This window comes from Niabella sp. ZPM-14 (genome assembly GCF_055693045.2).
In genome coordinates, this window is sequence record NZ_CM181148.1 from 1,724,919 (window position 1) to 1,782,589 (window position 57,671).

Here is a 57,671-nt window from a genome sequence, read left to right on the forward strand (position 1 = left end):
TCGTACACCGCTAATTGACGGTCGGCGCCGGTGCCCTGCTCCAGTATTTTATGAACATATTCGATACGATGCCGGCTGCCCAGGTGAGAAAGAACAGGGTCTACAAAGTCCAGCAATTCATAGATCAGCGCGCGGGTATTGACTTCCTCCTCCTTCCCGAAATCGATCAGGTAGCCGTCCAGTCCATAACGGCTGGCACGCCACTTATTTTCATTGATCAGTGCGCGGGAGTATTGGATATAGTTCAGGTTCTTACTACGCAACATGTAGATACGCGCACAGATTGCCTGAAACAAAGCAGCAATAGCAATGGTTTCATCAACCGTCATTGGTATATCGCAGATCCTGAACTCCACCGTGTTAAAGAAAGGATGTACACGGAGGTCCCACCAGATCTTCTTCGCATTGTCGATGCAATTGGTCTTGATCAGCATTTTGACATAGTTGTCGTAGGCTTCAATGCTTTCGAACGCGTCAGGAATACCCGTTCTTGGAAACTTGTCAAACACTTTTGTCCGGTACGATTTGTAGCCGGTGGTCCGGCCTTCCCAGAAAGGCGAATTGGTGCTCAATGCAAAAATATGCGGCAGGAAATAGCGCGTTGAATTAGCAATATGATTGGCCAGCTCGCGGCTTTCCATGCCTACGTGCACGTGCAGGCCAAAGATCAGGTTGCTGCGGGCCGCTTCCTGTAGCTCAGCAATGATCTCGTTATAGCGCTGATGATCGGTGATCAGTTGTTTTTCCCAATGACTGAAAGGGTGGGTACCGGAAGCCCCGAGCGTCAGCCCCAGGTCGCCGGCAATATCGCTGATCGTCTTGCGCAAAAAAGCGACATCCTTATAAGCTTCGTCAATGTCCTGGCAGATATCCGTGCCCACTTCCACCACGGCCTGGTGCATTTCCGCTTTCACTTTGTCCTTGATACTCTTTTGTCCCTCCTGCACAATGCGCTGTTCGTGGCTTTTCAGTTCGTAAGTCTCCGGGTCCAGTACCATGTACTCCTCTTCCACCCCCAGGGTAAATGTTTTATAATTTAAGACCATATTATTTTGGTTTCTCTTTTCTTGATGCTCATTCCCGATATCCGATTGACACCAGATGCCGGATCTTTATGCTTATGGCCGATGGTCCATTGCCTATTGTCCATTGCTTATTGCTCATTGCCTATTGCCTGTTGCTTATGGTCCATTGCTCATTGCCTATTGACCTTTGACTATTGTCCATTGCCGATGGTCCATTGCTCATTGCGTATTGCCTATTGCTTATCGCCTATTGACTATTAACCATTAACTATCGACTATGAACTATTGTCCATTGCCCATTGCTCATCATCCATTCAGCTCCTGCACCCCCCCTTATCGCCCCGCACTATGCTTTACATATTCGCCCCACGTTAATTGATCGCCTCCATTGTTCGCGAGCGCTTTTTCAATGGCAAAATTCGCAGCCGTTTCTACCACCCACTCGAAATTATCCGGACCTACACTGGCAATATCCGCATCGGGCGCCGGATTGCAAAAATCAATCGCGTAGGGCACACCATCCCTCAGCGCCAGCTCCACCGTATTAAAGTCATACCCGAGGTACCGGTTTATTTTTAATACGATGTCCGTCATCTCATTAAGCTGCTGCTCTGATGGAGAAAAATCCGCGCGATACCGGAGATGATGAGGATTACGAGGCTCATAAGGCATGATACGCACATGCTTTCCGCCGATGCAGTAACAACGGTAATATTCCTCGAAAACAATTTCCTCCTGGAGTAACATCACCAGCTGGCCGGTTTCGTTATGTTTTTCAAAAAATTCTTCTTTGTTGTTCAGCTTGTAGACATTTTTCCAACCTCCACCGGCAAACGGTTTCATATAAGCCGGGAAACCAACTTCAGCAAATATCGACTCCCAATCCAGCGGATACGATAAGTTGCTAAACGACTCGGGGCCGGTATCATCGGGCATTTCGTTTGAAGGCAGGATCGCTGTTTTGGGAACCGGCACGCCGATCTGCGTCATCAGGCAGTTGTTAAAATACTTATCGTCCGCGCTCCACCAGAAAGGGTTATTGATCACTGCCGTCCCGGTAAGTGCCGCGTTTTTCAACCAGGTCCGGTAAAAAGGTACATCCTGTGAGATCCGGTCGATGATCACCGAATAGCCGCTGTGCACGCCCTGGATCGCTTTGTCTATATGAACCGGCTCAGCCATAATGCCTTCCACGTTTTTACTGTTGACCCTGTCCACAAAGGCTTTGGGAAAAGATCTTTCCTTACCATGAAGAATACCGATTTTTTTCATTCGTAAATATTTATGTTTTTAAAGGTCGAATGGAACGTATCAGGGATATCCCGATAGCTATCGGGATTATTCCCCTGTGTAATAAAAATGAAAATTTTATAATGAACGTTTCATCAGATTATTTTTAGATTTTTAATATTGTGATACCTGCACTATCGCTGTTCTCACCCTGTGAGCAGCTATCGCTTTCGCCGGATAATCGTTTTCAAATAAAATGGTAATAGCCAGATTACGATCGCCTGAAATGCGTTTTATCTCTTTTTCTGCCAGCAGTTGCAGTTCACTCATGTGTTGTTCTTTAACAGGTGATCTTTAGTGCAGTTCATTGATAAAATACAGCGGTTGTCCGAGTTCATTTGGATTCCATCGGCCCTACAGCTACTGGAAGGCCTGCCGCTATACTTTACAACCAAATATATTTTTTTATATGATACCAGCAAAAATTGTTTTAGGCGCGAAAGACCGGTTCGGGCCGTAAAGCCCGGCATCTGGTCAGACCGGGACGGTCAGACCAGATACATTCAGTGGGATTTAATAATTAAATAATATAAAGTACACAATTTTCCTATTTTTGGCTCAATGGAAACTGCAGTCGAAACGTATTTGGTTACTGATATCATCACCTTACCATCCAAACATTTAAAACGCGACGTTGCCTTGCAATGCTACCTCCCTACTAATGTGGCAGACACGGCGGCAATGAGCCTGCTCCTGATCAACGACGGACAGGATATGCCTGTGATGGGGTATGAAAACATACTGAATCAACTGTACCAGGAAAACGCGCTCCAGCCCGTCCTTTCCGTGGCTATCACGGCGGGCACAGAGCGTACGCAGGAGTATGGCATCGCTTCCAAAAAAGATTATCTCGGCCGCGGTGCGAAAGCAGGGGCTTACACCAAATTTGTTTTGTCAGAATTGATTCCATTCATACAATCCAATTACAAAGTCAGCCGCTTCAAAGAAATGGCTTATGCAGGGTTTTCTCTCGGCGGCCTCAGTGCGCTGGACATGGTGTGGTCCAACCCGAACGTCTTCTCTAAAGTGGGCGTTTTTTCAGGATCACTCTGGTGGCGCAGCCTCGATCAGTCCGACAAAAAATACAACGATGACCAACACCGGATCATGCAGCAGCAGATCAGGAAAGGGAAATATACTCCCGGCCTGAAGTTCTTTTTCGAATGCGGCAAGCTGGACGAAAGCGGCGACAGGAACAACAACGGTATTATTGATTCGATCGATGATACGCTCGACCATATCAAAGAGCTGATGTCGAAAGGATATAAGGCTGAAGATATTACCTACCTTGAACTGAATGAAGGCCGTCACGATGTTGCCACCTGGGGCAAAGCAATGCCCGTTTTTTTGAAATGGGGTTGGGGCAAATAATTCCCGGTTCTCTCCTGAAATACCCGACACCAAAACTTGCCTGATCTTTGCAGGTGTAGACTACACATCAATACGAATCTATATGCCCAACGCGCTGGTCCACGAAACGAGTCCTTACCTCCTGCAACATGCCCACAACCCGGTGAACTGGTATCCCTGGGGTGAAGAAGCGCTGCAGAAGGCGATCAATGAAAACAAACCGATATTAGTAAGCATCGGCTACGCAGCCTGTCACTGGTGTCATGTGATGGAACGGGAAAGCTTTGAGGATGAGGCAACCGCCGCGTTGATGAACGAGCATTTCGTCAATATCAAAATAGACCGGGAGGAAAGGCCGGACCTGGACCACATCTACATGGATGCGGTGCAAGCGATGACGGGCAGCGGTGGATGGCCTCTGAACGTCTTTTTAACGCCCGGCAAGAAACCCTTTTATGGCGGCACGTATTTTCCTCCGAAAGCCGTTATGAACCGTGCCTCGTGGAAAGACGTGCTGGTGGCGGTTTCTGACGCTTTTCAGAATAAAAGAAATGAAATAGAGGAACAGGCAAGCGGACTGACAGAACATCTTTTACAAGCTAACAATTTCGGCATCAACACCGGCACACAGGCGTCTTCTTTACAGCAAATGGACGAGGCCTGCGAAAACTTACTAAAGCAAGCGGACCAGCAATGGGGTGGCTTTGGCGCAGCGCCTAAATTTCCCCAAACGTTTTCCATCCAGTTTTTATTAAGGTATTATTATCAATCTAAAGTTGCCGCGCGCGACGGATCCACTCCCTCCACCTCTCTGGCTGACGCTGCCCTGAAGCAGGCGCTATTAAGCCTGGACAAAATGATCGAAGGCGGTATTTATGACCAGCTGGGAGGCGGATTTGCCCGGTACTCCACCGATGCGGAATGGCTGGCTCCCCATTTCGAAAAAATGTTATACGACAATGCACTGATCGTATCCACCTTGAGCGAAGCCTATCAGATCACAGGAGAAGATCAATATAAGATGACCATCGATCATACGCTGGCCTTTGTGGAACGCGAGTTGCTCGATGCCTCCGGAGGTTTTTATGCGGCTTTGGATGCGGACAGCGAAGGTGAAGAAGGCAAGTATTATGTCTGGCAGCGAGCAGAGATTGAAGCAATTTTAGGCCCGGATACTGAAATGTATTGCGACTTCTACAATATTTCGGCGAATGGGAATTGGGAGCACAAGAACATCTTGCGCATCCTGGAGCCGCTTCCACAATTTGCGGCCAACCGCCAATATAAAATAGAAGACCTGCGACAGCTCCTGGACAAAAGCAACAAGAAGCTGTTAGCCGTGCGTGACCAACGCGTACGGCCTGCACTGGACGATAAGATCATTCTTGGCTGGAACGCATTGATGAACCTGGCATATAGTAAAGCATATGCCGCCACAGGAAACGAATCTTATAAAAGCAGGGCGATCCACAATATGCAATTTCTGCTGGACGCCTTTGGCGGCGACGATTCCCGCCTGCATCACGTATGGAAAAACGGTGTTGCCAAATACCCCGCATTTCTGGATGACTACGCCTACCTGATACAGGCCTTGCTGCAACTGCATCGCATCACTGCAGACACTACTTACTTATTAAAAGCTCAAACGCTTTGTGAGCAAGTGACGGAAGACTTTACCGAGCCGGAAGGCTATTTCTATTACACGCCCGAAAGCCAGCAGGATGTTATCGTCCGGAAAAAAGAAGTTTATGACGGCGCAACGCCGAGCGGCAATGCAACTATGGCGCTTAACCTCATGGAGCTGGGATTGTTGCTGGACCACGATGAATGGCGCCAGCGTGCTTACAACATGATCAATGGTTTGAGCACGGTTGCGGTAAAGTATCCGACATCGTTCGGCGTATGGCTGGCAGGACTTTACCAGCGGGTAACGGGGACTCAGGAGATCGTTTTGCTGGGCGCTTTCGAACCGGCACTCAAAGCATTGTTGCACCAACCGCTTCCACATGCAGTGATCATGGCCTCTGCGCAGTCCAATGATCAGTTTCCTCTGTTACAAGGCAAAACATCGGATCAGGCATTGGCGATCTTTCTCTGCGAGCAATATGCCTGCCGGCAGCCGGTGTACGAAGTGGATGCCTTGCTAAAGCAGGTACATGGCGGGTTTGCAAGAACGAGCACATCTTCTTAAAACGAAACAGCGGCGATTTTTTTTTCTTCGGGATGTAAATACAAATCATCGATGGTAATATAAATCGACCCCGCCTGCTGGTGCAGGTAGGGCTGCAAAGCGCCGTCCGTAGCGGCGTTCAGCGCCTTGAATACAAACTCACTACAGTACATCCGGTCATCTGTATGAAAATTGAAAAACAGGTCAAATGGCAGACCGCGGTTGTATTGAGCCCCGATCCATTGTTTTAATTTTTGTTGCGCCCCTGCAGACAGCTCCCGCCGAAACACCGCGATACGATATACCTCTTCGGGATCGCAGAATTGCTCCAACGGCTGCCTGAGCAAGCGCTGCGAAGGGTTGTAGCTCCCGCCCAGCGCGTGATACACCCATATGCTGTCCTTTTCTACCTGTAGGATGCCGACATGCGAATACAGTTGTTCCTTCCGGTTGAAACGACGGGCGGTTTCGCTCACTTCGTCCTTGCCGGCTCTTACGATCATGTCGCCGCTCTTCACTAAAGTTTGCAGGTGAAGCATCTTCCGGGTGTTGTCGATACGGCTGTTGCCGCAAGACAGCAATAATGTAAAAAGAAAAAGGCATCCGCCGAGGCGGATACCTTCAAAAGTAATATTCACCAGGTCTGTCTTATTTTGAATCTTCCCTTTCCATGCTCCGCTCATGCTCGGCATTGTACGCTTTAATAATCGCTTTAACCAGACGGTGCCTTACCACATCTTCTTCATCCAGTTCAATATATCCGATGCCGGGTATATTTCTCAGGATGCGCGCGGCGGTTTTCAACCCGCTTCGCTGGTTTTTCGGAAGATCCACCTGCGTCATATCGCCGGTGATGATGGCTTTGGCATTGGCTCCGATACGCGTCAGGAACATTTTTAGCTGCAGGTCCGTCGCGTTCTGCGCTTCATCCAATATGATGAAAGCGTTGTCCAGCGTACGTCCGCGCATGTAGGCCAGCGGCGCAATTTCAATGGCGCGCGTGGTCATAAAATATCCGAGTTTGTCCGCGGGGATCATGTCGTCCAGTGCATCATAGAGCGGCCTCAGGTACGGATCGATCTTTTCCTTCAGATCGCCCGGTAGGAAACCAAGGCTTTCGCCCGCTTCTACCGCCGGCCGGGTCAGGATGATCTTTTTGACCTGCTTGTTTTTCAAAGCACGCACTGCAAGCGCCACGGCGGTATAGGTTTTACCTGTACCTGCCGGTCCGATCGCAAAAACGATGTCGTTTTTTTCCGCTTCCTGCACCAGCTTTTTCTGGTTAGCCGTTCGCGCTCTGACGCTTTTACCATTAGGACCGAATACCAACACTTCGTTGGGATTACGCTCCATGAAATTGTCTATTACTTCCGCATCGTCGCCACCCAGTATCTGATCGAAATAATTGTTACTCATACTTCCATTTCTTTCGAGATAAGAAATGGCGAGATTTATTTTCTCCGTAGCCGCTTTGATCTGTTCGGGCGAGCCGCTCAGTTTCAATTGGGTACCACGTGAAAGAATTTTGAGTAATGGGAACTTCTTTTTCAGGATGTCGAGCTTTGCATTGTTAACACCAAAAAAATCCAGTGGGTTAACGGTTTCCAGGTTAATAATTGCTTCTGTCAATCTAATATAGTTTATCATTAAGGCTCCCGGCAAAGGGCTGACCGGCATTTTTCGCGTCATGCTGAACCTCTCTGCAGCATGCCTGCCCCTCTTATCCAAATATACTTTTTTCATGACAAAAACGTGCCATTTAATTTATTAACAAATGTGAATTCTGTTAAAAGGAACCTAATTAGGAAATACCTATGCCGGGCGGGGTTCAAGGGCAGCGAATCAGCTATAAAGCGGCAGCGCCAATATACAAATCACGGACTGCTACACGAATGGCACAGGCGGGCGAGCACGAATGATACAGCGAGTCTGCCCAATAATCCTGTGACAGGCGCTCGCAATGACGAGGTGAACCTGTTATGCAAAGCACTTAATCCTTTTATCTAAAAATTGGCGTGACGCGTTTGGCATTGAGTATCAAAATACAAAAATCCAAAACTCAGATTATATAGCTTTCAACTTTTCAATCGTTGCAATTGGGTCGTCTGCTTTGAACACGGTGCTTCCTGCAATCAGTACATCCGCACCCGCATCCATAATGTCTTTGGCGTTATCCACTGTTACCCCGCCGTCGATTTCGATGAGCACGTTCAGCTTTCTTTCTGTGATCATTTGCTTCAACTGCTTTATTTTTTCCAGCGTATGCGGGATAAACTTTTGTCCGCCGAAACCGGGGTTGACGCTCATCAGGTTAACGATATCGATCTCGTGCAGGATGTCGCTGAGCAGCGATACGGGCGTATGCGGATTCACAGCCACACCGGCTTTCATGCCCAATGATTTGATCTGGGTAATGTCCTGGTGAAGCATCGGACAAGCCTCAATATGAATGGTCAGGTGGTCGGCGCCGGCGTTTTTGAATTCCTGGGCGTAACGGCCCGGCTGCTCTATCATTAAATGTACATCGCAGGGCTTCTTTACGAGTTTATGAACAAACTCGATGACCATGGGACCGAAGCTGATATTCGGCACAAACATACCGTCCATCACATCCAGGTGCAGCCAGTCTGCCCCGCTGCTGTTGATCATTTCGCATTCGGATTGTAGGTTCAAAAAGTTCGCTGCCAACAAAGAAGGTGCAATTAAAGCCATAATGATTGTGTTTTAAAATGTTCTCAGGAATAACAGCGCTTCACTTTATCTGAATCATTACTGCCTGTGTCATTCCTGCTTTCTACGGGAAACCCAAAGCCCGGCCTCCCGCGCTGCAAAGTACAGCTTTTACAAAATTAAATTGCCTATTTTCGCACTCACAAATCTCGAAACTATGCAAACCGGATTGTTACATTTACACAGTTTTTTGCGCTGGGCGATTGTATTGCTTTTTATCATAGCGATTTTCAAAAGCCTCGGAGCAGGCAATAAGCCTTTTACCAAGGGTCACGCTACAGCAGGATTGTTATTAATGATCTGTTGTGATATCAACTTCCTGATCGGCCTCGTACAGTGGTTCACCGGCACTTTCGGGCTCAAATTGTTTCAGCAAATGCCGATGGGGGATATCATGAAGGCTCCCGTGTACCGGTTCTTCGCAGTGGAACATATCCTGGGTATGATCATCGCTATCACCCTGGTTCACATAGGCCGCTCCTTCGCGAAAAAGAATATTCCTGACGCGACCAAACATCGCAAAACGGTTTTGTTTTACACGATTTCCTTTATCATCATGCTGGCTTCTATCCCCTGGCCTTTCCGGGAAGTGGGACAAGGAAGAGGTTGGTTCTAATCAAAGATGACAGTTGTTAGTTGGCTGTTGACAGCTTAAGTCTATTTACAATAATAGTCTCTGTTATCTGAAGACTATCAACCGGCAACCTTTCTTCCCTAATTAGGAATGACAGTTGCTAGTTGGCTGTTGACAGCTTAAGTCTATTTAAAATAAACTGATATACTTAGGATATTTTCTGTCATCTGTAAACTATCAACCGTCAACCTTTTTTCCCCAGCTCAATCACTTCGCATTCTTTAAAATCGGCTCCGTCTATCACAAACCTGATCAGCGTCCTCACCTTTTGCCAGCCTTGCTTCCCGGCGGCACCGGGATTCATATGGAGGCATCGCAGCGCTTCGTCATACATTACTTTTAAGATATGCGAATGGCCGGTAATAAACAGTTGTGGCTTTTCGGCGATGATTTGTTTTTTAGTTTCGGTATTATACTTCGGCGGATAACCTCCGATATGTTTGATCATTACTTTCACTTCTTCAATATCAAAGACGGTTATTTCGCCAAAGTGCTGACGTATGTCTGCGCCATCAATATTTCCATATACGCCCCGCAGGGGTTTAAAGGCCCTTAACCGGTCTGCAATAGCAGCATTGCCAAAATCACCGGCATGCCAGATCTCCTCACATGTATCAAAATGCCGGAAGACATTATCATCCAGGAATCCGTGTGTATCTGATATAAGACCAATCTTTGTCAAATTGAGTAAATATTTTTTTTAAACGTCCCCGCAATCCATCGTTCTGACGCGTTAAATGATGAATAAGAAAATTGCTACGCTTCACGCTTCCGAGTTCGGACCTTCAATCTCCGGCTTTCGGCTCCGGTCTTCCCGTCTCCCGACCTCGGACCTCCCTAATCCTTCGTCATTCTCTGAGTAGCAATCAATAACTTCTTTCCGATTAGCTGGTTTCTCCGGAACGCTTTTCTTTCCGCTTTAAACGCTCTTCTGTTGTAGGACGCTGCAAGATGGTTGAGATCCGGTTTACCTGCGTTCACCCAGGCGGTGTACCAGAAATCGGCGAGCGCATTGGAAGAGGCGATTAACTGGGCGTTGATAGAACCATGTAGCGCTTTTGAATATTCCTTCGCAAACGCTGTGGTGTAAAAGCGCCGGTTCTTTCCCCAACGCACTTCCCAGCGATACTTGGTCGCATCGGTAAAATGTTTGGATACTTCTTTTTCTTTTTCAAACATTTCAGGCAACAGGGAAAAGGTATGCTCCATGATCTTCCAGATCTCATCCGACGGCGACTGGATATAGCGCGCCTTGTGCCGGCTGCTCAACTGGTAGTTCATAATTTCCACTTCGGGTACGGTCGTTTCCCAAAGATCATGAATCCCGTTTTGCCCGGTTAGCTGCCCGTCGTAGTTGATGGAAGTATGTAGCGGCACGTGAGCATCAGCAATGTAATGGCTGAGGTCAGCGGCGTAGAACACAATACTGTCGGCATTTTGAGACCGGAACGCCTGCGTCAGCTTATCCATATATTCCACCACCACATAAGGCAGGGTACCATATTTCTGAAGCGTGTCCAGCGTATATTTTTCAACCGCCTTATCGAAGTCATGCGGCACTACTTTAAAAGCGTCCGGCCCGAAGCGCTCCATGTCCATATAATGTTTGCTTCCCTCCGATTCGTCTTTGGTACGTCTCAAATCCGGCCGAGGTGCGGCATACACCAAGGAATCTTTGTTGGTAAAAAAGAAGGCCTGCATCGGCCTTGGCAGTTCATAGATCGCTAACTGAGCAATGGTGCGATGTACTAAAAAACCCCATCCCGAAACCACGATTAATGTGAAAGCTAAAAGGGCAGAAAGAAGGATATTTCTTTTGTTCATATCTTTTGAAAAATGAAAAGCAAAGTTGCAGAAAATATATAACTAAAGAAAAGTGCTGTGTTATGAATTTGAGAATAACTCAATTTATTGATCGTAGATAGTTAAGACCGGGGCGTGAGGAGCGAATCTGACATTTATAAAATATGGATGGTATATCATTTTTAGCTTATCCATCGTGCCTTGTTTACTCGTCCGCAAAACGCTTTTTCCGTGCCACTTCACGAACATTTTTACCTAAATAGTGCGTATCGACCCGCGCAACCCCATCAAACACCACACATTGTGCATATATTTGTTTGAAACGAAGATTAACAAATGACGCCGCTACTCGAAGTAAAAAACCTCAAAAAATATTTTGCCACCCAAAAAGCTGTTGATGATATCAGCCTCAGCATTGAGCCTGGACAAATATTTGGCCTGCTTGGCCCGAACGGTGCAGGCAAAACCACACTCATCCGTATGATCACCGGTATTTTTTACCCGGACAGCGGCTCCATCATCTTCGACGGCACGCCTTTCGACCCGGCCAATGATATTGCAAAGATCGGATACATGCCGGAAGAGCGCGGGCTGTATAAGAAAATGAAGATCGGTGATCAGACACTTTACCTGGCCCAATTGAAGGGACTCGGCAAGAAAGACGCAACAGAAAAGATCAAGCAATGGTTTGAACGCTTCGAGATGGAAAGCTGGTGGAACAAGAAAGTGGAAGACCTATCGAAAGGCATGCAGCAAAAACTGCAATTTGTCACTACCGTATTGCACAACCCGAAACTGATCATACTCGACGAACCCTTCAGCGGGCTCGATCCGGTGAACAGCAACCTGATCAAAGATGAAATATTCAATCTTGCGAAACAAGGCGCTACTATTATTTTCAGCACGCATCGCATGGAACAGGTCGAAGAGATCTGCGATCACATTGCATTGGTCAATAAAGGACAGAAAATATTGGATGGTACAGTAGACCAGGTCAAACAAGACTTTAAAGAGCATTTATATAAGATCACGCTGCTGGATCCTTTCGAAGAAGTGACGGACAACGAAGTGTTCACCATTCAGTCACAATCCGGGCAGTCTCTCATTATCCAGAAGAAAGAAAGCAAGAGCAATAACGACATCTTGCAATACCTGCTTTCCAAAGGCGCGGCTATTGAATCTTTTAACGAAATACTGCCAAGCCTGAACGACATCTTCATCCGTCAGGTACATGGAACGCCGCTGGCGCGCCGGTTCGAGGAGATTGATAATTGAGCAGATAGTTGACTGATGAAAGATGACGGTCCGTTATTGGTAGTTGGAAAAGATCCGCCTTTGCATTCTCTGCGCGTTTTTTAATAACCGTACTCAGGTAGTCAATTGACTTTTATATTATATCAGATCATTTCGATGTAGCATTAATTTAAGTACAACATGAGCAAGACATTTTTAATTATACAAAGAGAATATTTAACACGGGTCAAAAAGAAGACCTTTATTATCTCCACGCTGTTGTTCCCTCTTCTATACCTGGGATTAATATTCGGCACTTCTTACATCGGTGCCAAATCTTCGACCCAGTTGAAGATCGCGGTGATCGACTCTTCTAAAAAATTTACTGTTGAAAAAATTGCGCAGGCTAACGAGGAAGATAAATCGAGTATTCTTACGCTGGTGCAGCAAACCCCGGAAGCCCTTTCTAAGGACTTTGAGTCGCAGGGATATGACGCTTATGTAGTGATCCCCGAAAACACGATGGTCGGCGGTACAGGAAACAACATTTCTGTAAAATCCAACCGCACCCTGGGCGCGATATCTGAAGTTAGAACCAAGCTGAATGGTATATGGAACGATATCAAGTATGAAGATCTGGACATTGACGTTCAAAAAAGGCAAACCCTGTCAGACAACAACCTGGAAATATCCGCAGAAAATCTGAAAGATAAAAATGCGGACGGAGGTTTTGCCATGATCATCGGTTATGTTGCAGGCTTCCTGGTGTATTTTATCCTGCTGATCTATGGCTCTCAGGTGATGATGGGCGTGATGGAGGAAAAGACCAACCGTATTGCGGAAGTCATGGTGTCTTCTGTGAAACCTTTTCAATTAATGCTGGGCAAAATCGTGGGCATTGCCCTGGTGGCTTTAACGCAGTTCCTGTTGTGGGTAGCTTTTGTATTTATCATCTACAATGCCAGCAAAGCGGCTGTCGACGTTAACAGCTCTTCCATGAGCGAGGTAGTGGGTAGCGTACAAAAGGTATTTACCAGTGTGAACATGCCTGTGATCTTATCCTTATTCGCTTTTTACTTTCTGGGTGGCTTCTTCTTTTATTCATCCATCTATGCTGCTGTTGGAAGTGCGGTCAATGAAGATATCCGCGAAGCGCAATCGCTTTCTTTTCCCATCACGATGTTGATCATCTTTGCGATTTTCATGCTCACCATTGCGATGAAAGATCCCACCAGTTCGGTGGCAGTGTGGACCAGCATCATTCCCTTCACATCACCGATTGTAATGATGGCGCGGGTGGCTTATGGCGTGCCCGGTACGGTGCCTTACTGGCAACTCGCTTTGAGCATGGCCTCTTTAATTGCCAGCTTTTTATTCATGGTTTGGTTTTCGGGAAAAATATATCGCACAGGCATTTTAATGTACGGCAAAAAGCCAACCTGGAAGGAAATGATCAAGTGGGCGATGAAAAAATAAGTCGTTCACTTTTAAAACACCCCATTCAACAGCTTTTGACAAAAACCCATAACAACTGAATATGATGAATAATTGAACCAATGCTGCCCGGTCCGGGACACCTCAGTGCTTCCTACAGACGATCTGTAGTTAACAAGAAGTGTAAACAACCTCAACTTCTAAACCCTCCACCTGTCACTCATAAAAAAATCAACCTTGAACACAAACATTTTAAAACCGAATGGCCAAAGAGCCAAAAACGCTATACTCCTGCTGTATATCTCGATGGGCTTGGCTATCCTTATTTCTTTCGCGGACTGGCATCAATACGCGTTGCTGGACGATGTCACATCGGGCTTCACCGTTTCTGTGCAGCGCGCAGAGCTCAATGACATTGCCCAAACCGTGCTGAACCTTGTCAATGTGGGGGTTACCATTGGCTGTATGATATTCTTCATCTTGTGGTTTCGCCGCGCGTATTACAACCTGCATCAGAAAAGCTCCTGGCTGACATACAGCGAGGGCTGGGCTGCAGGCGCCTGGTTTGTGCCCATCCTATCCCTGTTTCGCCCCTTCCAGATCATGCGGGAGCTTTATCACGAAACGGACAGCCTTTTATCAAAATATCCGGTAACAGCACGTTTGCAGACCCGTTTGTTAGGTTGGTGGTGGGGGTTTTGGATCAGCTCTAACATCATCAACCAAATTGTATTTCGCATGTCCTTCCAGGCAGACAGCATTGAGATGATGAAGGCGCAAACCCTGCTGGATGCCGTGTCTTGTATCGTACATATTCCCTTATCCCTGTTGGCGATACGGGTGGTGAAAGATTATGCAGCAGCAGAGCATTTGCTTCCTTCACTTACTGAAGACGCGGCCAACGAAGAGGAAAGCCTTTTTTCGCAGGCCCAATACCGGCACTACCTGGGCGAAGAACTACGCGAGATGTAATGACCGCCTGGTAGTTTCAATTCACCGCTCTTTCATTGCCCTTTACCGATGAGCGTTATGCCCGCTGCCCGCCAGCCTATAATTTTACAGGATCAAACAGGAAATAAATAACATGATCCGGTTTTTACAAAAATACAGTGAAGTCCTGCTCTGGAACGGAGCGCTGGTACTGCTGGGCATGATGGATATGGACAGCACCCTGTCCTTTTGCATCCTGAAAAACCTTGGGATTTCCTGGTGCCCCGGTTGCGGTCTGGGCCACTCCATTCATTATGCCCTGCATTTTGAATTTCAGAAAGCCGCTCAGGCCCACCTGTTCGGCATTCCGGCAACGATGATCTTATTTTATCAGAGTTGCAAATCTAACCGCCAGGCACTGTTACATTTTCAGCGTGAGCAAAAAGCAAAGCTGAATATGGTGTCTGAGGTCTCCCTGGATCAGAAATAACACCAACAAAACATTTATACATAACCAACAAAACAAACATAATATGGACCAGCAACAATTACTAAGAATGTTTCCCGATATGGAATATGATGAAATGGCTACCATTCTCAACCTGTCGCAAAGCATGAATGAGCAGCAACAGCAAACTTTTTTATCAGTGTACTCCCGCAAAAGAAAGGATAAGACCCTGATGCTCGTATTAGCTTTATTGGGCTTTGTATGTGTGGCAGGCGTGCACCGGTTTGTCAAAGGCGACATTGGGCTTGGGATCCTTTATGTATTCACTGCCGGGTTATGCTTTATCGGTACAATTGTGGATCTTGTCAATATTAAAAAACTGACCTGGGATTACAATATGAAGATGGCTTACGAATCAGCAAACATGGCGACTGCAGTGTTCAGATAATCGGGCAACTGGTTTCATACACCGGCAAGATGTTGAACAGTTCAGCAATAGGTGCCGCCTGCTTTAGAACCTGCAAACCGGCTATCACTCAGGGCGTTTCCTGTAGGTGATCACTGCTCCGGCATAATAATTGCGGCGCGGGGCGGCGTTATAAAAGCGTCCTCCCACCGCGTTGATATCATTGCCAAGGCTGTAGTTTTCGTTCAGCAGATTGTCTGCTCCGGCATATACTTCCAGCCCCATCCTTTTTGTCAACCATTGATATCCCAGCTTGGCTCCCAGCAAATGATAAGGCCGGGCTGATGCTGAATTGGCATCGTTCAGGAAAATGGCACCGGCGCCATAATAGGTATTATTCAGGTAGATACCGTTTTTCAATACGATGTCTGCTGTCAGCGACAATGCGCTCGGGGGTACGCCGGGCAAACGATTGCCGGAAAAATCACCGCCTGCGCCGGCAAATCTTTTATAGGTAAAATCGTTATAGGTATACGCCCCTTTTACCAACGCGTGATCGAGCACCTTCCGGACCTTTGGCAACAACAAATAAGATCCGCTGAGCTCAAGACCCTTTTGCTGATTGTGACCGGCGTTCACAAAATAGTCAGCGCCCGACTCATCTCTCAGTTGTACCAGGGCATTCTTCAGATCAAAATAAAAACCGGTTGCCTCCAGGTAAATGCGGTTGCCTGGCAGGTATTGTCTCGCAGTGAATTCATAATTCCAGCCTCTCTCAGCTTCAAGATCGGTATTGATGATCCCGGTGGAAGGCAGCAATTCCGCCACGGTGGGAGACGAAAAGCCTTTCGCCACCGAAGCCAGCAATGACAGGCCATTATTGAATCTCCGCATGATCGCGGCCCTGGGCGCCAGTTCATTGCTGAATGAAAAAGGCTGTTGCAGCACCGGCTCATCGCTTACACGGAGAAACCGGATCCGGCTTCTGTTATAGCCCAGACCGACCGTATAAAACCATTGATCTGCCTGCGATAGCGTGGCCTGTGTAAAAATGTTATAGGTCCATGTATTTACATCATCCTCTGTTTGTAAGGTATCCGGCTGTCCACCGCGGTTGCCTCTTACTGCTATGTTAAAATCACCTTGCTGAAATTCCGCCCCCGTTGTCCACTCCAGCCGGAAATTCCGCCCTAAGTCTTGATCCGCTCTGAAGCTGGTGCGCCCGCCCCAATGAGGTTCGTTGCGCGATTCATAGTTACGGACAGCACTGTTCTTTAAAGAGGTGTAAGCTCCGTAAACGGTCGTGGTGTTGGACCATACGGGTGAGAAGACATGGTCATAAGTCAATCCCCCCAGCAAATTTTTTTGAAAAATGGCTGCTTTGGCATCCACCGCTGAGGGAAAAGGACCTGCGGCAGGCCGTGCTGATCGGGGGTTGGCCTCAAATTCTTTTAAGGTTAGTGCACCTGGTGTCTGATAATAAAGATCTGTATACAGGACCGAAGCGGAAAGTTTTTGCTTGTCGCTGATTGATAATACGGAGTTCCAGGATATATTGTCCCGGCGAAGCGCCGACTGGGCCTTGAAGCCATCCGACTCATTATGCGCGTAGGTCACTTTATTACCCCAGGCGCCTGCGATCCAGTTTGCCGTGGCCAGCAATGATTGCAGGTTGTAACTTCCACGAACGTATTCCAATGAAGCGATAGTATCCTGCGCAATCTCGTTATGAATAAGGATCAGTCCGCCTGTGCCCGCCCCATACATACTGGCCACCGGCCCTTTGACGATCTCCATCGAAGAAAAATTATTAAAAGCCAGCTGATTAAAATAAGTGTTGCCTCCGGGATCGGTTAAGGGAAGTTGATTCCAGTAGACTTTTACATTTCTGACACCAAACGGTGAGCGCAGCGAGCTACCCCGCATATTAATCCGGTAACTGCCGGGAGAGCGCTCTTCCATCCTCACACCCGGCACGGTATTCAGATCCTGTACCAAAGAAGTTTTGTTAGATCGGGCGGGATATCCGATCGTGGTCACTGCGGCCGTGGCTTGTGTTCTGCGCTGGCCGAAAGCCTGCACGGTGACTTCGGACAAGGCCGTTACCGTATCCGCCGGGGTCTGCTGTCCGAACACATGCGGCGCAACAAAGCACGCAAAGCATGTCATCAGGATACCGGTAAATGAACAGCCTGACAGGTTATGTCTGCCGGTGTTGATAAACAAAAGTCCTGCGCCACGATTAAAAATACAGGCGCCGGATGTAATTTTGAGGCTCATGCCGCCAAATTACTGAACTTCAAATTGTGGCATGAAATTTTATGTGAAATGAGCATAAAAATATTTGCGTAGTTATGGCTAAAATCTACTACGGCTTTGAATATTTTTTCTGCAGATCCGATGACTACCGGATTGAATGGAGCATAAACTTGTAAAGCGTGATTGATTAAAAGAGTGATTACCTACTACCAAACTTCATATTATGAATAACCGGATTTTTGCCTTGGCATTTTTACTGCTAGCCTTTGTTTCTTGTAAGAATGAGGATAAAAAACCGACCGACGCCGGAACCGCAGCAACCGCGGACAGTACAAAAAATATTCGTCAAAGCATCACGGATACTTACGTTTATAAAAAACTGGAGGGAACTGTCGCCGGCAAGCCAGTGGTGATGCACCTTGTCAAGGCGGGTGACCGGATCGAGGCCAATTATTACTACCTCGACCAGGGCCAACCGATCTTTTTGTCGCGCAACTGGGAGAAGAGCAGCGACGACAGCCTCTTCCTGTTTGAGATCACGAACATCACATCGGGTAAGTCTGCGTCTCTTTCGATGGCAGTGAGCGACAGCGGTCTTAACGGCACCTGGCTGAGCGGCGACGGCAAACGCTCTTACCCTATTGACCTGAAAGAAGCTGCCCTGGATGATTCGCTGCAACTGATCGCGGTGGGGCGGATCGATTCGTCGCATTATACAAAATTCAAAAACGATACGCCCACGCTTAAAACCGCGGTGACGGTGGTGGCTGCGGCCAATCAAAATGCCGCTGCCGATTGGCTTAACAACAAAGTAAAAAGCATCATTGACAATGGCAATAAAAAGATGCAGGGCCTGACGCTCCAGCAAACCGTGGAGGTCTTAGTAAAGGACGATGTGGACGGCTATGCCGCCGAAGTGGACAGCAGCCTGGTGGGTGTGGATGATGACGGACCTCATTTCTTCCTGAACCGTGAATATGAAACGATGGCCAATGTAGTCTACCATCAAAACGGTTTCCTGGTGATGAGTCTCTTCAACTATGCTTACACCGGCGGCGCGCATGGAAACCATGGTACTTCCATGTATTGTTTTGACCTGACCAGCCAACGGCAGCTTTCGCTCAGCGATGTAGTAAACGCAGATTCTGTGGTGATGCAGCAACTGCTTGAAAAGAATTACCGGAAACAATATAATGTACCGGCGCCTACGCCGCTCGAAGAACGATTATTCGTGAAGCACCTCGCTCCCAACAAGAATTTTTACCTGTCTGCCAAAGGCCTGGGCTTTATGTACGCGCCTTACGAAATTGCGTCTTATGCAGACGGCCAGATCAATGTATGGATCCCGTTTTCAGAACTGCGTCCCTATCTGAATACTCAATTCATCCAGCGTATGGCCCTTTAGAAATTTTTTAATGCTTTAACAATTTTGGTCAATCCGTAAAGCGTTTATGCTTTACCTTTAGCGCAAATGTTACGGCTGCTGTTGATTTGTTGTTTCCTGACTACCCTCCTGACGGCGCATGCGCAGGTACCTGATTTTATTTCCGTTAGAAAAAAGAATGGCGTCCCTGTTCAGAATTATTACGCAGGTGTCAATATCTCGTTTATGTCCAAAGACGGCAGGCGCTACGATGCCCTGATCGACCGCATTGCCAATGACAGCATCTACCTCCGCTATTTCACTACGTCGGCCTATACCAATCTTTTCGGAACGGTAAGTTACGATACGGTGACCACCTATATTTTACAGCTTCACTATAAAGCCATCCAACATGTGTATACTACCAAGGCCGATTATCGAAATCGCTACCTGGGTACGCTTGGCAAATATGCCGCCATCGGAGGGTTAGGCTATACTTTTCTGAATCTTTTCAACGGGTTGATCCAGAAGGCAGACCCACTACTGGACAAACGCAATACGCGCAACGTGGCCATCGCGACCGGCATAGGCGGCGCAGGCCTGTTCCTGAACCGGAAATTCCGGCCGGGCAGAAAAAACAAGTACAAAGTAGTATATGTAGACATGAAACAGGACTAAGCTGCTGTGATTAGTTGGCAATTATAAGCACTCAACACTCCAATGCTCAACAAGCTCGGACTTCGGACCTCCGACTTCTGAGATCCTCCCTCCTTCCAACAATTTCCCTTTCTTTGCAGTACATTTTTCAGGATAAAAACCTGACCCGATATGCAAAAGGAAATACAACTCAAGCTCTCCCCCCGGGAAGCAACGGACGACCTGTTCATTAAGCAACAAATTGCAGCAAGCGAAGGCGTCCTGCCCGAAGTGGTTACCGGTTTTACCATTTTAAAACGGTCTATCGATGCGCGGGCGCGGCAACCGTGGATCAACCTAAAGCTAAGTGCCTATATCAACGAACCCTACCGGCAACGCGCGCTTCCACCGGTTCAATTCAAAGATGTAAGCAAGGCCCGGAAAAAAGTCATTATCGTGGGCGCCGGACCAGCAGGGCTTTTCGCCGCTTTGCAGCTGATCGAGTCGGGCATACAGCCGATTGTACTGGAACGCGGCAAAGACGTTAAATCCCGCCGGCGCGATCTGGCAGCGATGAACAAGGAAGGCATTGTAAACCCGGAAAGCAATTATTGTTTCGGCGAGGGGGGTGCAGGCACTTACAGTGATGGCAAATTGTACACCCGGAGTAACAAGCGCGGTAGCATCGACCGTATCCTGCATTTATTTGTCAGGTTTGGCGCCGAAGAAAAAATACTTTACGAGGCCCATCCGCATATCGGAACCAATAAATTACCCAAGATCATCACCGCGATGCGCGATGAGATCATTGATTGCGGCGGCCAGGTCCTGTTCGATCAAAAGGTAGTCGACTTCAGGCTGCATGACAATACCATCAAAGGTGTTACAACCCAGTCTGGCGCAACCATCGAAGGTGACGCAGTCATACTGGCGACAGGCCATTCGGCAAGAGATATTTTTTATTTATTGCATGACAAACATATTTTAATAGAAGCCAAGCCCTTCGCCCTGGGCGTTCGGGCGGAACATCCGCAAGAGCTTATCGACCAGGCGCAATATAAATGTGATACCCGCGGCGCCTATCTTCCTCCCGCCTCCTATAGTTTAGTACAACAAGTCAGCAACACGGGCGTCTTTAGCTTTTGTATGTGCCCCGGTGGCATCATTGCACCCGCGGCCACTGCGCCCAACGAAATCGTCGTGAATGGCTGGTCGCCTTCCAAACGGAATAATCCTTATGCCAACTCGGGTATTGTCGTTCAGGTGCAGCTCGAAGATATCATTAAAAAGGGCGGGACCCGGAGCGCGGATCCCTTGTCGCTTTTGTCATTTCAACAGGAAGTGGAGCAACGCGCTTTCGAGGCGGGTGGCGGCCTGCTTCAGGCGCCGGCACAAAGAATGGCCGACTTCTGTACGAACAAAATTTCTTCGACACTACCCAAATGTTCTTATTTACCTGGCATCAGCAGTGCAGACCTTTCTACCGTTTTACCGCCTTTTATTCATCGAGCTTTACAGCGGGCCTTTGTCGAGTTTGGCAAAAAAATGAAAGGGTATTATACCAACGAAGCGGTATTAGTGGCCACGGAATCGCGCACTTCTTCTCCCGTAAGAATACCTCGTGATGCGGAAACATTGCAACATCCGCAAATTAAAAACCTGTATCCCTGCGGTGAAGGTGCGGGCTATGCTGGTGGGATTGTGAGCGCCGCCATGGATGGCGAACGGGTGGCTTTGGTGATTGCGAAAATGGTGCAGGCATAATCGTATCAGGATCTTTCTGCTTTCTGTCACTCTTGTATCGCGAAGACATCGGCTTATGGCGCGTTGGTGGCTTTATTTTCACCACCTACTTGACGTTGTGCGATCTCCTGCTCATGCGCAGCCACTACTTTATCATTGTGCAGGGTCTGGATGGAATCCTCATGTTCGACTTCAACCTGCTCCACCCAAACGGCATACTGGCTCGGATAAATATTCATATCGTTATGAATGGAATACACCCTTGTAAAGGCAGCACCGAAATAAAGTATAACTGCAGAATAATACACCCACAATAGAATAACAATGATAGAACCTGCTGCACCATAGGCTGAGGTCATCTTGTTATGACCAAGATAATAACTGATCAGGAACTTACCGAGCATGAATAAAATGGCTGTTACAAACGCGCCCGCGCGAACGGCCCGCCACCGGATACGCGCGTCGGGCAGTACTTTAAAGATCAATCCGAATAAAAACGAGGTGATCAGGAAGGTGATCGCCAGGTTGGAAATATAAGCGAGGGTCACTTCGGTTTCAGGGATCTGCCTGGTGAGCTGATCTATGAAAAGATCCATGATCCCGTTTACGAGCAAAGACACCAGCAAAAGAAATCCGAGCGAAACTACCATTGAAAAAGATAATAAACGGTCGAGGATCAGTTTCAACCAGCCCCTGCCTTTTTTGGGTTTGGTCTTCAGGCGCCAGATCATGTTGATCGAGTCCTGGATCTCCGCAAAAATACTGGTGGCTCCAAAGATCAATGTTGCGAGACCAACGGCGGTTGAAAAGCCTTTCCCGGAAATATCATTCGACGCTTCCATGATCGTTGTCTCGATCTGTATTCTAGCGCTTCTGCCCACCAGGCTTTCGATCTGGCTATACAGGCTCTCTCTGACAGATGAATCATGTCCCGACAGCACATCTCCGATCCAAAGCACCACAATCATTAACCCCGGGATGGAAAAGATCGTGTAGTATGCCAGTGCGGCACTTAATTTCAAAATGCGCATCTCGAACAACTGCTCTACCGAATCCTTTAGTATGTTCCAGGCTTTTTTCATATCAATCCGCGCTACTTAAAATTTAAAGCGATGCACCACCGCAACAGGTAGAAGGCGTCTGTTATAAAATATCAATGATTATTCATCACTACTTATCATTCATTACTCACTACTCCCCATCCACCTCATTTTAATTTCTCATTATCTGCATGCCGGCTGGCATCACGCACTGTTTTCTTGTCAAAGTTTCTTTGCAAGGCTTCGGTTAAATTGACCCCTGTTTGATTGGCCAGGCACAGCACCACCCATAACACATCGGCCATTTCATCGGCCAAGACTGCCTGCTGCTCTTCTGCGGTCGGCGCTGCACCACGTTTGTAAGATTGCTCTCCGTAGATGCGCGCCATATGCCTCGCCAGTTCGCCTACTTCTTCCGTAAGGATGGCCATATTCGTGAGTTCGCCGAAATACTTTACGCCAACGGTTCTGATCCATTCATCTACCTGTTGTTGTGCTTCCTGTAGCGTCATGCTTATTCTTTATTTTTTGTGTCAATAATGATCGTAACCGGACCGTCATTCAACAGCGCTACTTTCATGTCGGCACCGAAAACCCCTGTTTGTATTTTCTTGTTCATGATCACTTCCAAACGTTGGATCATCTGCTCATACAAAGGAATGGCGACAGGCGGTTTACTGGCTTTGATGTACGACGGGCGGTTGCCTTTCTTGGTGGAAGCGTGTAAGGTAAACTGGCTCACCAGCAATATCTCTCCGTCAATATCCTGCAAAGACCGGTTCATAACTCCTTCTTCGTCGTTAAAGATCCGGAGCTTAACGATCTTCTCGCTCAGCCACTGCACATCTTCGTCAGTATCGGCATCTTCGATACCTAATAACACTAACAGACCGCTCCCGATGGCAGCATGCTGCGCACCGTCGATGGTAACACTGGCATGGGACACTCTTTGAATCACTGCTTTCATGCGACGTAGATCAACATTTAGGTTGCTGCAAAATATACATTTAATCGCTCTTGTGTATGGATTGTTTACGCCTCAGCGGGATTTTCATCTTTCTTTAAGTAATTTGGTATTTATTTTTAAGACAATATGGATCAGTCATGAACCTTTCGGATGAAATTATTTTTAAAACCACGCGGAGCGGCGGCAAAGGCGGGCAGAATGTCAACAAGGTGGAAACGGCTGTGATCGCTGCTTTCCATGTAGATCGTTCGGCGCTTCTCACTGAGGATCAGAAGAAGATGATCCGAGAGAAACTGTCTGCGCGCATAAATGCGGAAGGCTTTCTGCAGGTGAAATCACAAGTACACAGAACGCAGCTGGGCAATAAAGAGGATGCCACTGATAAAATACACGCGTTGATAAAGAACGCGTTGCATAAGAAGAAGCCCCGCATTGCTACGAAAGCTTCCAGGGCCTCTATTGAAAAAAGGATCGATGCTAAAAAGAGAAACAGTGCTGTAAAAGAAACCCGCAAAAAATACCGGGGGGAGTAATGGCAAGGCCGATGCCGGTTGCCCGTTTCGGTGACCGGGTGCATATTTTAAAGTAGAGCATCGCCTAATTAAAAATTGTTTCCTATTTTTAGGAGGTTGCAAATGAACCACGTGCTTTGCTGAATTATCAAACGGGTTGAATGGTCTGACACAAGAGATATTTACCTGCAAGACATACAAAAGGAGAACCTGACGCTGGTCCGCAGAATGCCGGCATGGCAACGGGCTGTGACTGACGATGCCGGATTACTTGAATTGCCCCGAAAAATCGAAGCAAGGCGCACATACAAACAATCGAATCATTAAAAACCCGTCCGACCGGAATTCATCCGGGCGGGCAATAAAAAACAAAAACCTGAAGAATGAAAAGATCTGCTTTTTTAAGCGCTTTGGGAGCTGTCTTCATGCTCTCGACGCTTACTGCGGGCGCACAAAGCAAAAAGACCATGAACCTGCTCAGCAAAGAGCATGCGGCTAAATGGCGCGGCTATGACGGCAAGACCTTGCCTCCCGGATGGATACTCAGTGACAATATGCTTTGGGTCGATAACGACAAGATCAATGAAAAAGTAAATGATGTTTCCTATAAAGGCAGTCGTGATATTATTTTTTCGGGACAGGAATTTGAATACTTTGAGCTGACGATCGATTGGAAAATCGGTAAGGGGGGCAACAGCGGCATTTTGTACCATGTAAAAGAAGGATATGGCGGCCCCTCGAATGTGGCGCCTGAATACCAGCTCATCGATGATGAGAATTATGCGCAGATGCATAGCAACTTAAAAGATTACAATGCCCAATTTGGAGCGGAGCACCCTGAACAGTTACAGGACTGGCAGAAGACCGGCGCTGACTATGCAATGCATCCCGCTGATGAAAGTAAAAAAGTATTACACCCCGCCGGCGAATGGAATACCACAAAGATCGTTGTCGCTCCGGGCAGAACGGAACATTGGCTGAACGGGGTGAAGATTGTAAGCTTCAACCCCGATTCGGAAGACTGGAAAGCCCGGAAAAAAGCCGGAAAATGGGCTAAAAGTGCTAATTATGCTAAATTCAAAACAGGGTATATTGCCTTGCAATATCACGGCAGCTCTTTATGGTTTAAAAACATAAAAGTAAAACCGCTGAAATAACGAACAGCCAGGCAACTGGCTGCCAACCACTATTTGAACCTAATAAACAATAAACATTAACGAATGAAAAGAAAACATTTTATTCAAACCACTGCTGCCGGAGCACTGGCGCTGTTACTGCCCTTTCCGTCTTCGGCTGCTGCTTCAGATAAAAAATTACGAATTGCACAGGTGGGCCTGGGCATGATGGGTACCGCCGACCTGAAAGATATTGCTTCTCACCCTGCCGTTGAGGTAGTGGCACTTTGCGATGTTGATATGAAAAAGATCGATGCTGTAAAAGGCACATACGCGGGAGCCAAAATATTTACCGACTACAGAGAGATGCTCAAATCTATGGCAAATGATATAGACGCCGTAGTAGTGTCTACGCCGGATCATGCGCATGCGCCCGTTTCATTAATGGCCATGGAAATGAACAAAAACGTTTACTGCCAGAAACCGCTGACTCACTACATCTCCGAGTCGCGCAAAATGGAGCAGGTAGCGGCACAGAAAAAACTGGTTACCCAGATGGGTATCCAGGTGCATTCCTTTTACGATTACAAATTGGCCACGATCCTGATCCAGAAAGGCATTATAGGGAAAGTGAAAAAAGTGATTGCCTGGTCTCCAAAAGTTTGGGGCTACAACGGGCCCGAGCCGGAAGGAAGCGACCCCGTACCAGAGGGATTGGACTGGAACCTTTGGCTGGGTACCGCTAAAGAAAGACCTTATAAAAAAGGATTTTACCATCCTGCCAACTGGCGCAAATGCATCGATTATGGCTGTGGAACCCTGGGCGACATGGGCGTTCACATTTTTGATACTCCTTACAACGCTTTAAAATTAGGCGTTCCACTGACCGTTAAAAATGATTGCCGCGAGCCCAATGACTTCGGACATCCGGAAAAAAATCATGTTACTTACGTATTCCCAGGAACTAAATATACTGCAAACACATTGGAGTGGGTATGGTATGACGGTAAAGGCGCACCTGAATTGCAGGAAGAGCTGAAGCTGCCCAACGGAGAAAAACTGCCTGACCAGGGCGCCATGTTTATCGGCGAAAACGGACAAAGATTATTGTTGCCTCACTTTATGCAGTTGCCCAAATTGATCATCGATGATCAGTACAAACCGATCGACATTAAAAAGTACGATACTAAAGGCGAAGCGGGCAAGCCTACTGTAAGTTATGATGTGGAAGGCTCCAAACATTACCATGAGTTTGTGGACGCTTGTCTGGGTAAAGCGAAAACCAGCGCGCCTTTCTCTTATGCCGCAAAGTTGACGGAAGTGATCTTATTAGGCGTTGTCGCCGCGCGCTTCCCCAATCAGACATTAAACTGGGATGGTAAAAATGCCCGGTTTAAAGAAGAAGAAGCGAATAAGTATTTAAGCGGGGAATACAGAACGTTCTAAAACCCATTATTACTGAATCAAAAAGACCAGCCAAGGCTGGTCTTTTTTTATATCGTTTCATTAAGGAAACTTCCTGAAAACGGTGAAGCGGAACAACACTTCAAGCAGGAGGAAAAGCAATGCCGCCAACACCAGCGGGATAAACATTTCTTTTACCTCTTTGTACTGGATCACTTCCACTTTCGATTTCTCCAGCCGGTCGATCTGGGAATAGATGGCCTGCAGTGAAGCTTTGTCGGTAGCGCGGTAATATTTTCCACCCGTGCTCGTAGCAATACGGGTTAACAATGCCTCATCAATATAATTTCTTACGACGTTTCCAGCGACATCCTTCACCATTTGCTCGGCCGTGCTTGTTGCAGATCCCAGCCCGATGCAATAGACCTTCACATTATTAGCCTTGGCAATCTCCATGGCCATTTCAGGGTCGATGATCCGTGTCGGAGGAGCATCCTCTTTTCCATCGGTCAATAAGATGATCACTTTACTTTTCCCGGTGCCCTTGCTGATCCGGTTGACAGACATCGCTAACCCTTCTCCGATCAGCGTTCCTGTTTCGAGATAGCCGCCGTCCATGATCTTGAGACTGTTGAGCTGGGCCAGCACGGCGTCTCTGTCGGGTGTAATCGGGCATTTGGTAAAGCTTTCCCCGGCAAAGATCACGAGGCCGATCCGGTCAACCGGCCGGTTCTTTACAAATTCAATAGCCACTTCTTTAGCCACCAGGAAGCGATAAGGCTTCACATCTTCGGTCCCCATACTGCCACTGACATCAAGGCAAAGTACAATATCGATACCTTCCCCCTCTGACCGGCTTTTCTGAACCTGGTGTTGCGGACGCGCCAGGGCGAGCACCAGGCAAGTAAGAGCAAGCATACGGAGTATAAACGGGAGATGACGAAAACGTGCTTTAAAAGTAACAGGTGTATCGGCGTAGACGGCCGAGGTCATGACCGATCCCTTGTCTCTCTTTTCGTTCCGGGCATAACGCCAGATCATAAAAGGGATCAATGCCAGGAGAATAAAATTCTCAGGCCAGATAAAGGTTATATTTTTTAACCAGTCGTAGATCATGCTTATCAGGCAATATTTTTAGTGTAAACCGGGACGCCCGCCTGCTCCGATCATTCGGGCAGGGTCAAACCCGGTTGTCTTTTTACCGTTTCTTCAATGTAATGGATCGAATCTTCAACGACCTCAAAGGCCGAGGTCGTTTCACTGTCCTCCGGATGATATTTTGCAAACTTTACAAAGTCACATAAATATAACACCTGCCCCAGGCTTTCATACCGGGCCTCGTCTGCTACCAACGGTTTAATTTTCTCCACCAGGTGGTTGGACGTTTGCTGCCGCGATGTGATACCGGTTCTTTCAGAAACGTAGGTCCTGAATATTTCTACCAGCTGCGCATAAAACTCTTTCTCATCCGGTCGGCTCTGCTTCAATTCGGCAAGGCCCTGTTTCGCCCGTTGGTAAGGTGTATCTCCCTTCACTGGCTTTTTTCGTCGCGGTGGTTGCGGCGAAGTCATCCAATATATGAGCAGTACGATCAATATCAACAGCCCCGCGATCCAGTACCACCATTTTTCCAGTCGCTCGCCCAGCTTAAACGGCACATCTCTCATTCCCTGCACATCATGATAGGGCTGCTTGGGATCAAAGTTTTCTGTAAAGGTCACATCGATCGACAGGCTATTGGTTTTGACAAATTGTCTCAGCGTGTAAGAGGGTATCACCCAGCGGCCGGAATCAAAACTCGTCAGCTGATAATATTGATGATACACGGTCGTGTCGCCGCTTTGCAGCACCTTCGCACTATCTCTGACAATAAATTCAAAATGCGGGATACTATCTACCTTGAAAGGCTCCGGCTTCACGTTGTTCAGGGTCTTCACTTCAAGCGTCAGCCAGAAAGGCTCTCCCAGCAATACTTTGCTTTTATCCGTAAATGCTCGGACGGCCACCGGCTGTGCACAACAATAGAATGACGAGAACACCAGGCCCAGTACAAAAAAGATCTCTACCGGGCGCTTACAACTTTTATTTCGAATACTATTAAACAAACCGATTTTAGATTTAAAGTATGGAAAGGTCTGAACGACTCCCGTAATAGTGCCAAAAATTATATGATCAGATCGAGACGATCAGATCATGCTACTGATCCACTTACTTGATCCGGCTTCTGAAAAAGCGGCGCAGCACGTGGACATAATCGTCCCCGGTCTTGATGTGCAGCAGGTCACTTCCTGATTTTTTGAACACATTCACGCAATAGGCGGTTGCCTCGAAGAAATGCTCTTCATATTTCCGCCTCACATAGGCATTGCTGGTGTCCACCCATTGAACCTGCCCGGACTCTGCATCCAGCAACTGCATCAAACCCGCATCGGGCAAGGTCTGATCCATCTGATCATAAATTTTAATACCGATCAGGTCGTGCTTTTTTCCGGCAACGCGCAATGCGTCTTCGTAATTAGAGTCAATAAAATCACTAAGCACAAAAGCAATACTGCTTTGCTTGATCGCGTTGGTGAAATATTTTAAAGCTGCATTGAGACGGGTACCTTTTCCCTTAGCCTCCAGGCTCAGGATCTCACGAACAATATATAAAGCCTGCTGCCGGCCTTTCTTGGGAGCGATATACATTTCCACCTGGTCGCTGTAAAAGATCGCACCGACCTTATCGCCGTTGCTCACGGCAGAAAACGCCAGCACAGCAGCGATCTCCGTAGCCACATCTCTTTTTAAACCGTAATGCGTACCAAAGAGAGAACTGTTACTGATGTCTACCAGCAACATGACAGACAACTCTCTTTCTTCTTCGAAGATCTTGCTGAACGGATGACCAAAACGCGCCGAGACGTTCCAATCTATAAACCTCACATCGTCGCCCGCCGCATATTCGCGAACTTCTTTGAAGGACATCCCTTTTCCCTTGAAGGCACTATGATATTCACCGGAGAAGAGATCTCGTGCAAGTTTCTTGCTTTTGATCTCCAGCTCACGTACCTTCTTTAATATTTCGGATGTACTGCGCATTCAGGAGTTGACAGTTGTTAGTTGATACATCAGCTTTTTATAGCTGAGACTTTAATATTTTTAAGACGTCAGGCTTTTTACGGTATGATCATTTATCCTGACGAATGCTTTGTAAATTCTTTCTTCCCGGGAAAACGGTCGACAGCCAACTATCGTCTGTCAACTTTTTACCCTCCCCTACGGCACATTAATTTTAGCTAAGATCTCATCGATCACATTTTCCACATCGATGTTCTCTGCCTCAGCTTCGTAAGTCAGCCCGATCCGGTGTCTTAATACATCGTGGGCAATACTCCTGATATCCTCAGGCATTACAAAGCCTCGCTTGTTAAGAAAAGCCCTTGCTTTACCGGCCAATGCCAGGTTGATGCTTCCGCGCGGAGAAGCGCCATAGGCGATCAGCGGCTCCAGTTTCTTCAACTCATAGCGCCCCGGATAGCGCGTAGCAAAAACGATATCTAATATATATTGCTCCACTCTTTCATCTAAGTAAATATCCCGCACCAGGTCTCTTGCGCGAAGTATCGCATCGACATTGACCACCGGGCGAATCGCAGGCATTTTAACGGATTGCACATTCGATCTCAGGATCATCTGTTCCTCCTGCATTTCCGGGTATCGAACGATCACCTTCATGATGAAACGATCGACCTGGGCTTCCGGCAAAGCATAAGTACCCTCCTGCTCCAGCGGATTCTGCGTGGCCAGCACGAGAAAGGGTTCTTCTAATTTATAAGTCGTATCGCCTATCGTTACCTGACGTTCCTGCATGGCTTCTAACAAAGCCGACTGCACTTTCGCAGGCGCCCGGTTGATCTCGTCGGCCAGGATGAAGTTGGCGAAAATCGGCCCTTTGCGCACCACAAAATCATTTTGCTGCTGGTTATACATCAACGTTCCGATCACGTCGGCAGGCAGCAGGTCGGGTGTAAACTGGATCCTGCTGAAATTGGCTTGTATAGCCGTTGCCAGCGACTTAATCGTAAGCGTTTTCGCCAGTCCAGGCACCCCTTCAAGCAACACATGCCCGTTGCTCAACAGACCGATCAGCAAACGATCGAGCATATGCGCCTGCCCCACGATGAGGTGGCCGACTTCCTCTTTGAGCTGATCGACGAAATGGCTTACAGCCGCGATCTTCTCGTTGAGTACCTTGATATCTTCTGCTGTCTTTATGGAGTTCATTTTTTGTTGATTCATTGTTTCAGGTTCCTGATGACTGGTATTCGATTACAGACACTTGCGAACCAATTGCCGCCAGGTTCGCCTCATCAGCTCAAATATTTTGCCACAATAGGAATTCTCCTTCCCACTCCGAAAGCCTTGTAGCTAACCCTGATGATGGGACAGAACTGGTTTCGCTTGTATTCATTCAGATTAACCATCCGCAGGATCCTGTTCACCAGCTTTTCATCAAACCCCTGGGCGATCAGCGCCCGCGGGCCTTGCCGCTCTTCGATGTATTTGAAGAGGATCGTATCCAGCTCATCATATTCCGGCAAACTGTCGCTGTCTTTCTGGTCTGGCCTCAGCTCCGCCGACGGCGCTTTGGTAATAATATTTTCAGGAATAATTTCTCCGTTCCGGTTGATATATCGCGCCAAAGCATACACTTGTGTCTTGTACACATCACCTAAAACACCCAGTCCGCCGGCCATGTCGCCATACAAAGTGCCGTAGCCTGTTGCCAGTTCGCTTTTATTGGAAGTGTTCAAAAGAATATAACCAAATTTATTGGCAATGGCCATTAAAAGGTTGCCCCGGGTACGGCTTTGTATATTTTCTTCCGCTACGCTGAACGGCAGATCGCCGAAAACAGGCTTCAGCTCTGTCATGAATGACTCGTAAATATTTTTGATCGCAATAATATCGTAAGGGTTGCCAAGGTTCTTACTGAGCTGCTCTGCATCGCTTACGGAGTGAGAGGTCGAATACTGGGAAGGCATCAATATCGCACGCACATTTTCTTTACCGAGCGCTTCTACAGCCAGCGCAATCGTAACAGCGCTGTCAATCCCGCCGCTGGAGCCGAGGATAGCCTTGGTGAAGCCCATCTTCGTGAAGTAGTCTTTAATGCCCAGCGTCAGCGCGGCATGTATCTCTTCAATGCTTTTATCGTCTGAAAGATATTCGAGCACGTTCTTGTCCGCGCCCACTTCCGATGCCGCGTAATATACTTTGACGTCCTGCGAACCGGCGGGTTGTTGATTAACCAGGTCTTTCAGATCGAAAATGCCGAAATCTTCTTCGAAATATTTCAGCTCCCCTACTTTGTTACCGGCGTTATCATACACCAGGCTGCCGCCGTCAAAAACAATCTCCGTTTGCGAACCTACCGTGTTGCAATACAGCATGGGCAAATTGTATTTTACGGTATGCGCTTTTACAATACTGTTGCGCACTATATCCTGCGCGTAGTTGTAAGGCGATGCCGACAAGTTGATCATCACATCTGGGTGTTCTTTGATCAGCTCTTCCATCGGCGTGGTACGGTACAACGGATTGCTGCCCATGTTCCAGATATCCTCGCAGATGGTCACCGCCAATTTCTTGCCTTTAAACTCAAGCACATTCCATTGATAGGCCGGCTCAAAGTAGCGACCTTCATCAAACACGTCATAGGTTGGCAGTAAAGTCTTATACACCTGTCCTTGTATTGCTTTATTGTAAAGCAGGAATCCGGCATTGAAAAGGTCTTTCCCTTTAGGATCGGCATTGCGCGCGGGCGCCCCGACCAGCACGCCGATGGTGTCTGCATGTTCGCTGATAGCATCAATGGCCTGATAAGATTTATTGATAAAATCATCAAACTCCAGGAAGTCGCGCGGCGGATAACCACATACACACAACTCTGAAAACACTACCAGTTCTGCGCCCTGTTGTTTGGCCTGGCCAATTGCCTGAATGATCTTTTCGACGTTCGATTCAAAATTTCCGATATGATAATTTTGCTGTGCTAATGCTATTTTCACCAGTAGATCTTTTTTATTTTTAGAAGTTGAACCTGGCCGTTATCGGATGGACAACGAGCCCACCATCCTCATCTGAATGACCCTCTTTATGAAAGCTTCCTGATGCAATATCGAACATACCTCCCGGTCCTGAAGCGCTGCGGCTGGCAACGGAAGTACCTGTCCAATGGTCATGTAGAGCGTGGCACTACAAATGTAACCTTCCGTCATTATAAATACAGCACCGATAAAATGTTTTAACATTCAAATATTTACAAGGTTTGACTTTTTTAAAATTGAATGCCGTTTAAAATAAATTTTTACCCGCTGCCACCCTTTAACTTACTTTTGCATCTCAGATAGCAAAGCCAGGACTTTTCGGCTTGCTTTTTGCAATTTTTGGTATCAAAATTTGATTTAATGAAAAAAATATTTGTAACTGGCTTATTTTTATCTACTTGCTTTAGCTTGTTCGCTCAGAACAGTATATCTGCAGAGCGTCAACGCGCACGGAACTTTATGCAGGCGGGAGATCTGGATAATGCCGTTCTGGTACTTACCAAGGCTAATGAATCAGATAAAAGCAATATAGACATTCAGAAAGACCTGGCTTTGGCCTATTACTATCAAAAGAATTACGCAAAGGCTCTGGAAACCGTTAAACCGGTTATTGCCAGTCCTGATTGCGACCCGGCCGCTTATCAGTTAGCCGGCAACATTTATAAAGCGCAGGAAAACTTTAAAGAAGCGGAAAGAAATTATAAAGACGGATTGAAAGATTTTCCCAACAGCGGTCCGCTCTATAATGATTATGGTGAACTGCTCGAGATCATGAAAAATCCTACCGGCGCGATTCAGCACTGGGAAAAAGGAATCCAGGTAGCGCCTTCTTACGGCGGTAACTATTATAACGCGGCTGTTTACTACTACAAACAACAGGATGATAAAGTGTGGGCGATCATTTACGGAGAGATCTACGCCAACATGGAAAGCCTGAATCCAAAGGCAAACAGCATCAAAAAGATGGTATTGGACGCTTACAAACAAAAATTATTTATTTCTAATAATCTGAAAGCCGACGCAGCCAATCAGAAGAATCCATTTGCAAAAGCAGTGATGGAAACATTTGCCAAACAATCGGGTATTTCTGCTCAAGGCATTACACCAGAGAGCCTGGCGATGATCCGTACGCGCTTCATCCTTGACTGGAACGCATCCTACGCAAAGCAGTATCCTTTCCGGTTGTTTGACTATCACCAGCAATTGATGAAGGATGGCTTGTTTGATTCTTATAACCAATGGATGTTTGGCCCGGTTGACAATCAGCCTGCCTTCGAAAAATGGGTACAGGCACACAAAGAAGAATACGATAAATTTACCGCTTTTCATACCTCCAGGGTGTTTAAAATGCCTTCAGGACAAGCGTATTCTCTGAAATAAATGATGATCTGGCAAAAAGTTATAGACCACCTGAACGATCAGGTGGTTTTTTCATGCTTAGCTAAAGCTTTCTGATCGAACTATTTAAGTTTTTTCTTAACTTGTCTATTATTAAACGATTCACTATATGGTTTATCCGGACTACCGATTGTTTGATGCTGTGGCACACCAGTTGACTGCATTTCCCAAAGAGGATATGTTGAACGCGAAAGTAAAGGGTGCCTGGAAGGCTTACTCCACCGGCGAGGTGGCTGACCTGGTAGATCGCCTTTCGGCAGGGCTACTGGCGAAGGGTGTGAGCGGGCACGATCTGACACCCGAAGGAAGTGATAAAATCGCGATCATCAGCAACAACCGGCCGGAGTGGATCATGGCCGATCTGGCCGTTCAGCAGATCGGCGCCATCCTGGTGCCGATGTATCCCACAACCAGCGCCACAGAACTGGAATATATCCTGCGCGAGTCCGAAGCGAAATACATATTCGTCAGCAGCGACGACCTGGTTGAAAAAATCCAGTCTTTAAAAAGCGATTTCCTGCAAGGCATCTTCACCTTTGACGAAGTGAGCGGCGCGACGCACTATTCATCGCTGCTGGATCTGGCCACACCCGAACTGCTGGAGCAGGTACAATCTATTAAAAAGCGAATTCCCAATTCGCACCTGGCTACGATCATCTACACGAGCGGCACTACCGGCACGCCTAAGGGTGTTATGTTAAGTCATAGCAATATCGTCAGCAACGTATTTTTTTCTAAAGCAAGTTTCCCTTTTCCGGATCAGCCACAAACAAAGGTGCTGAGCTTCTTACCGCTGAACCATATCTTCGAAAAAATGGTAAGCTACATTTATCTTTTTAGTGGCATCTCCATTTTCTATGCCGAGAGCCTCGAAACCATCGGCGACAACCTGAAGGAAATTCATCCTGATGGCTTCACTACTGTGCCGAGGTTGCTGGAGAAAGTGTATGAAAAGATCATGGCAAAGGGCAACGAGTTGACAGGCATAAAAAAGGCCCTGTTCTTCTGGAGCGTGGGTATCGGTATGAAATACGACAACCGGAAACCACTCAAAGGATTGTATAAGCTTCAATTGAACCTGGCGCGAAAACTCGTTTTCAGCAAGTGGCGGGAAGCATTGGGCGGCAGGATCAGCTTTATCATCACGGGAGGTGCCGCTGCCTCTGAAAAATTGTTAAGGATCTTCAATGCGGCGGGCATCCCTATTTACGAGGGGTATGGCCCGACGGAAAACAGTCCTGTAATTTGCGTGAACCGAAAACAAAATAATGAAACGTACCTGGGCACAGTGGGCCCGCCCATTGATGGCATCGAAGTGAAACTGGCTGATGACGGCGAGATCCTGGTACGCGGCGCAAGTGTCATGCAGGGATATTATAAACATCCGGAGCTGACCGAAGAAGTGATCCAGGACGGGTGGTTACACACCGGCGATATCGGCACACTGATTGAAAACAGGTTTTATAAGATCACGGATCGCAAAAAAGAGCTGTTTAAAACAAGCGGTGGTAAATATGTTGCTCCCCAACCTATCGAAAATAAAATGAAGGAAAGCAAATTTATCGAGCAGATCATCGTGCTGGGAAATGAAAGAAAATTTGTAAGCGCTTTGGTGGTTCCTTCTTTTAACGCTGTCCGCGATTGGATGAGGGAAAATAATATTGCAGACCTGACGAACGAAGAGATCATCAATAGCCAGGAAATCCATGACCTGTTCCGGTCAGTGATCGATCATCACAACGTGAATTTTAATCATGTCGAGCAGATCAAAAAGTTTGTGCTGATTGAACACGAATGGAGCGTGGAAGGCGGAGAAATGACACCTAAACTCAGTCTGAAGCGTAAGGTCATTATGGAAAAATATAAAGAGGTGATTGAAGGGATATATGCATAGCCCTTCAGCTATGCTTATATCTCTTGTGGCTCTTACATGTTTTCGTCATGCTTTTTAATAGCGTCTTTCTTACTCTCGTTGCTTTCCATCACTTTGCTTCCTTTCTGCATCAGCGAAGAAACAGGCCCCTCCATCTCCTCCTGCGGATCAGTCTTACCTAAGGTTTCAGGATCCGGCTTTACAGGCGCATCCTGATGTTCCTTTTGATTGTCTTGTTCTTTCTTTACATTTTCGTTATCCATTTTAAATAGTTTTTGATGGTGATTTAATAGCGCCTCAGCTGCAGGTATAAACCGTGCGTCTCAATCAGTTGAACACATCAACCCACTGCATTATTCATAGAGCGATTTCGGCTTATAGGTACAATTATCATACCTAACGATGCACAAATCTCCCAATGTAATCATCGACTTAAGGAAACAAGTTAAGAAAATTAAAAATATATTTTATTTTTAATAACAAATTTTGTAGATTGCATTTACTTTTAAACCTATAAAATCTCCCTACCATGAAAAAGTACCTCTATTACTTCGCTGGCATTTTTTTATTCTCTAACGTAATCGTCGCCAAAGCTCAGCAACATAAAATAAAAGTAGGGCTTGACTTGGGCTACACTTATAGTCTAAGACATGCGAATCTCTCCAATTATATAAATTCCCGTTACGTTCCCGGCTACGGTATAGGAGGCAACCTGTCGGGCGAGTATTTATTGGGAAACGCTATTTTCGTGTCTTCCGGGGTTTCGCTGTTGCAAAAGAATTACAAATATGAAAAGAGCCTCACCTACCACGATGCGCCTAAGTGGTATACCCGACATATCAATACCTACCTTCATGTGCCTTTGTCATTTGGAGGATACCTGATCAATAATCCATTGGAGGAAAAGGGTATATGGCTCAAGCTATCCGGAGGACTTTTTGGGGAATACTGGCTGAGTATGAAAAGAGAAGGTCAGTATCCATCTCTGTTGGAGCAAAAGCCTGAAGGTGCCCTGGATTACAACAAGGTGACCGAGCAATATAATTTTAGCAAAAATGAGAACCGGCTGCGGAGATTCGGCTATGGCGTGCAAGGCGGCGGACAGCTTGGCTACGCGCTTAACAATATCGACATATACGCGGCGTACAATTATCAATATGGCCTTTCTGACATTACGAAAGTAGGGACAGATCAAAATAAAAAAATGACGACCCGGGCTTATATAATTTCGCTAGGTGTCGGCTATAAGTTATAAAGCTACCAGCTTTAACTTCGGCAACCAATGCCTCAACAGCCATGTCACCCCAAAATGACCACCAAAACTTTTATAAAAAGCACCCCTGCGTCACCATCTATCGAAGCAGCCAGGTGACCAAATCAGTAAAACATCAACACATGAAAAATCTTCTTTACAAAAAGATAGCAGCGTTTCTTTTTTTACCCATCATATTTATCGCTTGCGTCAAAGACAAACAAGTCACCATTACGGAACCAACCTTATATACAAAAAACGATGTAAAATCCTACGCTGATCTTTTTAAAATATTCTGGAAGGTAATGGACCAGCAGTATGCATCTTTTTCAGAAGAATACCTTAAAGACGGTAAAGACTGGGATATGATCTATGACGAGTATTACCCAAGGTTTGCTGCTTTAAAAACCTGGGGAAAGGAACCCGGCGTTACGCAAGACAGCATAAACAATAACACCACACGGGCGAGAGGATATTTTACAGATATCATAGATCCATTGGTTGATGGACATTTTTATGTAAAAATCGCAATGCCCTATAATAATAAGATAGAGGTGTATAATTTTTATGCCGGCATGAAGAGCGATGACCCCATCAGTAACCCCCTTGTCAACACCTACATGAAAAATCGGTTGACCGGAGACACCATTGACAGCCGCCAGGCGTTAGGAGGATTTCTATCATCCGATCCGGAAATATACTATCTTAAAATAAATCGGTTTTTTCTCTATCAGAATTATTCATTGTCGCTTAAAGATCAATACCTCATCCCTGAAAAAGCATACCTCAACTCTATACTAACAACAAAAGATATTGACAACAACGCTGATCTGAAAGCAATAAAAGACGCTGATATCAGGACCCGAACGGGAAACTTTGCCAAACATGTGCTGAGTCAATGGAACGCCTTTTTCCAGCATGAAAAAGTGAAAATTTTCAATGAATATGTTAACCAATTTCATAAAAACGAAGTCATATCCGAAGAATTCAAAAACCTGGCACAAGAGTTATTGGACTCGCTAGCACAACTGCCATCGTACTCTGAATTTACGACTTACAGGCCGATATACCATGAACAAAACGGCCCATTTATAGGGTGGTTGATAAGAAGTATGATCACTCATGTACGAGACGCATATGCTCTTCCTGAATTTCAAAAGGCTGCGGATGAAATTGTGAATAGAGGCAACTTTTACAAGCAATTTCTTAATCCATTGCGTAAAGGACATATAAAGAAAATCATTGTAGACCTGCGTGCCAACGGCGGCGGAAACGCTCTGGATATACCTTTTTTTATCAATCGTTTAGTAACGAAGCGCACCATTTTCGGCTATCAGCGACTTAAGGAAGGTAACGGTCGGTTTGATTATACGCCGTGGATCCCTCAATATACAGATGTACACCCGTTCGGTGTTCCGTCGAAAATTCCTGTTGCGGTCTTAACAGATGTTGGAAGTGCCAGTACATCAGAAATAGCAACAACGGTTTTAAAAAGTCAGGGAGAACACGTGGTCTCGGTTGGAGATTACAGCAGTGGCGCTACAGCTGCTTTGACCGACCACAAGCTGTTCAATGCCGGCCTTGTCGAAAAAATAGCGGGTGGATTCCTGGAATTCACTATACCAGTAATGGCCTTTAAAGATCAAAATGGACAAGTCATTGAGGGAGTGGGAATCAAACCTGATATCTATGTAGCTCCGTTGTCAAAAGAGGAGTGGACCTCCTTGCTTTTTGAGCCTGAGAACTTTGTGGACCGAACACTTAATGCAGCAGTAGAGCACCTCTCCCGATACTAAACTTTAACGACAACCTGGTACCCCGGTACTAAAGTAAAATAAGCAAGAAGCCGAGAGGCAATAAAGAGGTCTTGCTTTTTCAAACGCAGCGGTATTTTTACCGCTGTCTTATTATGTAGTTATCTTTCAATAGTAATGAATACATCGCCTACCTGCGTGCCCGAGGCCATATTGCTTTTATTGATAATGACTGTATAGTTTCCTTTTTGTTTTATATCGAAAGTCAACTGCTGGCCAAAAGGCCCGTCGCTACTGCCGTCGGGTAACAGGATCTGGCTGATGCGGATGTTAGCATCAGGCCTGCTGTGTGCCAGGCTGATCCTCAACATACCCACGTCCAGGTCGGTCAAGAGAATATGGACGGACTGCATATCGGAAGTGATGGTTCGCTGCAATTTCGTAACAGGAAGCGTTTCAGCCGGCACAGGCACCTGTATCACCGTTTCGGCCGGGAGAACCGCAGCGGCCGTATCCATTTCTGTAATGCTATCCACCAGTATACTGTTATCGGCTGCAGCATCGTCAACAGCGGGTGCGGCTACATCTTCAGAGCGATTCACCTTAGTAGCGTTGTTGCAGGATGCCAGGGTGAGACCAGCAAGGGCGAAGAATAGAAAAGCTTTCATACCTTTTATCAAGCAAAAAAGTTGCCAACAATAGCTGACAACTTTTTGATTAAACCAACAAAACTAAGCTTTTACTGACCCGGATTTCCACCAGAGTTTTGCGCACGTTTGCTTTCACTTTCGAGACCCGTCTTGCGCTGGCGTGCTGCCTTCACCTGGTTGCTTCCAAAACGATAGTTGAAATTGATCTTGAACATCCGGCTTTCCCAGGCGGCGTTGATGCGACTATAGGCGCCGGCGTAATCATTTATACCTCTGAAACGCATGGTTTTGAAAATATCATCCACACTGGCTTTTAAAGTACCTTTCCCCTTCAACACATTGGTCTGAAGGCCTGCGCTCACAAAACCCATCGCCTTTCCCCGGAAAGTCCCCTCCCATATAAATGGTGTCAGGTACAAACCGGTTAGCTCTGCTGTCACATCCTTATTCAACTTGAATGTATTTTGCACGTAGAACTGTCCGTTAACCACATCCTGGTTGATCTTCCTGTTGTTTCCAAAATCGGCTTTATAGTATGTGTAGTTTCCGGTAAGGCTGGTGAAGAAGCTATACCATTTATAACTGAACGGATACGTCACATTAAGACTTACCACATCCTGGGTTGCCAGGTTGCGGGGCGTCTGGTATTGAACCGAACCTTCCGGCTCCAGGATCCTTGCAAACATGTCACTGACGTGGCTGTACGTAAGGCTGGTGTTTAGTTTATACTTATAGGTATGTGTGACACCAAAACTGTTGGTGTATTGAGGGCGCAGGTTCGTATTACCTTTTGAATAGGTATAGTCGTTCAACTTGAATTCAAAAGGATTCATATTCTGATAATCCGGACGATCTATCCGACGGCTGTAAGTGATGTTAAATACACTCATCGGATTTTTATTGAAGGTAATAGCGGCACTGGGGAAAAAATCTATATAGCTTCTTTTGATGGCCGAATCATAAGGAATATACTGGCCGTTCGAAAGCTGTTCCCCGGTCGATAATCCTTTGGAGTTGGTTTGTTCCGCCCTCACGCCCAATTGAACAGCAATGCCTTTGTATTGCCGGTTAAAATTCACATACAGCGCATTAACATTCTCTGTATATTGAAAACGGTTGCTCCTGTCGCGGTCAAAGCTTTCATTGTTGGAAGCATCTACATTATACTGTGCAAAATCGTTATCCGTGTCCACATACCCGACCTTTCCTCCGTATCCTAATTTGCCTTTCATGAAAGGTTGCTCATAATCTACTTTGAAAGAATAGATGTCGATATCGCTTGGCGCCACCATGCGATACACATTCCTGAACAATTCGGTAGTACCCGAACCGTCATAATAAATATTTGGGATCAGCTGGTTATTCCGGATGTTGTAATAACCATAATCCGCATCCACGTTCAACTCGCGGCCGCTGGTATCCGCATACCGGTAGTTCAGGTTATAATTAAAATTTTTGTTGCTTTGACTGATATCAGAATTGGCTTTTAAAATGCGATCCACTACTCCGGTTGACTGTGGCGCAATGGTCATTTCGCCGTTATTGTTTTCAACCAGGTCAGACAGGCTACCGTTTACCAACACACCCAAAGTACTTTTATCGCTAATGAAATAATCAACCCCGGCCTTGAAATTGTGGGATTTCATATCTGTTACCTGGTTGGCAAACTGGTCGAAAATACTGTCCGCCTGCTCCCTGTAAAGCCCGAGGTTATTATATCTCAAACCCTGGTTATAATTATAGTTACCAAAAATATTAACCTTGCTCATCCGGTAGTTCAGGTTCACTCCCCCATTGTACTTCCCGTATTTGGCCACATTGTAACCGGCGTTGACAGAGCCATTCAAACCGTAGGCTTTATTTTTCTTCAGACGGATATTAATGATCCCGGCATTGCCTTCCGCTTCATATTTGGCGGAAGGATTCGTGATCAGTTCGATGGCTTCGACACTCGAAGACTGCATCGACTTCAGGTAATTAGCCAGATCCGAACCACGCAAGGGGGACGGTTTTCCATCTATATAAACACGCACGCCATTTTTACCTGCCATGCTCAGGTTGTCATCTTTATCCACCAATACACCCGGAGAACGGCGCAACAGCTCGAGTGCATCATTTCCGGTAGCATTGATCGTCCCTTCTACATTTACTACCATTTTATCAGAACGCACTTCAATCAGTGGCTTCCTCGCGGTTACCACCACTGCAGAAAGTTCGGTGGACACCTTACTCATGATCAGGTCGGCCACCTGCTTTTGATCGCCGGCGTATTCAAAAATGTCAGAATAGGTTTTGTTATACCCTACCGCGGTTGCCATAAGCAGGTAAGTGCCTGAAGGGATCGCTTCAAAAACATAATGCCCCTCTTTGTCTGTTGCGTTTAATTTTACAATCGAAGAATCAGTTCCGTTCAGCAAGGTTACGGTCGCCGCATTCAGCCCCGCACCTTCCGCATCTTTAACACCACCTTCAATGGTCTGTGCCGATAAACTATTGTGAAATAATGAAAGCCCCAAAGCCCAAACTAAGAATCGCATATTATTGATTTAGAATTATAATGCGCAAACCTATCTGGAATTAGCGAGTTGGAAAAGCTTTTGCCGATGAATGGTCAAAAAACTACGGCGAATGGTAGTTCAGGCATGGCAACAGTCCATAGCCTAATTACCTCCCCCTCCTATTCTGCTTTGCTCATCATCTGCACTGCCGGTGCGGCGGCGTGCGGGCTTGATATCATTTCGCCCAAATTTATATATTAAAGAGACATTGAATTGCGGATTGTCCATCCTCCGGTTGTTGTCCACCGTGATGTCTACGTCTGCATAGCGCGAATAACCCCGGAAATTGCTGGTGCGAAGAAGGTCTCTGGCTCCGATCTTCAGGGTGCCTTTCTGCTTGAACACCTGTTTTGCCAGCGCCACGTTTAAAGCGCCCATCGGCCGGCCGATAATCAACCCATCGGAGGGACTGGAGCTAAACCAGCCGCTTAATTCTCCTGTCCATATTTTGGCGAAAGAAAAGCTATTGGTGATATTGGCGTCCACCACGTTGATCGTTACCTCTATCGGGATGTTTTCCTGGCCGTCACTGTACAGCCCTTTATACTGATTGTTAAATACGCCGCTATACAAGCTGAGGTTCCACCACTTAACCAGCTGCTTATTCAGTGAAACGGATGCACCCCATTGCCTTCTCTTGGCAAAATTTTCAGTGGTCTGGAAAGTCGTCTTTCTTTCCGTGTTTTGCTTTAAAAGCTGGGTGATGATATCATCAGTGCGTGTATGGCTTACCGTAAATGTCAGGAAGTTGCGGTAGGTATGGCTCAGCTCAAACCTGTTGGAAAATTCGGGTTGCAGGTAAGGATTGCCCTGGCCATAAGTCAGCGAGTCAATAAAATAAACAAAAGGATTCAGGTCATCATAATCCGGCCGGCGCACACGACGGCTGTAAGCGAAGCTGAGCTTGTTCTTATCATTGATGCTATACACCGCCCCGAAGTTGGGAAACAGGTTCGTATACCGGCGGGTAAAACTGCTGTCGCTTTTTACCTGCTCGCCTTTAGCATTGGTATTCTCTACCCGCAGGCCACCGCTTAATTCCCATTTTTTAAAGCTGGCCGTGAAGATCCCATATATCGCATTGATGTTTTCATTAAAGATAAAATGATTACTACGCTCGAGGTCATCGAACCATCCGGTGCTGGTGTCACGCATATATAATACATTGTTATCAGTGGTTACATAACTGCTTTTAATACCCGCTTCTAATTTCATCGATTTGGAAAACGGATGCACATAATCTACTTTTCCGCTGTAAATATTTACGATGGATGGTTGTGAACCTCTTAAAGAAATGGTATTTCCAACCTGTGTATTGTTAACGTCTAAAGCTCTTGTGATCAAAAGGTTTTTTCCCTGATCATCATAAAAACCATAATCAAGATCGGCTGTCATCTCCCTACCCAAAGAATCGAAAGTATGCTTGTAGTTGGCATTCACATTGATATTTTTGGAGCGTCCGGAGTTGTTGCCTTGCGAGGCCAGGATGGAACGGAGCACTTTATTGGCATCGTACAGGTCAGACACGCTATTGTTGTTTCCTTCCCATTCGCTGATGCCTGCCCTGATGACAATGCCCGCCACATCGTTATCGGTAAAATTATAATCCATACCTACCCTTGCGTTATGCCACATGTTGTCATTTCTCCGGTGGGTGATCTGCGATGAAGAATCAGAAAATACGCCGTCTTCATAAAAATTACGGTTGATAGCCATGATGCCTAAGCCTTCCCACACACCACCGTTGTAGCTTCCGAAAATATTGAGTTTGTTGTTGCGGTAATTCAGGTTTACACCGCCATTGTATTTAGGATAAAAGCCTTGTATGTAATTCAAATCTACATTTCCGTTAAAGCCGCGGATGGTGCCTTTTTTAGTTTTGATATTGATCACACCGGCGCCGCCTTCTGCGTCGTATTTAGCAGGCGGTGACGTCATGATCTCGATCTGGTTCAATCCGCTGGCCTGGATGCTCTTCAAATAAGCCGCTAACTGGGTGCCGCTTAAATAGGTAGGCTTATCATCAATCAATATCATCACACCGCCTTTCCCCTGGAGACTCACATTGCCGTCTGCATCTACTGATACACCCGGCGACTTTTCTAATATTTCCAGCACATTCAAACCAGCGTTGGTAGGTTGTCCATCTACATTTACCACTGTTTTACCTGCTTTCATTTCGATAGGCGGCCTCTTGGCGGTCACTACCACACCGGTCATCTGCACCGAGCTTTTATCGATAGTAAGATCTTGCGTCACGTTGTTGAGGCTATCGTATACAAAAGGATTTGAGTAGGCATTAATAAAGCCGACACTGGTGACCATCAACAGATAATTGCCACCTGGTATCTGTTCGAAAACGAAACGGCCGTTTTTATCTGCCGCAGCAATTTTTTTGAGAGAAGAATCTTTGGCGTTTAACAAAGAGACAGAGGCGTTGGGCATCGGCGCCTGGTTCTGGTCTGTTATCTTTCCGGAAATGGTTTGGGCGTTTGCAACTCCGGTAAGGCAACTAATGAGGGTCAATAAAAGAAAAGATCGCATAAAAATGGTTTATGGCCGTAAAGCTATTGTCGCTCAACCCCTTGACAAACCTATTTACGGTAAATGGTGTAAAACGACCGATAAAAGTGACGAAATGCCACTTAAACGGTTTGGCCATTCGGGCAACTGCTTTCTAATCGCAGCAACACAGAAAATGTTACAGTACATCAGAAAATGCGCCCTACATGTGTTTTTCGCTTGTCATTGTAACTTTGCGGATAAAAAGTAGCAGGCTTTTCAAAAAAATCCCGATGCTTTTACCCATATTTGTATTTCAAATAAAACATTAATCAACTATGAGTTATCCTGATACACTCCGTTACACTAAAGATCACGAGTGGATTAAATTAGAAGGCAATGTCGCAACAATAGGTATTACTGATTTTGCTCAACGCGAACTGGGAGATATTGTATTCGTGGAAGTGGAGACTATTGGGAAGGCGCTGAAAGCAAATGAAGTGTTTGGAACAGTAGAAGCCGTGAAAACAGTATCCGATCTGTACCTGCCGGTGGATGGTACGGTGAATGAACTGAATCCCGCCCTGGCCAACGCCCCTGAGCTGGTAAATACTGATCCTTACGGCGAAGGATGGATGATCAAAATGACCGTTGACAACCCTTCCGATGTTGATGCCCTGCTGGATGCTGCCGGTTACGAAGCTGTAACAGGGTAGGCAAACCTGCGCAAGCGCAATAAAATTATTATCTTGAAAAAGTTATCCAAAAGCTATTGGCCGGCCATCATTTGGTCGGCCATTATTATTATATTATTAAGCATTCCCGGTTCTGACCTTCCGGACGAGACTTCCTTTCTTAACATTCCCCATTCTGACAAATATGTACACTTTGGCATGTTTGCCCTGTTTGTGGTACTCTGGTGTGGCATCGTGCGGTACAAAAGTACGCGAACCCGGCTGACCCAACAGTTTGTCCTGATCACCCTGGGCGGGATACTGTTTGGCTACCTGATGGAGCTGGTGCAAAAGTTCCTGGTAGCTAACCGTGATTATGATATGTGGGATGTAGTTGCAGACGGCAGCGGCGCTATAGCAGGACTTATTTTTAGTCTCATAGTATATACAAAAAAATAGACCCCTGTAGAAACAGGGGTCGCAACCAAAACTAACTGCTTATGAGAAAATTGACTATCTTAAATCTTATACTCTATAAACGTACAAGACTATTTGTTTATTTTATTGAAGTTGTTAAAGTAATTTAAAAGACATTTCTGCCGGAAAAATCACTTTTTTTGTTATTAAGAGCTACAGTTAAAAAATAACAGAAATCATGCCAAAAAGCAAAATCGGTTTTCTAATTGAAAAAATCTTTTATCAACCCTGTCAAACCACCCGCGTCTTTCTGATTTTGCTTTGCTTTTTGGGCAACATCGGCGTTTAACTGCCCTATTTGAGCCTCCTGGTCCTTGTCAGCGCCACCTGTAAATTGCTGCACCAATCCCTGCAAGTCAAATCCACCCGCTCCACCACCCTGGTTTCCCGTGTAGGCTCCGACTAACTGGTTCAGATCGAATGAAGCATGAGACGGGTCGTTGCTGCGCGTATTGCTTACTAACTTGCTTAACACACCCGGAATGATATTGTTGGCCACAGAATTAGCAACAGCGGGGCTAAGTTGCAGCTTCTGCACCAGGTTACCTGCCAGCTTTCCGATCATTTCCGTCACCATCGGGTTGTTCAACAAACCGCCTTTACTCGTATTGTCACCACCGGCAAACATCCCGATCAGGCTTTGAAGACCTCCGCCGCTCAATATACTTTGAAAACCTTCAGTAATGGTACTGGCGGTCTCCTTCATGACCTCATTGTTCTTATCGTCAGGTATATCGGGATTCTGCACAACATCCTGCTGGCCTTGCTGTTTTACAAGTGCTAAAATCTGTTCGAGCATACTCAAAAATTTTGGCGTTGACGAAACAAGGGAGGGTCTCCTCGCACGTTGTCTTTAACGTTAGTATTACCTTTTCAAAGGTATCAACTATTCGGCGAAAAACAATATTACTTGCCAGCAGTTTTTTCACTTTTCCACCAGCGAAATGCAATGATGCCAATGACGGCCAGCGGAATAAAAGCCAGATAAATAATACCCCCGTTCAATCCATGCGCGGGACCATCTCCCAACTGCTGTGCCGTCTTAGTACAAATGGAACACTGAGCAAACGCGGAAAGCGTGAACACAAGCAAAACAATAATTGTAGCAATTCCTTTTTGCATAGCGCAAAATTACAATTATAGGATGAAGCTTTGATAGTTATTTTGATGTATTACGTTAAAACTTGCGTCGGGATAAGCTTTTGCAAAAGCAACCGGGGTTTTCACAGCCTGCTCGTTCCACTTTAGCTCAAATCCGCTCAGTTGATCTCCGGCCGCTTCGATCAGGTCTATTTCCTGCTGATCGTAGGTGCGCCAGAAATAACTGTTCAAAGGATTATGATGATACTCATTATACTTTATCCGTTCACTCAAAATATAATTTTCCCAAAGCATTCCTATATCCTGCCGTAAAGCCGGAACATTAAAGTTCCCGATCAACGCGTTCCTGACCCCGTTATCAACAAAATACCAGCGACTGCTTTTGACCACTTCCTTACGCAGGTTTTTGCTATAACCTCCCCGCTTATAGATAACAAACACCTTGGTTAACAGATCCAGATAACGCTCTACCGTATTTTTACTGAGACCCAGCTTCTTTCCTAATTCGTCAAGCGACACTTCATTGCCTATCTGGTAGGAGAGCAATATCAGAAGGTCTTTTATCTTTTGCGGATTACGAATACTTTCAAAAGCCAGGATGTCTTTTAAAAGATACGTGTTGACCAATTCCTGCAAATATTGCTGCTTTTCCTCTAACGATGCTATATTCAACACTTCCGGGTAGCTGCCAAAAACCAGACGCTCTTCCAGGTTTTGCCTGGTTTCGAGCAGGTTTTCGACGGCGGCCAGCTCCATTTGCGCGATCGGATACAATTGGTTGGTAATGCTACGGCCTACCAGCGGTTCTCCTGAATTTTGTTGCAGATCAAAACTGCTGGACCCCGTAATGATAATATGCAGTGGCTTAATCTCATCGATCATCAATTTCACCTTCCGGCCAATATCTTCGATATATTGCGCCTCGTCAATAATCAATAATTTTTTTCTTTCTAATAACCGCTTATAATTGGCAACGGTTCTCGCCGCCAGCAACTGCTCAGTATCTGTATCTTCTCCGTTCAACCAGAGACAGTCCTTGCCGAAATGTTCTCTTACTTTCAGCAATAACTCTGTCTTGCCCACCCGCCGGGCACCAACCAACAAACTGACTTTTTGTTTAGCGCAGTCCTTAATAATCTTTGAAAAGATGGCTCTTTGTAACATACATATTAATTCACTGACGCAATTTATATAAATTCAGTCAATAAACTGACGCTATTTTTATAAATTCAGTCAACAAACTGACGCTATTTTCATTTTGGCGCAAAAAAAAATCCCGGACATTGTCCGGGACTTCCTGAAATAAAATGATTTATGCTTCAGCGGCCATTTTCTTCGCCTGGCGGTTCCTTTCGATTTCATCCAATATTACTTTCCGCATACGGATAAAATTGGGCGTCACCTCGATACATTCGTCATGCTGGATATATTCCATGCACTCCTCCAGGGTCATCAGCGTTTTAGGCGCGATGCGTGTCGCATCATCGCTACCGCTGGCCCGGTGGTTGGTCAGTTTCTTTTCCTCAGTAGCATTTACTACCAGGTCGCCGGGTTTAATATTTTCTGCAAGGATCTGTCCGGTGTATACTTCTTCTCCCGGATCAACAAAGAAGGTTCCGCGATCCTGTAATTTATCGATCGAGTACCCGGTTGTTTTACCCTGATTCTTAGAGATCAACACGCCGTTATTTCTTCCGGGAATCGCTCCTTTCCAGGGTTGGTAATCATTAAAACGGTGCGCCATCACCGCTTCACCGGTGGTTGCCGTCAGCATTTGCGTACGCAAGCCGATCAAACCACGGGAAGGAATGTCGAATTCAAGATGCTGCATTTCACCTTTGGTTTCCATGATCAGCATTTCGCCTTTACGACGGGTCACCAGGTCAATCACCTTGCTGGCAAACTCTTCAGGCACATCTACCACCAAAGTCTCGTATGGCTCGTATTTTTTACCATCAATCGTTTTCACTAACACCTGCGGCTGTCCGACGGTCAACTCATATCCTTCACGGCGCATAGTCTCGATCAATACGCCCAGGTGAAGGATACCCCGACCATACACCAGGAAGCTCTCTCCGCCTTCGCTTTCTTCTACACGCAACGCCAGGTTCTTCTCGGTTTCCTTGATCAGCCTGTCGCGCAGGTGACGGCTGGTAACAAATTTCCCGTCTTTACCATAGAAAGGGGAATTATTGATACCAAACATCATATTCATCGTTGGCTCATCCACGCTGATAATCGGCAATGCCTCCGGATTTTCAACATCTGCGATTGTATCTCCGATGTTGAAGTCTTCGATACCTACTACCGCACAAAGATCTCCCGCATGCACTTCCGCAACTTTTTTCTTACCCATTCCTTCGAACACATACAGTTCTTTCACACGGGTCTTTTTAATAGTACCATCAGCCTGCACTAAAGCCACTTGCTGGTTCTCTTTAATCGAACCGCGGCTTATTTTACCGATCGCAATACGTCCGAGGAAAGAAGAATAGTCCAGGGAAGTGATCTGCATCTGCAGGGTGCCGTGGTGGATATGTGGCGGAGGTACATGTTTCAGAATACCGTCCAGCAATGGGTTGATATTGTCGATTTCAGTCAGAGAATCATTGAACCAGCCATTTTTACCCGATCCGTAATAGGTAGGGAAATCCAGCTGCTCTTCGGTCGCATCCAGGTGGAAAAACAGGTCGAATACCGAATCGTGCACCTCATCGGGGCGGCAGTTCGGTTTGTCCACCTTATTGATCACCACGATGGGTTTCAATCCTAACGCTAATGCTTTTTGCAGTACAAAGCGTGTCTGAGGCATCGGGCCTTCAAAGGCATCCACCAGGAGGATTACCCCGTCTGCCATTTTTAATACGCGCTCTACCTCTCCGCCAAAATCGGCGTGACCAGGGGTATCGATCACGTTAATTTTTACATCGTTGTAGGTAACCGCCGCGTTTTTACTGAAAATAGTAATACCGCGTTCGCGCTCCAGGTCGTTGCTATCCATGATCAGATCGCCGGTTTCCTGGTTCTCACGGAAAACCTTGGTAGCGTGTAAGATCTTGTCTACCAGCGTTGTCTTACCGTGGTCTACGTGGGCTATAATGGCGATGTTGCGTAAATTCATTTGAATGAAATTGATATGTTTGTTTTATGAGCCTGCCCGGCTGAATGCCGGTTTGACAGGCTGAGAGGTTTACAAGGGTTTTGTTTTGAAGGTCTTAACCATGTATGATTGCATTAAAACCCGGAACCTGTCAACCCAAACTCTTTAAAAAGAGCGCAAAGGTACGGCTTTTTCTTCAGCTTATCCTAAAGCAATAATTTTATTAATATGCAGTTAATCTGACGGCATCGTTATGCCCCGTCTCTGAACATCAAACCGTCAGGGCTTGCACAATGACGCCCAGTAAAATGGCTACGCCAAAGCTCAGTAACGTTCCTATCAATATATACTCCGTCAATTTGCGGTCTCTGGATTCTTTCAGGTCACTGAACCGGAAAACAGATTTGGCGGTAATCAGGAAACCGATGGCGCCCCATTGACCGATCAATACAAAAAGAAAAACCATCAGTCGCTCGAGGATGCCGATATATTTTCCGGCATTGATCAGGGAATTATCCTGCGGCAGGTTGATATTTTCGGCCCATCTCATCAGCGCAATGCGCATGATGACCGGCATAGCCGCCGCCAGAAAGACGACCGCCATTATATAGATCCAGGTGGCGGGATATTGCAATATCCGGGTGATCCATCCGGTATCCGGGCGCTCCCACAAAAAGGCCAGCAAAACGATACTGACGAAATGCAATAGCTGGTCTGTCAGAAACCATCGTCCTTTATTGGTGGACTTTTGAAAGTAGAGCTTTAGGAGGTCTATCAGCATATGAGCTACCATGATCAGGAAGATGAGCGGCCAATAGACGAGGTTCCATAATAGCAATAAACTACATAATCCATGAACCAGGACGTGCACATATAATTGCCAGGAAGCGGCTTTATGCTGCTCTTTTGCCCTGACCCAGCCGGCGGGCTGAAGTACAAAATCTCCGATCAGATGTGCCAGCAATAGTTTGACCAACAGGATCATGATAATTGTTTTTTAAGGTGCTTTCTGAAATTTTGTTCCAGGGCGAGCATCTCGTTGGCATAAGCCCTGCTAAACCGGCCGCTGACCGAATGCTGTTCAATCCCCAAGATACGGCTTATTTCGACCTGCTTCAACTCAGGTTGTTGCAGCACGATTGCCATCAGTTCGGCGGAATTACTGCTCCAGTTATCCATAGTGATCAGCCCGAGCTTGATTTTCAGGTTCATATCCTCATCCCAATCGGGCCAGGGCGATTGTACAGATAAATTGACTTTTTCGGATGGGAGCTTTTCAAATTGATCGCCGGACCGGATAAAGGCATCGCCGTTGCTTTCGGTAATGTGCCTGGCTTTAAAGCCGTCTTCCCCGATGCCTATTGCTATGCGCACATCTAATTTTACACGCGATCCTGCGGCCTTCTCCTTCACAACAAGCGATTTGATCAGGGCCTTAATGGTCATGGCGTGCCAAAGCGCAGCCTCCGCATCTGCCACTTTCAACTGAAAGCTGTCGCCGCGATAGATCTCCCAGGCGCCGGGAGTAGTTCCCCATTGGCTCAGCAACTTTTTGAATGGAGCCAGCCAGGCAGCAGCGTTGCTGATTTTTCTTGACTGAATAATGTCACCGGTAAGAACGGCTATCATAGTATATCGTTTGATGAGGTGATAAAGACAAATATCACTTAAATGAGCGATATATCAAAATATCGTTTAAATAAACGATAAAACCAAATATCGTACAATTCAGCGATATTGACAACTACGCTTTCTTATCCTTAAAAAGAAAAACCCACAGCGCAGGCTGTGGGATCTCAATGTTGTGATAGTGCTATCAATCTCTCCTTGACATAAGGATCCGAAGGATATACCAGAATAATAACATAATAGATGCGAACAACTGTAAGGCAGCGCCCACATACTGCCCTGTATGGTACCTGTCTTTGATCTGGCTGGTCTGGTATAAAATACTTGCTGAAGCCAGCACCACCATGCCTACCGAAAACCACAGCCCGAGGTTGAAACCAAAAATAGCTCCCGCCACGATCAGCCCCAACGCTACAAAGCCACCCACCACAATAGCTGTCCTTAAAAAAGAAAAATCTTTCTTCGTCAAAAACACGACAGCGGTCAACCCGCCAAACATAAATAACGTGATCACCGCAGCCTGCTGTACCACCGCTGCGCCGTCGCTCATTACCAAAGCGATGTATAAAATAGGGAGGAAGATGATCGCTTCAATCAAGACATATAATGCCAACCCGGCATATTGCATATTCCTGGTGGGAGAAAAAGCCAGCCGGTCGGCCAGCATGCTGCCCAGCCAGAATAAGCCGATAATAAACAACCAGATAAACTTACCCGACATCATCTGCAGGATAAATTCCTGGGGAACCATGCGCAATAGAAACCCTTCTACTACCATGAAAGATAAGATCGCGATGGCTACATGCAGGTAAGTCTTTTTATAAAAAATCGCCCGTTCTACATCGTTAGCCTCGGAAACAACCATTACATTTTCATTCATATATTTAGTGTTTTGGCAGGTGAAATTAGCTAAAATATTTCAACCCCTCCTATTTTTGATTATGAATCCCGCTGCACTTCCGTCTTTTTTTGAAGCCCATAATTTGTTTGAAAGAACGGTCCTTCTCAACCGGGGCGACTTCTTAACAAAAGCAGGCTCCATTGATACGCATATTTACTTTATCGAACAGGGGACCGTGTATGCCTTTATCCTGGACGGAGATGAAGAGCGCATCATAAGATTTGGCTACGCCGGAAACATCATAGTGGCGCTGGACTCCTACCTCACCGGGCAACCTTCCGACTTTTTTATCCAGGCGATCAAAAAGACCCGGGTGCGGATCGCTTCTAAAACAGCTTTGACTCAATTGATTAGTCAGCACGAGCAGGGACAGCAGATCTGGTCGGGCATGCTAGAAAACCTGGTCCTGCAACAAATCGAGCGGGAAAAAGACCTGCTGATCCAATCGCCACTGGAGCGTTATGAACGCGTATTGAAACGGAGTCCGCGCCTGTTCCAGGAGGTGCCGAATAAATATATAGCCGCCTACCTGCGGATGAGTGCCGAAACCTTATCCAGATTGAAAAAACCTTGAGATTCGTCAATGTTTTCAAATGTTACGCTATTGATCTTTGCTTGATGAAAATACAGTCTGACTTACTCCTGAAAGAACTCACTCATCTTACCCAAAAGCACCTGGCGTTTATCGACAGGCTGAAAGCCGCGCCTGATCAGCATTTGATGCAGAAAACAAAACCGGATGCCTGGAACGCTCTTGAGTGTGTGGAGCACCTGAACCGGTATGGCCGTTTTTACCTGCCTGAAATCCAAAAGCAGATCCGCTCCACCCCTGCCACGCCTGCACCTGTTTTCAAATCCGGCTGGCTGGGAAATTATTTTGCAAAAAGCATGTGGCCGAAAGAACGGCTGAATAAAATGAAAACATTTGCTGTGATGAACCCGCTGAATAGCGGTGTCGACCGCCGGGTGATGGAGGAATTTGAGCAGCAACTACACACACTGCTGGATCTGTTGGATCAATGTAACCAGGTTGACCTCAACAAAAATAAAACAGCCATCAGCATCTCGAAGCTGATCAAATTAAAGCTGGGCGACACTTTGCGCGTCGTCATTTATCACAATGAACGTCATATCCGTCAGGCCGAACGCGCTGTAAGCGCAAACACATAACTGAGGCACATTCTTTGGGGAATGGTTTATATTCAGAGGACTCCCTGTCCCACAGCCGGTTGCTGTGACTAACGGGTTCTTTAATTAAACATCACTCATGAAAAAGTTTGCATTCGCCGGTTTACTATTCTTTGCAGGTGTAGGTATCTGCTTCACCGCCATGACCTTGTTTGGTTTTAAAAATCAGGCAGCCGTAGAAAAAATACCCGTCCCGGGTCTTTACCAGGCGCCGCAGCTGCCCGACTCAATGAGCTTTGCCGGCGAACGCGTGCCGCTGGAGCGATGGGAGATCAAAGAACAGCTGGACCGGGAACTGACTTATAATTACTTTCAACCCCAAAATGTCGTGTACATTATAAAGCTGGCAGAACGCTATTTCCCGCAGATCGAGCGGGTATTGAAAGCTAATAATGTACCGGAAGACTTTAAATACCTGTGTGTAGCAGAAAGCAATTTACAAAACCTGATCTCGAAAGTGGGCGCCACCGGATTCTGGCAGTTTATGGCAGGCACCGCGCCAGGCTATGGATTGGAAGTGTCAGGATCTGTAGATGAGCGGTACCATGTAGAACAATCCACGCAGGCCGCTTGTCAATACCTGAAGCAGGCATATAACCGCTTTGGAAGCTGGACTGCCGCAGCAGCATCGTACAACTGCGGCATGGGAGGTTATAATCAAAGGGTCACGCAACAAGGCAGTAAAAATTACTATGACCTGGTACTTCCCGAAGAAACCAACCGGTATATTTTCAGGATCCTGACCTTTAAGCACCTGATGAATCATGCGGAAGAAATGGGGTATGATATCAGCAAGAGTTATCGCTATACTGACCTGCCTACCAGGACTGTCACTATCACCCAAACCATTCCCAATCTCGTCACTTATGCGCGGAACAACGGAACGACCTATAAAGTATTGAAGACATTGAATCCCTGGTTGCGCGGCACGTCCCTCCCGGTGAGAGCGGGACAGCAATACGAGCTCCTGTTACCGGGTTAACTGTTTTTGCGAACCTTCTTCAGCAATAAGTTCAGGATGGCAAAGGATAACACGGCCATCACCAGATAGCCATATCCCATCTGTGATTGATCCTGCGGCTGTAGCAGTCCTACCACACTGTAGCTGGTGAAAGACGTAACGATATATACACCTCCGCCCGTAAGTCCGCTGGCCAGGCCTGCCATGGCGGGGAAGTGCCCAAGGCAATAGGCAAAATAATTATTGAACATGAATCCTACACAGATATGGATCAGGAAGGCGAACAAGAGCAGCGTATAAAGATTATACCACCATGCCGCCGTCAGGATCATGGCGATCACGAATAATAGCTGAAAGGCGTTGCTCCATCTTAACTTCGGCAGAAAAGGCTTCCGGATCATGGCCTTGCCGATAAAGCCACCGGCCATCCAGGCCAGTCCCATTAGCAACGCAGCATACCCCGCAACAACCGCGGAATAATGAAGCTGGTGTTCAATAATAAACGCTCCGGATAAACTGAAGATCATGGTCGCGCCATAAGACAAACCGCAGATCACAATACCCCAGGCGAAAGTTTTGTCTCGCAGCATCAGACGATAATCTTTCAACACCTGCTTCCACCTGAATGTCCGCCAGGATTGAACCGTCTCGCCCGAAAAGATCCATTCCAGTACCAGCATCACCAGACCGTAAATTGCTAACAGGTAAAAGTTGGCCTGCCAGTTAAAAAACTTTTCGAGGTAGCCACCGATAAAAGGAGCGATCACCGGCGCCGAAGACCAGACAATGGACATGATGCTCAAGTAATGCTTTCGCTTTTCGCCTTCGTAAACATCGACAAAAAAAGCCCGCTTGGACACTACAATAAACCCGGTGGTAATCCCCTGCACGATCCGCATCGCATAGATCATCTCAATCTGTCGCGTGGATACGATTACCAGGTTGCTGACAATAAAAACCGAGAGCGAAAACAGCGTGAGCCTGAAACGGCCAAAGCTGTCGATCAGGCTGCCCGTGATAAACTGGGAAGCGCCGTAACTCACCAGGAACAAGGTAAGTGTCAACTGAATATTATGCTCGGGCTGCCCCAGGTCCAGCGCCATATGAGGCATGGATGGGATATAAATGTCTGTGATCAGACCGGAAAGCGGGATCAGCAGAAAGGCCAGCCAGGTGGCAACCTTTTTATTTTTTTCAGGTAATGGTTTTACGTTTTTAAACGATCGGATTTTCGGTTCAGATAAAGTCAAAGCCATAGGAAACTGCGTATGCGGTATTACAACAGCTAAGACAACGAATTGTTTGGAGCTTTGACAGACAGCCTCCTATCGGTTCAGCTATTCTAAGTAAATAAAAAAATGAAATCGATTACAATTTAAAATAAAAAAAATTATATTTGGAGTCTATTCGAATATCATCTGCGAACCTATGACACACCGCTATTTGCTTTAAATACTTTAAACGATTGAACTGAATGTCAGATACTACATACGACGCCATTGTGATCGGCTCGGGCATCAGCGGAGGATGGGCCGCAAAAGAACTCTGCGAAAAAGGCCTGAAAACATTGATGCTTGAGCGCGGCAAAAACGTGGAACATATTAAGGACTATGGCAACACGGCGAAGGGACCCTGGGAATTTCCTCACCGTGGCAGCCTCACGTTAGCGCAAAACGAAGCCTATACCAACCGCATCAGAGGCTTTGGACCCAGTGAAACAAACCTGGATTGGTGGGCCAACGACGTTGAGGCACCCTATACCGAGATAAAGCAGTTCAACTGGTTTCGCGGCTATATTGTAGGAGGCCGTTCCTTGTTGTGGGGTAAACAAACCTACCGTTGGAGCGATCTTGACTTTGAAGCAAATGCGAAAGACGGAATCGGCATTGACTGGCCGGTTCGATACAAAGAAATCGCGCCATGGTATGATTACGTTGAAAAGTTTATTGGAGTGAGCGGCAGCATCGAACATCTACCCCAGCTTCCGGATGGCCAGTTTCTGCCACCGATGGAAATGAACATTGTAGAAAAAGATGTGGCCGCCCGTATCAAAAAAGAGTATAACGACACCCGCCGCATGATCATCGGCCGGTGTGCGCATCTTACGCAGAACCTGCCAGGGCGGACGCAATGTCAATACAGAAATAAATGCCATCTGGGGTGTCCCTACGGAGGGTATTTCAGTACGCAGGCATCCACCCTTCCCGCCGCCACTAAAACCGGCAATTTAACGCTGCGGCCGATGAGCATTGTAACAAAGATTTTATATGATAAAGACACAAAACGAGCGACAGGCGTAGAAGTGCTGGATGCGGAGACTAAAAAAACTTATCAATACAAATCAAAAATTGTCTTTCTCAACGCGTCGACATTAAATAGTACCTGGGTACTGCTCAACTCTGCTACCGATATATGGCCCGATGGGCTGGGCAGCAGCAGTGGTGCGCTCGGCCATTACCTGATGGACCATCATTTAGGCTCGGGAGCCGGCGGCCACATGGAGGGTTATGAAGATAAATATGTGTATGGACGGAGGCCCAATGGCATTTACATTCCGCGCTACAGGAATTTAAATAGCGAAAAAAGAGACTATCTCAGGGGATTTGGTTACCAGGGCGGTGCCGGCAGATCAAGGGGAACAAAAGCTGCTGAAGAGATCGCTCTCGGTGTAGATCTGAAAGTAGCGCTTTCAGAACCAGGAAACTGGCATTGGTGGCTGGGAGGTTTTGGTGAAGTGCTGCCTTATTTTGAAAACAAAATAACCCTGGATAAAAGCAGGCAGGACAAATGGGGACTAAATATTCTGGCCGTCGATGCGGAGCTAAAAGAGAATGAGCTGAAGATGCGCAAAGAAATAATAGAAGATGGAAAAGAAATGCTCGAAAGGTCAGGCGTAAAGGGCGTATACGGCTTCGACAACACGGCCATTATGGGCCAGGGCATCCATGAAATGGGAACAGCGCGCATGGGTTCCGATCCAAAAACATCCGTGCTGAACAAATGGAACCAGGTGTGGGATGCGCCCAATGTCTTTGTCACTGATGGCTCCTTTATGACTTCCGCCGGCTG

53 protein-coding genes and 1 pseudogene (2 of these 54 cut by a window edge) are annotated in these 57,671 nt (G+C 46.5%); 25 read left to right on the top strand and 29 right to left on the bottom strand.

Features of this window, described 5'->3' with window-relative positions; translation table 11 throughout:
- The 3 genes from ACU37H_RS07300 to ACU37H_RS07310 form a co-directional block, all read right to left on the bottom strand.
- On the bottom strand, positions 1–1,046 hold the 5' portion of the coding sequence (locus ACU37H_RS07300; protein ID WP_472702188.1) for a carboxylate-amine ligase. 64 nt of this gene lie to the left of the window's left edge; the window shows 1,046 of its 1,110 coding nt (coding positions 1–1,046); the start codon lies at positions 1,044–1,046; its stop codon lies beyond the left edge, outside the window.
- 312 nt (positions 1,047–1,358) lie between these two features.
- Entirely contained in the window at positions 1,359–2,297 is a 939-nt protein-coding gene (locus tag ACU37H_RS07305) for an ATP-grasp domain-containing protein (protein ID WP_472702187.1), read from the bottom strand.
- Between the two features lie 132 nt (positions 2,298–2,429).
- The gene (locus ACU37H_RS07310; protein ID WP_472702186.1) at positions 2,430–2,585 is read right to left on the bottom strand and encodes a hypothetical protein; all 156 of its coding nucleotides are present in this window, start codon (positions 2,583–2,585) and stop codon (positions 2,430–2,432) included.
- A gap of 291 nt (positions 2,586–2,876) precedes the next feature.
- On the opposite strand from ACU37H_RS07310, the gene ACU37H_RS07315 reads away from it, so the two are divergent.
- Both ACU37H_RS07315 and ACU37H_RS07320 read left to right on the top strand, forming a co-directional pair.
- Positions 2,877–3,686: an alpha/beta hydrolase gene (locus tag ACU37H_RS07315; RefSeq protein WP_472702185.1), complete on the top strand. Its 810-nt coding sequence runs from the start codon at positions 2,877–2,879 to the stop codon at positions 3,684–3,686.
- 82 nt (positions 3,687–3,768) lie between these two features.
- Entirely contained in the window at positions 3,769–5,856 is a 2,088-nt protein-coding gene (locus tag ACU37H_RS07320; protein ID WP_472702184.1) for a thioredoxin domain-containing protein, read from the top strand.
- Here the strand turns inward: ACU37H_RS07320 and ACU37H_RS07325 are convergent.
- From ACU37H_RS07325 to rpe, 3 genes are all read right to left on the bottom strand, one after another.
- The gene (locus tag ACU37H_RS07325; protein WP_472702183.1) at positions 5,853–6,518 is read right to left on the bottom strand and encodes a YiiX/YebB-like N1pC/P60 family cysteine hydrolase; all 666 of its coding nucleotides are present in this window, start codon (positions 6,516–6,518) and stop codon (positions 5,853–5,855) included. The two genes, ACU37H_RS07320 and ACU37H_RS07325, sit on opposite strands and share 4 nt — an antisense overlap.
- Entirely contained in the window at positions 6,484–7,464 is a 981-nt protein-coding gene (locus tag ACU37H_RS07330) for a PhoH family protein (protein WP_472702182.1), read from the bottom strand. Before ACU37H_RS07330 ends, ACU37H_RS07325 begins: the two co-directional genes overlap by 35 nt.
- Before the next feature lie 435 nt (positions 7,465–7,899).
- Positions 7,900–8,547 (bottom strand): ribulose-phosphate 3-epimerase, encoded by a 648-nt coding sequence (gene rpe / locus ACU37H_RS07335; protein ID WP_472702181.1) that lies wholly within the window; start codon positions 8,545–8,547, stop codon positions 7,900–7,902.
- Positions 8,548–8,722: 175 nt separating this feature from the next.
- On the opposite strand from rpe, the gene ACU37H_RS07340 reads away from it, so the two are divergent.
- A complete protein-coding gene (locus ACU37H_RS07340) occupies positions 8,723–9,181 on the top strand; it encodes a hypothetical protein (protein ID WP_472702180.1) in 459 nt (152 codons plus the stop codon).
- 202 nt (positions 9,182–9,383) lie between these two features.
- On the opposite strand, the gene ACU37H_RS07345 is transcribed toward ACU37H_RS07340, so the two are convergent.
- Together ACU37H_RS07345 and ACU37H_RS07350 are read right to left on the bottom strand one after the other, a co-directional pair.
- The gene (locus ACU37H_RS07345; RefSeq protein ID WP_472702179.1) at positions 9,384–9,881 is read right to left on the bottom strand and encodes a metallophosphoesterase family protein; all 498 of its coding nucleotides are present in this window, start codon (positions 9,879–9,881) and stop codon (positions 9,384–9,386) included.
- Positions 9,882–10,036: 155 nt separating this feature from the next.
- Entirely contained in the window at positions 10,037–11,023 is a 987-nt protein-coding gene (locus ACU37H_RS07350; protein WP_472702178.1) for a zinc dependent phospholipase C family protein, read from the bottom strand.
- A 315-nt stretch (positions 11,024–11,338) separates the two neighbouring features.
- Between ACU37H_RS07350 and ACU37H_RS07355 the strand changes: the two genes are divergently transcribed.
- The 5 genes from ACU37H_RS07355 (at position 11,339) to ACU37H_RS07375 (ending at position 15,495) form a co-directional block, all read left to right on the top strand.
- Positions 11,339–12,277 (top strand): ABC transporter ATP-binding protein, encoded by a 939-nt coding sequence (locus ACU37H_RS07355; RefSeq protein WP_472702177.1) that lies wholly within the window; start codon positions 11,339–11,341, stop codon positions 12,275–12,277.
- A 159-nt stretch (positions 12,278–12,436) separates the two neighbouring features.
- Entirely contained in the window at positions 12,437–13,711 is a 1,275-nt protein-coding gene (locus ACU37H_RS07360) for an ABC transporter permease (protein WP_472702176.1), read from the top strand.
- A gap of 195 nt (positions 13,712–13,906) precedes the next feature.
- Positions 13,907–14,641, top strand: coding sequence for a DUF4328 domain-containing protein (locus ACU37H_RS07365; protein WP_472702175.1), 735 nt, complete (start codon positions 13,907–13,909; stop codon positions 14,639–14,641).
- A 112-nt stretch (positions 14,642–14,753) separates the two neighbouring features.
- Positions 14,754–15,089 carry a DUF2752 domain-containing protein gene (locus tag ACU37H_RS07370; RefSeq protein ID WP_472702174.1) on the top strand — a complete coding sequence of 112 codons (336 nt, stop codon included), beginning with the start codon at positions 14,754–14,756 and terminating at the stop codon, positions 15,087–15,089.
- A 43-nt stretch (positions 15,090–15,132) separates the two neighbouring features.
- A complete protein-coding gene (locus ACU37H_RS07375) occupies positions 15,133–15,495 on the top strand; it encodes a TM2 domain-containing protein (protein ID WP_472702173.1) in 363 nt (120 codons plus the stop codon).
- An 84-nt stretch (positions 15,496–15,579) separates the two neighbouring features.
- On the opposite strand, the gene ACU37H_RS07380 is transcribed toward ACU37H_RS07375, so the two are convergent.
- The gene (locus ACU37H_RS07380) at positions 15,580–17,733 is read right to left on the bottom strand and encodes a TonB-dependent receptor (protein WP_472702172.1); all 2,154 of its coding nucleotides are present in this window, start codon (positions 17,731–17,733) and stop codon (positions 15,580–15,582) included.
- 202 nt (positions 17,734–17,935) lie between these two features.
- Here ACU37H_RS07380 and ACU37H_RS07385 point away from each other — a divergent pair, with 202 nt between their 5' ends.
- From ACU37H_RS07385 to ACU37H_RS07395, 3 genes are all read left to right on the top strand, one after another.
- A complete protein-coding gene (locus ACU37H_RS07385) occupies positions 17,936–19,117 on the top strand; it encodes a DUF3298 and DUF4163 domain-containing protein (protein ID WP_472702171.1) in 1,182 nt (393 codons plus the stop codon).
- A gap of 66 nt (positions 19,118–19,183) precedes the next feature.
- Positions 19,184–19,753 carry a hypothetical protein gene (locus ACU37H_RS07390; protein ID WP_472702170.1) on the top strand — a complete coding sequence of 190 codons (570 nt, stop codon included), beginning with the start codon at positions 19,184–19,186 and terminating at the stop codon, positions 19,751–19,753.
- Between the two features lie 150 nt (positions 19,754–19,903).
- Entirely contained in the window at positions 19,904–21,475 is a 1,572-nt protein-coding gene (locus tag ACU37H_RS07395; RefSeq protein ID WP_472702169.1) for an NAD(P)/FAD-dependent oxidoreductase, read from the top strand.
- A 53-nt stretch (positions 21,476–21,528) separates the two neighbouring features.
- Here the strand turns inward: ACU37H_RS07395 and ACU37H_RS07400 are convergent, their stop codons facing one another.
- From ACU37H_RS07400 to dtd, 3 genes are all read right to left on the bottom strand, one after another.
- A complete protein-coding gene (locus ACU37H_RS07400) occupies positions 21,529–22,536 on the bottom strand; it encodes a YihY/virulence factor BrkB family protein (protein WP_472702168.1) in 1,008 nt (335 codons plus the stop codon).
- Positions 22,537–22,661: 125 nt separating this feature from the next.
- Positions 22,662–23,006 (bottom strand): nucleotide pyrophosphohydrolase, encoded by a 345-nt coding sequence (locus ACU37H_RS07405; protein ID WP_472702167.1) that lies wholly within the window; start codon positions 23,004–23,006, stop codon positions 22,662–22,664.
- A gap of 2 nt (positions 23,007–23,008) precedes the next feature.
- Positions 23,009–23,461, bottom strand: a complete 453-nt coding sequence (dtd, locus tag ACU37H_RS07410) for a D-aminoacyl-tRNA deacylase (RefSeq protein ID WP_472702166.1) — start codon at positions 23,459–23,461, stop codon at positions 23,009–23,011.
- A 152-nt stretch (positions 23,462–23,613) separates the two neighbouring features.
- On the opposite strand from dtd, the pseudogene arfB reads away from it, so the two are divergent.
- The 3 genes and pseudogenes from arfB to ACU37H_RS07425 form a co-directional block, all read left to right on the top strand.
- A pseudogene (arfB, locus tag ACU37H_RS07415) lies at positions 23,614–23,994 on the top strand (alternative ribosome rescue aminoacyl-tRNA hydrolase ArfB); the annotation flags it as partial.
- Positions 23,995–24,356: 362 nt separating this feature from the next.
- Positions 24,357–25,130, top strand: a complete 774-nt coding sequence (locus tag ACU37H_RS07420; protein WP_472702165.1) for a 3-keto-disaccharide hydrolase — start codon at positions 24,357–24,359, stop codon at positions 25,128–25,130.
- Between the two features lie 63 nt (positions 25,131–25,193).
- Complete coding sequence (locus ACU37H_RS07425) at positions 25,194–26,534, top strand: Gfo/Idh/MocA family protein (RefSeq protein ID WP_472702164.1); 1,341 nt, start codon at positions 25,194–25,196, stop codon at positions 26,532–26,534.
- Positions 26,535–26,594: 60 nt separating this feature from the next.
- Here the strand turns inward: ACU37H_RS07425 and ACU37H_RS07430 are convergent, their stop codons facing one another.
- The 5 genes from ACU37H_RS07430 to ACU37H_RS07450 all read right to left on the bottom strand — a co-directional run bounded on the left by ACU37H_RS07430 (position 26,595) and on the right by ACU37H_RS07450 (position 32,545).
- A complete protein-coding gene (locus ACU37H_RS07430) occupies positions 26,595–27,608 on the bottom strand; it encodes a vWA domain-containing protein (protein ID WP_472702163.1) in 1,014 nt (337 codons plus the stop codon).
- 50 nt (positions 27,609–27,658) lie between these two features.
- The gene (locus ACU37H_RS07435) at positions 27,659–28,597 is read right to left on the bottom strand and encodes a hypothetical protein (RefSeq protein ID WP_472702162.1); all 939 of its coding nucleotides are present in this window, start codon (positions 28,595–28,597) and stop codon (positions 27,659–27,661) included.
- A 103-nt stretch (positions 28,598–28,700) separates the two neighbouring features.
- Entirely contained in the window at positions 28,701–29,573 is an 873-nt protein-coding gene (locus ACU37H_RS07440; protein ID WP_472702161.1) for a DUF58 domain-containing protein, read from the bottom strand.
- A 177-nt stretch (positions 29,574–29,750) separates the two neighbouring features.
- The gene (locus ACU37H_RS07445; protein WP_472702160.1) at positions 29,751–30,758 is read right to left on the bottom strand and encodes an AAA family ATPase; all 1,008 of its coding nucleotides are present in this window, start codon (positions 30,756–30,758) and stop codon (positions 29,751–29,753) included.
- An 86-nt stretch (positions 30,759–30,844) separates the two neighbouring features.
- Complete coding sequence (locus ACU37H_RS07450; protein ID WP_472702159.1) at positions 30,845–32,545, bottom strand: NAD+ synthase; 1,701 nt, start codon at positions 32,543–32,545, stop codon at positions 30,845–30,847.
- A 102-nt stretch (positions 32,546–32,647) separates the two neighbouring features.
- On the opposite strand from ACU37H_RS07450, the gene ACU37H_RS07455 reads away from it, so the two are divergent.
- The 3 genes from ACU37H_RS07455 (at position 32,648) to ACU37H_RS07465 (ending at position 35,876) form a co-directional block, all read left to right on the top strand.
- Positions 32,648–32,785, top strand: coding sequence for a hypothetical protein (locus ACU37H_RS07455; RefSeq protein WP_472702158.1), 138 nt, complete (start codon positions 32,648–32,650; stop codon positions 32,783–32,785).
- 159 nt (positions 32,786–32,944) lie between these two features.
- Positions 32,945–33,964: a tetratricopeptide repeat protein gene (locus ACU37H_RS07460; protein ID WP_472702157.1), complete on the top strand. Its 1,020-nt coding sequence runs from the start codon at positions 32,945–32,947 to the stop codon at positions 33,962–33,964.
- 127 nt (positions 33,965–34,091) lie between these two features.
- The gene (locus tag ACU37H_RS07465; RefSeq protein WP_472702156.1) at positions 34,092–35,876 is read left to right on the top strand and encodes an AMP-dependent synthetase/ligase; all 1,785 of its coding nucleotides are present in this window, start codon (positions 34,092–34,094) and stop codon (positions 35,874–35,876) included.
- A gap of 32 nt (positions 35,877–35,908) precedes the next feature.
- On the opposite strand, the gene ACU37H_RS07470 is transcribed toward ACU37H_RS07465, so the two are convergent.
- On the bottom strand, positions 35,909–36,118 hold the full coding sequence (locus ACU37H_RS07470; RefSeq protein ID WP_472702155.1) for a hypothetical protein: 210 nt from the start codon (positions 36,116–36,118) through the stop codon (positions 35,909–35,911).
- A 266-nt stretch (positions 36,119–36,384) separates the two neighbouring features.
- On the opposite strand from ACU37H_RS07470, the gene ACU37H_RS07475 reads away from it, so the two are divergent.
- Both ACU37H_RS07475 and ACU37H_RS07480 read left to right on the top strand, forming a co-directional pair.
- The gene (locus ACU37H_RS07475) at positions 36,385–37,110 is read left to right on the top strand and encodes an outer membrane beta-barrel protein (RefSeq protein ID WP_472702154.1); all 726 of its coding nucleotides are present in this window, start codon (positions 36,385–36,387) and stop codon (positions 37,108–37,110) included.
- A gap of 140 nt (positions 37,111–37,250) precedes the next feature.
- Positions 37,251–38,903, top strand: a complete 1,653-nt coding sequence (locus tag ACU37H_RS07480; protein ID WP_472702153.1) for a S41 family peptidase — start codon at positions 37,251–37,253, stop codon at positions 38,901–38,903.
- Positions 38,904–39,022: 119 nt separating this feature from the next.
- Here ACU37H_RS07480 and ACU37H_RS07485 read toward each other — a convergent pair whose 3' ends face one another.
- The 3 genes from ACU37H_RS07485 to ACU37H_RS07495 form a co-directional block, all read right to left on the bottom strand.
- A complete protein-coding gene (locus tag ACU37H_RS07485) occupies positions 39,023–39,529 on the bottom strand; it encodes a hypothetical protein (protein WP_472702152.1) in 507 nt (168 codons plus the stop codon).
- A gap of 71 nt (positions 39,530–39,600) precedes the next feature.
- The gene (locus ACU37H_RS07490; RefSeq protein WP_472702151.1) at positions 39,601–42,048 is read right to left on the bottom strand and encodes an outer membrane beta-barrel protein; all 2,448 of its coding nucleotides are present in this window, start codon (positions 42,046–42,048) and stop codon (positions 39,601–39,603) included.
- A gap of 123 nt (positions 42,049–42,171) precedes the next feature.
- Complete coding sequence (locus ACU37H_RS07495) at positions 42,172–44,613, bottom strand: TonB-dependent receptor domain-containing protein (RefSeq protein WP_472702150.1); 2,442 nt, start codon at positions 44,611–44,613, stop codon at positions 42,172–42,174.
- A 296-nt stretch (positions 44,614–44,909) separates the two neighbouring features.
- Between ACU37H_RS07495 and gcvH the strand changes: the two genes are divergently transcribed.
- Positions 44,910–45,287: a glycine cleavage system protein GcvH gene (gcvH, locus tag ACU37H_RS07500; protein WP_472702149.1), complete on the top strand. Its 378-nt coding sequence runs from the start codon at positions 44,910–44,912 to the stop codon at positions 45,285–45,287.
- Positions 45,288–45,320: 33 nt separating this feature from the next.
- On the top strand, positions 45,321–45,704 hold the full coding sequence (locus tag ACU37H_RS07505; RefSeq protein WP_472702148.1) for a VanZ family protein: 384 nt from the start codon (positions 45,321–45,323) through the stop codon (positions 45,702–45,704).
- 220 nt (positions 45,705–45,924) lie between these two features.
- Here the strand turns inward: ACU37H_RS07505 and ACU37H_RS07510 are convergent, their stop codons facing one another.
- The 7 genes from ACU37H_RS07510 to ACU37H_RS07540 form a co-directional block, all read right to left on the bottom strand.
- Positions 45,925–46,521, bottom strand: a complete 597-nt coding sequence (locus ACU37H_RS07510) for a hypothetical protein (RefSeq protein WP_472702147.1) — start codon at positions 46,519–46,521, stop codon at positions 45,925–45,927.
- A 107-nt stretch (positions 46,522–46,628) separates the two neighbouring features.
- The gene (locus ACU37H_RS07515; protein WP_472702146.1) at positions 46,629–46,844 is read right to left on the bottom strand and encodes a hypothetical protein; all 216 of its coding nucleotides are present in this window, start codon (positions 46,842–46,844) and stop codon (positions 46,629–46,631) included.
- A gap of 15 nt (positions 46,845–46,859) precedes the next feature.
- Positions 46,860–47,987, bottom strand: coding sequence for an ATP-binding protein (locus ACU37H_RS07520; RefSeq protein WP_472702145.1), 1,128 nt, complete (start codon positions 47,985–47,987; stop codon positions 46,860–46,862).
- Between the two features lie 148 nt (positions 47,988–48,135).
- Positions 48,136–49,944 carry a translational GTPase TypA gene (typA, locus tag ACU37H_RS07525; protein WP_472702144.1) on the bottom strand — a complete coding sequence of 603 codons (1,809 nt, stop codon included), beginning with the start codon at positions 49,942–49,944 and terminating at the stop codon, positions 48,136–48,138.
- A gap of 250 nt (positions 49,945–50,194) precedes the next feature.
- Positions 50,195–50,908, bottom strand: coding sequence for a DUF3307 domain-containing protein (locus ACU37H_RS07530; RefSeq protein ID WP_472702143.1), 714 nt, complete (start codon positions 50,906–50,908; stop codon positions 50,195–50,197).
- Entirely contained in the window at positions 50,905–51,552 is a 648-nt protein-coding gene (locus ACU37H_RS07535; RefSeq protein ID WP_472702142.1) for a hypothetical protein, read from the bottom strand. The genes ACU37H_RS07530 and ACU37H_RS07535 overlap by 4 nt, the downstream gene beginning before the upstream one ends.
- Before the next feature lie 187 nt (positions 51,553–51,739).
- On the bottom strand, positions 51,740–52,432 hold the full coding sequence (locus tag ACU37H_RS07540) for a Bax inhibitor-1/YccA family protein (protein ID WP_472702141.1): 693 nt from the start codon (positions 52,430–52,432) through the stop codon (positions 51,740–51,742).
- Positions 52,433–52,493: 61 nt separating this feature from the next.
- On the opposite strand from ACU37H_RS07540, the gene ACU37H_RS07545 reads away from it, so the two are divergent.
- The 3 genes from ACU37H_RS07545 to ACU37H_RS07555 all read left to right on the top strand — a co-directional run bounded on the left by ACU37H_RS07545 (position 52,494) and on the right by ACU37H_RS07555 (position 54,623).
- Entirely contained in the window at positions 52,494–53,027 is a 534-nt protein-coding gene (locus ACU37H_RS07545) for a Crp/Fnr family transcriptional regulator (protein WP_472702140.1), read from the top strand.
- A 44-nt stretch (positions 53,028–53,071) separates the two neighbouring features.
- On the top strand, positions 53,072–53,623 hold the full coding sequence (locus tag ACU37H_RS07550; protein ID WP_472702139.1) for a DinB family protein: 552 nt from the start codon (positions 53,072–53,074) through the stop codon (positions 53,621–53,623).
- Between the two features lie 97 nt (positions 53,624–53,720).
- The gene (locus ACU37H_RS07555) at positions 53,721–54,623 is read left to right on the top strand and encodes a lytic transglycosylase domain-containing protein (RefSeq protein WP_472702138.1); all 903 of its coding nucleotides are present in this window, start codon (positions 53,721–53,723) and stop codon (positions 54,621–54,623) included.
- Here the strand turns inward: ACU37H_RS07555 and ACU37H_RS07560 are convergent.
- Positions 54,620–55,858, bottom strand: a complete 1,239-nt coding sequence (locus ACU37H_RS07560) for a multidrug effflux MFS transporter (protein ID WP_472702137.1) — start codon at positions 55,856–55,858, stop codon at positions 54,620–54,622. The genes ACU37H_RS07555 and ACU37H_RS07560 overlap by 4 nt on opposite strands.
- A 218-nt stretch (positions 55,859–56,076) precedes the next feature.
- Here ACU37H_RS07560 and ACU37H_RS07565 point away from each other — a divergent pair, with 218 nt between their 5' ends.
- Positions 56,077–57,671, top strand: partial view of a GMC oxidoreductase gene (locus tag ACU37H_RS07565; RefSeq protein ID WP_472702136.1) — the 5' portion only. It continues 85 nt past the right edge of the window; 1,595 of the gene's 1,680 nt are visible here — the first part of the coding sequence; it begins with the start codon at positions 56,077–56,079; the stop codon falls past the right edge of the window.

Coding starts and splice junctions, on each gene's coding strand:
- ACU37H_RS07305 (WP_472702187.1), bottom strand. CDS start 2,297: ATGAAAAAAATCGGTATTCTTCATGGTAAGGAAAGATCTTTTCCCAAA.
- ACU37H_RS07310 (WP_472702186.1), bottom strand. CDS start 2,585: ATGAGTGAACTGCAACTGCTGGCAGAAAAAGAGATAAAACGCATTTCA.
- ACU37H_RS07315 (WP_472702185.1), top strand. CDS start 2,877: ATGGAAACTGCAGTCGAAACGTATTTGGTTACTGATATCATCACCTTA.
- ACU37H_RS07320 (WP_472702184.1), top strand. CDS start 3,769: ATGCCCAACGCGCTGGTCCACGAAACGAGTCCTTACCTCCTGCAACAT.
- ACU37H_RS07325 (WP_472702183.1), bottom strand. CDS start 6,518: ATGAGCGGAGCATGGAAAGGGAAGATTCAAAATAAGACAGACCTGGTG.
- rpe (WP_472702181.1), bottom strand. CDS start 8,547: ATGGCTTTAATTGCACCTTCTTTGTTGGCAGCGAACTTTTTGAACCTA.
- ACU37H_RS07340 (WP_472702180.1), top strand. CDS start 8,723: ATGCAAACCGGATTGTTACATTTACACAGTTTTTTGCGCTGGGCGATT.
- ACU37H_RS07350 (WP_472702178.1), bottom strand. CDS start 11,023: ATGAACAAAAGAAATATCCTTCTTTCTGCCCTTTTAGCTTTCACATTA.
- ACU37H_RS07355 (WP_472702177.1), top strand. CDS start 11,339: ATGACGCCGCTACTCGAAGTAAAAAACCTCAAAAAATATTTTGCCACC.
- ACU37H_RS07360 (WP_472702176.1), top strand. CDS start 12,437: ATGAGCAAGACATTTTTAATTATACAAAGAGAATATTTAACACGGGTC.
- ACU37H_RS07370 (WP_472702174.1), top strand. CDS start 14,754: ATGATCCGGTTTTTACAAAAATACAGTGAAGTCCTGCTCTGGAACGGA.
- ACU37H_RS07375 (WP_472702173.1), top strand. CDS start 15,133: ATGGACCAGCAACAATTACTAAGAATGTTTCCCGATATGGAATATGAT.
- ACU37H_RS07380 (WP_472702172.1), bottom strand. CDS start 17,733: ATGAGCCTCAAAATTACATCCGGCGCCTGTATTTTTAATCGTGGCGCA.
- ACU37H_RS07385 (WP_472702171.1), top strand. CDS start 17,936: ATGAATAACCGGATTTTTGCCTTGGCATTTTTACTGCTAGCCTTTGTT.
- ACU37H_RS07390 (WP_472702170.1), top strand. CDS start 19,184: ATGTTACGGCTGCTGTTGATTTGTTGTTTCCTGACTACCCTCCTGACG.
- ACU37H_RS07395 (WP_472702169.1), top strand. CDS start 19,904: ATGCAAAAGGAAATACAACTCAAGCTCTCCCCCCGGGAAGCAACGGAC.
- ACU37H_RS07400 (WP_472702168.1), bottom strand. CDS start 22,536: ATGAAAAAAGCCTGGAACATACTAAAGGATTCGGTAGAGCAGTTGTTC.
- ACU37H_RS07405 (WP_472702167.1), bottom strand. CDS start 23,006: ATGACGCTACAGGAAGCACAACAACAGGTAGATGAATGGATCAGAACC.
- dtd (WP_472702166.1), bottom strand. CDS start 23,461: ATGAAAGCAGTGATTCAAAGAGTGTCCCATGCCAGTGTTACCATCGAC.
- ACU37H_RS07420 (WP_472702165.1), top strand. CDS start 24,357: ATGAAAAGATCTGCTTTTTTAAGCGCTTTGGGAGCTGTCTTCATGCTC.
- ACU37H_RS07425 (WP_472702164.1), top strand. CDS start 25,194: ATGAAAAGAAAACATTTTATTCAAACCACTGCTGCCGGAGCACTGGCG.
- ACU37H_RS07430 (WP_472702163.1), bottom strand. CDS start 27,608: ATGATCTACGACTGGTTAAAAAATATAACCTTTATCTGGCCTGAGAAT.
- ACU37H_RS07440 (WP_472702161.1), bottom strand. CDS start 29,573: ATGCGCAGTACATCCGAAATATTAAAGAAGGTACGTGAGCTGGAGATC.
- ACU37H_RS07445 (WP_472702160.1), bottom strand. CDS start 30,758: ATGAACTCCATAAAGACAGCAGAAGATATCAAGGTACTCAACGAGAAG.
- ACU37H_RS07455 (WP_472702158.1), top strand. CDS start 32,648: ATGCAATATCGAACATACCTCCCGGTCCTGAAGCGCTGCGGCTGGCAA.
- ACU37H_RS07460 (WP_472702157.1), top strand. CDS start 32,945: ATGAAAAAAATATTTGTAACTGGCTTATTTTTATCTACTTGCTTTAGC.
- ACU37H_RS07465 (WP_472702156.1), top strand. CDS start 34,092: ATGGTTTATCCGGACTACCGATTGTTTGATGCTGTGGCACACCAGTTG.
- ACU37H_RS07470 (WP_472702155.1), bottom strand. CDS start 36,118: ATGGATAACGAAAATGTAAAGAAAGAACAAGACAATCAAAAGGAACAT.
- ACU37H_RS07475 (WP_472702154.1), top strand. CDS start 36,385: ATGAAAAAGTACCTCTATTACTTCGCTGGCATTTTTTTATTCTCTAAC.
- ACU37H_RS07480 (WP_472702153.1), top strand. CDS start 37,251: ATGAAAAATCTTCTTTACAAAAAGATAGCAGCGTTTCTTTTTTTACCC.
- ACU37H_RS07485 (WP_472702152.1), bottom strand. CDS start 39,529: ATGAAAGCTTTTCTATTCTTCGCCCTTGCTGGTCTCACCCTGGCATCC.
- ACU37H_RS07490 (WP_472702151.1), bottom strand. CDS start 42,048: ATGCGATTCTTAGTTTGGGCTTTGGGGCTTTCATTATTTCACAATAGT.
- ACU37H_RS07495 (WP_472702150.1), bottom strand. CDS start 44,613: ATGCGATCTTTTCTTTTATTGACCCTCATTAGTTGCCTTACCGGAGTT.
- gcvH (WP_472702149.1), top strand. CDS start 44,910: ATGAGTTATCCTGATACACTCCGTTACACTAAAGATCACGAGTGGATT.
- ACU37H_RS07510 (WP_472702147.1), bottom strand. CDS start 46,521: ATGCTCGAACAGATTTTAGCACTTGTAAAACAGCAAGGCCAGCAGGAT.
- ACU37H_RS07515 (WP_472702146.1), bottom strand. CDS start 46,844: ATGCAAAAAGGAATTGCTACAATTATTGTTTTGCTTGTGTTCACGCTT.
- ACU37H_RS07520 (WP_472702145.1), bottom strand. CDS start 47,987: ATGTTACAAAGAGCCATCTTTTCAAAGATTATTAAGGACTGCGCTAAA.
- typA (WP_472702144.1), bottom strand. CDS start 49,944: ATGAATTTACGCAACATCGCCATTATAGCCCACGTAGACCACGGTAAG.
- ACU37H_RS07530 (WP_472702143.1), bottom strand. CDS start 50,908: ATGATCCTGTTGGTCAAACTATTGCTGGCACATCTGATCGGAGATTTT.
- ACU37H_RS07535 (WP_472702142.1), bottom strand. CDS start 51,552: ATGATAGCCGTTCTTACCGGTGACATTATTCAGTCAAGAAAAATCAGC.
- ACU37H_RS07540 (WP_472702141.1), bottom strand. CDS start 52,432: ATGAATGAAAATGTAATGGTTGTTTCCGAGGCTAACGATGTAGAACGG.
- ACU37H_RS07545 (WP_472702140.1), top strand. CDS start 52,494: ATGAATCCCGCTGCACTTCCGTCTTTTTTTGAAGCCCATAATTTGTTT.
- ACU37H_RS07550 (WP_472702139.1), top strand. CDS start 53,072: ATGAAAATACAGTCTGACTTACTCCTGAAAGAACTCACTCATCTTACC.
- ACU37H_RS07555 (WP_472702138.1), top strand. CDS start 53,721: ATGAAAAAGTTTGCATTCGCCGGTTTACTATTCTTTGCAGGTGTAGGT.
- ACU37H_RS07560 (WP_472702137.1), bottom strand. CDS start 55,858: ATGGCTTTGACTTTATCTGAACCGAAAATCCGATCGTTTAAAAACGTA.